Source organism: Pseudomonas sp. IT-P100 (assembly GCF_949767185.1).
Lineage (GTDB): Bacteria > Pseudomonadota > Gammaproteobacteria > Pseudomonadales > Pseudomonadaceae > Aquipseudomonas > Aquipseudomonas fluorescens_B.
On sequence record NZ_CATKQK010000057.1, the window covers coordinates 226109 to 278661 of the forward strand.

General features: G+C 59.3%; 45 protein-coding genes and 1 pseudogene (1 of these 46 cut by a window edge). 20 read left to right on the plus strand and 26 right to left on the minus strand.

Annotated features, from left to right (window positions below):
- The 3 genes from ACM6IQ_RS27860 to ACM6IQ_RS27870 form a co-directional block, all read right to left on the minus strand.
- A protein-coding gene (locus ACM6IQ_RS27860) for an autotransporter domain-containing protein (RefSeq protein WP_414880373.1) crosses the window boundary here: on the minus strand, window positions 1-965 show its 5' end (the start). 1084 nt of this gene lie to the left of the window's left edge; 965 of the gene's 2049 nt are visible here — the first part of the coding sequence; the start codon lies at window positions 963-965; its stop codon lies off the left edge, out of view.
- 291 nt (window positions 966-1256) lie between these two features.
- Complete coding sequence (locus tag ACM6IQ_RS27865; RefSeq protein WP_017341583.1) at window positions 1257-2093, minus strand: amino acid ABC transporter permease; 837 nt, start codon at window positions 2091-2093, stop codon at window positions 1257-1259.
- Window positions 2090-2911 carry an ABC transporter substrate-binding protein gene (locus tag ACM6IQ_RS27870; RefSeq protein WP_414880351.1) on the minus strand — a complete coding sequence of 274 codons (822 nt, stop codon included), beginning with the start codon at window positions 2909-2911 and terminating at the stop codon, window positions 2090-2092. The genes ACM6IQ_RS27865 and ACM6IQ_RS27870 overlap by 4 nt, the downstream gene beginning before the upstream one ends.
- Before the next feature lie 112 nt (window positions 2912-3023).
- Between ACM6IQ_RS27870 and ACM6IQ_RS27875 the strand changes: the two genes are divergently transcribed.
- The gene (locus ACM6IQ_RS27875) at window positions 3024-3923 is read left to right on the plus strand and encodes a homocysteine S-methyltransferase family protein (protein ID WP_414880352.1); all 900 of its coding nucleotides are present in this window, start codon (window positions 3024-3026) and stop codon (window positions 3921-3923) included.
- A 75-nt stretch (window positions 3924-3998) separates the two neighbouring features.
- On the opposite strand, the gene ACM6IQ_RS27880 is transcribed toward ACM6IQ_RS27875, so the two are convergent.
- From ACM6IQ_RS27880 to ACM6IQ_RS27890, 3 genes are read right to left on the minus strand one after another with little or no spacing between them, the layout of a single operon-like run.
- The gene (locus tag ACM6IQ_RS27880) at window positions 3999-4670 is read right to left on the minus strand and encodes a GNAT family N-acetyltransferase (RefSeq protein WP_414880353.1); all 672 of its coding nucleotides are present in this window, start codon (window positions 4668-4670) and stop codon (window positions 3999-4001) included.
- A 17-nt stretch (window positions 4671-4687) separates the two neighbouring features.
- A complete protein-coding gene (locus ACM6IQ_RS27885) occupies window positions 4688-5134 on the minus strand; it encodes a GNAT family N-acetyltransferase (protein WP_414880354.1) in 447 nt (148 codons plus the stop codon).
- Between the two features lie 9 nt (window positions 5135-5143).
- Window positions 5144-5767: an FMN-binding negative transcriptional regulator gene (locus ACM6IQ_RS27890; protein ID WP_414880355.1), complete on the minus strand. Its 624-nt coding sequence runs from the start codon at window positions 5765-5767 to the stop codon at window positions 5144-5146.
- Window positions 5768-5857: 90 nt separating this feature from the next.
- Between ACM6IQ_RS27890 and ACM6IQ_RS27895 the strand changes: the two genes are divergently transcribed.
- On the plus strand, window positions 5858-7408 hold the full coding sequence (locus ACM6IQ_RS27895) for a PLP-dependent aminotransferase family protein (protein WP_414880356.1): 1551 nt from the start codon (window positions 5858-5860) through the stop codon (window positions 7406-7408).
- A gap of 26 nt (window positions 7409-7434) precedes the next feature.
- On the opposite strand, the pseudogene ACM6IQ_RS27900 reads toward ACM6IQ_RS27895, so the two are convergent.
- The 4 genes and pseudogenes from ACM6IQ_RS27900 to ACM6IQ_RS27915 all read right to left on the minus strand — a co-directional run bounded on the left by ACM6IQ_RS27900 (window position 7435) and on the right by ACM6IQ_RS27915 (window position 15567).
- Window positions 7435-12019: pseudogene (locus ACM6IQ_RS27900) on the minus strand (hypothetical protein).
- A gap of 149 nt (window positions 12020-12168) precedes the next feature.
- Window positions 12169-13269: a polyamine ABC transporter substrate-binding protein gene (locus ACM6IQ_RS27905; RefSeq protein ID WP_017341575.1), complete on the minus strand. Its 1101-nt coding sequence runs from the start codon at window positions 13267-13269 to the stop codon at window positions 12169-12171.
- Between the two features lie 13 nt (window positions 13270-13282).
- The gene (locus tag ACM6IQ_RS27910; protein WP_414880357.1) at window positions 13283-14314 is read right to left on the minus strand and encodes a histone deacetylase family protein; all 1032 of its coding nucleotides are present in this window, start codon (window positions 14312-14314) and stop codon (window positions 13283-13285) included.
- A gap of 245 nt (window positions 14315-14559) precedes the next feature.
- Entirely contained in the window at window positions 14560-15567 is a 1008-nt protein-coding gene (locus ACM6IQ_RS27915) for an AraC family transcriptional regulator (protein WP_017341573.1), read from the minus strand.
- A gap of 211 nt (window positions 15568-15778) precedes the next feature.
- Here ACM6IQ_RS27915 and ACM6IQ_RS27920 point away from each other — a divergent pair, with 211 nt between their 5' ends.
- Window positions 15779-19180, plus strand: a complete 3402-nt coding sequence (locus ACM6IQ_RS27920) for a dermonecrotic toxin domain-containing protein (RefSeq protein ID WP_414880358.1) — start codon at window positions 15779-15781, stop codon at window positions 19178-19180.
- A 77-nt stretch (window positions 19181-19257) separates the two neighbouring features.
- Here the strand turns inward: ACM6IQ_RS27920 and ACM6IQ_RS27925 are convergent, their stop codons facing one another.
- From ACM6IQ_RS27925 to aspA, 3 genes are all read right to left on the minus strand, one after another.
- Entirely contained in the window at window positions 19258-20262 is a 1005-nt protein-coding gene (locus tag ACM6IQ_RS27925) for an asparaginase (protein ID WP_414880359.1), read from the minus strand.
- Window positions 20263-20427: 165 nt separating this feature from the next.
- Entirely contained in the window at window positions 20428-21879 is a 1452-nt protein-coding gene (locus ACM6IQ_RS27930) for an alanine/glycine:cation symporter family protein (protein WP_017341570.1), read from the minus strand.
- 530 nt (window positions 21880-22409) lie between these two features.
- On the minus strand, window positions 22410-23834 hold the full coding sequence (gene aspA / locus ACM6IQ_RS27935; RefSeq protein ID WP_017341569.1) for an aspartate ammonia-lyase: 1425 nt from the start codon (window positions 23832-23834) through the stop codon (window positions 22410-22412).
- A 180-nt stretch (window positions 23835-24014) separates the two neighbouring features.
- Here aspA and ACM6IQ_RS27940 point away from each other — a divergent pair, with 180 nt between their 5' ends.
- The gene (locus tag ACM6IQ_RS27940; RefSeq protein WP_017341568.1) at window positions 24015-24926 is read left to right on the plus strand and encodes a LysR substrate-binding domain-containing protein; all 912 of its coding nucleotides are present in this window, start codon (window positions 24015-24017) and stop codon (window positions 24924-24926) included.
- A gap of 55 nt (window positions 24927-24981) precedes the next feature.
- Here the strand turns inward: ACM6IQ_RS27940 and ACM6IQ_RS27945 are convergent, their stop codons facing one another.
- On the minus strand, window positions 24982-25575 hold the full coding sequence (locus ACM6IQ_RS27945; protein ID WP_017341567.1) for a hypothetical protein: 594 nt from the start codon (window positions 25573-25575) through the stop codon (window positions 24982-24984).
- 56 nt (window positions 25576-25631) lie between these two features.
- Window positions 25632-26306, minus strand: a complete 675-nt coding sequence (locus ACM6IQ_RS27950; RefSeq protein ID WP_414880360.1) for a hypothetical protein — start codon at window positions 26304-26306, stop codon at window positions 25632-25634.
- Between the two features lie 450 nt (window positions 26307-26756).
- On the opposite strand from ACM6IQ_RS27950, the gene purE reads away from it, so the two are divergent.
- The 4 genes from purE to ACM6IQ_RS27970 all read left to right on the plus strand — a co-directional run bounded on the left by purE (window position 26757) and on the right by ACM6IQ_RS27970 (window position 29323).
- The gene (gene purE, locus ACM6IQ_RS27955) at window positions 26757-27248 is read left to right on the plus strand and encodes a 5-(carboxyamino)imidazole ribonucleotide mutase (protein ID WP_017341565.1); all 492 of its coding nucleotides are present in this window, start codon (window positions 26757-26759) and stop codon (window positions 27246-27248) included.
- Window positions 27249-27259: 11 nt separating this feature from the next.
- On the plus strand, window positions 27260-28342 hold the full coding sequence (locus tag ACM6IQ_RS27960; RefSeq protein ID WP_414880361.1) for a 5-(carboxyamino)imidazole ribonucleotide synthase: 1083 nt from the start codon (window positions 27260-27262) through the stop codon (window positions 28340-28342).
- 110 nt (window positions 28343-28452) lie between these two features.
- Complete coding sequence (locus ACM6IQ_RS27965; RefSeq protein WP_017341563.1) at window positions 28453-28698, plus strand: GlsB/YeaQ/YmgE family stress response membrane protein; 246 nt, start codon at window positions 28453-28455, stop codon at window positions 28696-28698.
- 88 nt (window positions 28699-28786) lie between these two features.
- Window positions 28787-29323: a DUF3299 domain-containing protein gene (locus ACM6IQ_RS27970; RefSeq protein ID WP_414880374.1), complete on the plus strand. Its 537-nt coding sequence runs from the start codon at window positions 28787-28789 to the stop codon at window positions 29321-29323.
- Window positions 29324-29448: 125 nt separating this feature from the next.
- Here ACM6IQ_RS27970 and ACM6IQ_RS27975 read toward each other — a convergent pair whose 3' ends face one another.
- Both ACM6IQ_RS27975 and ACM6IQ_RS27980 read right to left on the minus strand, forming a co-directional pair.
- Complete coding sequence (locus ACM6IQ_RS27975; RefSeq protein ID WP_414880362.1) at window positions 29449-30348, minus strand: D-hexose-6-phosphate mutarotase; 900 nt, start codon at window positions 30346-30348, stop codon at window positions 29449-29451.
- A 57-nt stretch (window positions 30349-30405) separates the two neighbouring features.
- A complete protein-coding gene (locus ACM6IQ_RS27980) occupies window positions 30406-30810 on the minus strand; it encodes an acyl-CoA thioesterase (RefSeq protein ID WP_007896491.1) in 405 nt (134 codons plus the stop codon).
- Between the two features lie 361 nt (window positions 30811-31171).
- Between ACM6IQ_RS27980 and ACM6IQ_RS27985 the strand changes: the two genes are divergently transcribed.
- The 8 genes from ACM6IQ_RS27985 (at window position 31172) to ACM6IQ_RS28020 (ending at window position 41831) form a co-directional block, all read left to right on the plus strand.
- The gene (locus ACM6IQ_RS27985; protein WP_017341560.1) at window positions 31172-32470 is read left to right on the plus strand and encodes an MFS transporter; all 1299 of its coding nucleotides are present in this window, start codon (window positions 31172-31174) and stop codon (window positions 32468-32470) included.
- Window positions 32471-32701: 231 nt separating this feature from the next.
- Window positions 32702-33700, plus strand: a complete 999-nt coding sequence (locus tag ACM6IQ_RS27990; protein ID WP_414880363.1) for a phosphate ABC transporter substrate-binding protein PstS family protein — start codon at window positions 32702-32704, stop codon at window positions 33698-33700.
- 420 nt (window positions 33701-34120) lie between these two features.
- Window positions 34121-36154 carry an ABC transporter permease subunit gene (locus tag ACM6IQ_RS27995; protein ID WP_193393012.1) on the plus strand — a complete coding sequence of 678 codons (2034 nt, stop codon included), beginning with the start codon at window positions 34121-34123 and terminating at the stop codon, window positions 36152-36154.
- Window positions 36155-36169: 15 nt separating this feature from the next.
- The gene (pstA, locus tag ACM6IQ_RS28000; protein WP_017341557.1) at window positions 36170-37840 is read left to right on the plus strand and encodes a phosphate ABC transporter permease PstA; all 1671 of its coding nucleotides are present in this window, start codon (window positions 36170-36172) and stop codon (window positions 37838-37840) included.
- A 145-nt stretch (window positions 37841-37985) separates the two neighbouring features.
- A complete protein-coding gene (pstB, locus tag ACM6IQ_RS28005; RefSeq protein ID WP_017341556.1) occupies window positions 37986-38819 on the plus strand; it encodes a phosphate ABC transporter ATP-binding protein PstB in 834 nt (277 codons plus the stop codon).
- A 71-nt stretch (window positions 38820-38890) separates the two neighbouring features.
- Window positions 38891-39652, plus strand: coding sequence for a phosphate signaling complex protein PhoU (gene phoU, locus ACM6IQ_RS28010; protein ID WP_017341555.1), 762 nt, complete (start codon window positions 38891-38893; stop codon window positions 39650-39652).
- 167 nt (window positions 39653-39819) lie between these two features.
- On the plus strand, window positions 39820-40728 hold the full coding sequence (locus ACM6IQ_RS28015; protein WP_017341554.1) for a response regulator: 909 nt from the start codon (window positions 39820-39822) through the stop codon (window positions 40726-40728).
- 206 nt (window positions 40729-40934) lie between these two features.
- Window positions 40935-41831 carry a peptidoglycan DD-metalloendopeptidase family protein gene (locus ACM6IQ_RS28020; RefSeq protein ID WP_017341553.1) on the plus strand — a complete coding sequence of 299 codons (897 nt, stop codon included), beginning with the start codon at window positions 40935-40937 and terminating at the stop codon, window positions 41829-41831.
- A 166-nt stretch (window positions 41832-41997) separates the two neighbouring features.
- On the opposite strand, the gene ACM6IQ_RS28025 is transcribed toward ACM6IQ_RS28020, so the two are convergent.
- From ACM6IQ_RS28025 to phoB, 3 genes are all read right to left on the minus strand, one after another.
- On the minus strand, window positions 41998-43338 hold the full coding sequence (locus ACM6IQ_RS28025) for a hemolysin family protein (protein WP_017341552.1): 1341 nt from the start codon (window positions 43336-43338) through the stop codon (window positions 41998-42000).
- A 123-nt stretch (window positions 43339-43461) separates the two neighbouring features.
- Window positions 43462-44748 carry a phosphate regulon sensor histidine kinase PhoR gene (phoR, locus tag ACM6IQ_RS28030; protein ID WP_238588334.1) on the minus strand — a complete coding sequence of 429 codons (1287 nt, stop codon included), beginning with the start codon at window positions 44746-44748 and terminating at the stop codon, window positions 43462-43464.
- Between the two features lie 81 nt (window positions 44749-44829).
- Window positions 44830-45519 (minus strand): phosphate regulon transcriptional regulator PhoB, encoded by a 690-nt coding sequence (gene phoB / locus ACM6IQ_RS28035; RefSeq protein WP_007896474.1) that lies wholly within the window; start codon window positions 45517-45519, stop codon window positions 44830-44832.
- A 153-nt stretch (window positions 45520-45672) separates the two neighbouring features.
- On the opposite strand from phoB, the gene ACM6IQ_RS28040 reads away from it, so the two are divergent.
- Complete coding sequence (locus ACM6IQ_RS28040) at window positions 45673-46065, plus strand: hypothetical protein (RefSeq protein ID WP_017341550.1); 393 nt, start codon at window positions 45673-45675, stop codon at window positions 46063-46065.
- A 125-nt stretch (window positions 46066-46190) separates the two neighbouring features.
- On the opposite strand, the gene ubiA is transcribed toward ACM6IQ_RS28040, so the two are convergent.
- Together ubiA and ACM6IQ_RS28050 are read right to left on the minus strand one after the other, a co-directional pair.
- Window positions 46191-47081, minus strand: coding sequence for a 4-hydroxybenzoate octaprenyltransferase (ubiA, locus tag ACM6IQ_RS28045; RefSeq protein WP_414880364.1), 891 nt, complete (start codon window positions 47079-47081; stop codon window positions 46191-46193).
- The gene (locus ACM6IQ_RS28050) at window positions 47081-47632 is read right to left on the minus strand and encodes a chorismate--pyruvate lyase family protein (RefSeq protein ID WP_017341548.1); all 552 of its coding nucleotides are present in this window, start codon (window positions 47630-47632) and stop codon (window positions 47081-47083) included. The genes ubiA and ACM6IQ_RS28050 overlap by 1 nt, the downstream gene beginning before the upstream one ends.
- Window positions 47633-47833: 201 nt before the next feature.
- Between ACM6IQ_RS28050 and ACM6IQ_RS28055 the strand changes: the two genes are divergently transcribed.
- The 3 genes from ACM6IQ_RS28055 (at window position 47834) to ACM6IQ_RS28065 (ending at window position 49639) form a co-directional block, all read left to right on the plus strand.
- A complete protein-coding gene (locus tag ACM6IQ_RS28055) occupies window positions 47834-48001 on the plus strand; it encodes a rubredoxin (protein ID WP_007954349.1) in 168 nt (55 codons plus the stop codon).
- A gap of 21 nt (window positions 48002-48022) precedes the next feature.
- Window positions 48023-49171 (plus strand): NAD(P)/FAD-dependent oxidoreductase, encoded by a 1149-nt coding sequence (locus tag ACM6IQ_RS28060; protein ID WP_414880365.1) that lies wholly within the window; start codon window positions 48023-48025, stop codon window positions 49169-49171.
- A gap of 192 nt (window positions 49172-49363) precedes the next feature.
- A complete protein-coding gene (locus ACM6IQ_RS28065) occupies window positions 49364-49639 on the plus strand; it encodes an HU family DNA-binding protein (RefSeq protein WP_003213368.1) in 276 nt (91 codons plus the stop codon).
- 222 nt (window positions 49640-49861) lie between these two features.
- On the opposite strand, the gene ACM6IQ_RS28070 is transcribed toward ACM6IQ_RS28065, so the two are convergent.
- The 4 genes from ACM6IQ_RS28070 to ACM6IQ_RS28085 all read right to left on the minus strand — a co-directional run bounded on the left by ACM6IQ_RS28070 (window position 49862) and on the right by ACM6IQ_RS28085 (window position 52439).
- Window positions 49862-50257, minus strand: a complete 396-nt coding sequence (locus ACM6IQ_RS28070) for a DUF6124 family protein (protein ID WP_414880366.1) — start codon at window positions 50255-50257, stop codon at window positions 49862-49864.
- 410 nt (window positions 50258-50667) lie between these two features.
- Window positions 50668-51027 carry a hypothetical protein gene (locus ACM6IQ_RS28075; protein ID WP_414880367.1) on the minus strand — a complete coding sequence of 120 codons (360 nt, stop codon included), beginning with the start codon at window positions 51025-51027 and terminating at the stop codon, window positions 50668-50670.
- Window positions 51028-51040: 13 nt separating this feature from the next.
- On the minus strand, window positions 51041-51748 hold the full coding sequence (locus ACM6IQ_RS28080) for a DUF2931 family protein (protein ID WP_414880368.1): 708 nt from the start codon (window positions 51746-51748) through the stop codon (window positions 51041-51043).
- The gene (locus ACM6IQ_RS28085) at window positions 51735-52439 is read right to left on the minus strand and encodes a DUF2931 family protein (RefSeq protein ID WP_414880369.1); all 705 of its coding nucleotides are present in this window, start codon (window positions 52437-52439) and stop codon (window positions 51735-51737) included. Before ACM6IQ_RS28085 ends, ACM6IQ_RS28080 begins: the two co-directional genes overlap by 14 nt.
- Window positions 52440-52553 lie beyond the last annotated feature (114 nt).

Below are 52553 nucleotides of genomic sequence, written 5' to 3' on the forward strand. Positions count from 1 at the left end.
ATGCTGTCGGCAAAGCGTTCAGCGTTTCCGCTCGGCGCAATGCTGCCGAAAGACACCCCATTGCGCGCATAAGTCAGGACGACAGTTTTCTCGTCGTCGTAATTTAATGCCGGCGTCATGAAAACCAGGTTGTCTTGAATGTCTCCGAAACGGCCCACGACTTTGCCTGCCTCAATGAGTGTGTATTGGCTGCTTTGCGGAAATTCACCCGCTGCGACGATTTTCAGGGTCGCATCGTCAAGGCTGGCAATGCCATCGACTTTGATCGTTTCACCACGGCCATCAGGGTTGACCTCATAGGCCAGTACGGCAGTGCTGGTAAGGCTCATATCACCCTTGACCGTTGGGGCGCCCACCAAACGATTGACTATAAGCTGGCCATTCACGTTCAGCGAACCGACGATTCCGTTGCCACTGAATGTACCCATTTCTTCCACGAAGACGTTGCCGCCAATCGAGTGGTTATTGATCAACGTGCCTTGGGTGATTGCTCCGCCAATGATGTGTCCATTATTGATTAGCGTTGCCTCGGGACGGATCAGCGTGCCGATGTCGAAAGCGCCAGCACCACTGACAGTCCAATGACCCTGTTTGACTTTCAGCGCCTTGAAGTTCCGGGTTTCAGTCACAGAGCCACCTTTGGCTGCATTGAGTTGCAGGACGTTGTCGCCCGCACCCCCATTCACTGGCTTCTTGAAAACCCCTTTAGTCAGTACCGAGACCAAATCATTGCGCTCGCCCAGGTTCAGGTCGCTCCATTCAGATACTTTCCTGATCGAGGACGGGTGAGTGTCGGTAGCGCTCATGAAAGCGTCGAGGGTGGCAATCAGTTCTTTCGGTGTTTCTACCGGTGTCGCAAATGCAGCGGCAATGCTGTCGTCGGCAATCGAAAACTCAGCGCAACCCAAGGCGAGCGCTATGGCCAAGGCGAGATGTTTTGGTCGGTATTTGTGTTGAACGGGCATTGATTTTGGCCTCTGTTGACAGGAGACCAAACTCTAAAAGGGAGGGTACAGGCGCCGATGTCGGCTGCTTCCGGTAGCTATTGCGGGCGGCGTCGGATGATTGAACGGAAAAAGAACAGTCGAATGGGAGTGGCTGTATTTATCGTTTTTGCTGAGGCGCTTTTTCTTACAGAGATTCGCAGTGAATGTCCGAGAGCTCATGCAGGGGGCCGGCTTGCCGGCGATGGCGTCCGTGAGATCACCATTGCCAGCAAGCGGGCTCCTGCAAGGTTGGAAAGCTGCAACCCCTCCCTAGCTACGACTCAAATACGCCTTCCCGTAATGCCGTTCCATCCGCGCCTGAATCAGCTCCAAGCCAATCGACATCACCCAGTAAATCACCGCCGCCGTCGTCAGCATTTCGATGTAGCGATAGCTCGAGCGCCCATACGATTGCGCCAGGAACATCACTTCCCAAACGCCCATTACCGAGATCAGTGACGAGTCTTTGAGCATCGAGATGAATTGGTTGGTAGTCGGCGGGATGATGGTGCGCATGGCTTGTGGCAGGGTAACGCGCCAGAAGATCACGGTTTCGCGCATGCCCAGCGCCAGTGAGGCTTCGCGTTGGCCATGGGGTACGCCGAGGATGCCGGCGCGGAAGATTTCGCTCAGGTAGGCGCCGTAGTTCAGTGACAGGGCGATGATGCCGGCGGCGACGGCGCCCGGCACAATGCCGAGTTGCGGCAGGCCCAGGTAGATCAACAGGATCTGGATCAGCAAAGGGGTGCCGCGAAAGAACGAGGCGTAAAAACTCGCAATCCCGAAGGCCACAGCACTTTTCGACAGCCGTGCAATGGCAGTGATGAAGCCCAGCAGCGACGACGCGAGGATCGAGCACAGGCACAAAAACAGTGTCAGCGCCGCGCCCTGCAGAAAACCGTTCGGCGCCAAGTGCAGGCCGATCAGGTTGGGCAGTTTGTCGAGGATGATCGAGAACTTCAGGTCGAAGCTCAGGAAGAAGCTGGCGAACAGACCCAGCATTGCCGCCCAGGTCAGGTACAGCCGCGTGCGAAAACCGAAGATCCGTTGCAGCCGAGACTCAGCCGCCGGTTGTGGCGGCTGAGGTGGGTTGGGAAAGGAAGTCATTTGCTGATGTCGGCGCCGATCCATTTTTGCGAGAGCTTGCTCAGGGTGCCGTCCTGTCTCAGTTGCGCGAAGACGTCACGCACCTTGGCGTCCCACTGTGCGTCGCCTTTTTCGATGGCCACCGAGTTTGGCTCCGAGTACAGCGGTTCGCCGGCGAGCTTGAAGCGTTTGTCTTCGGTCAGTCGCGGCTGCGCGGTAACCAGGTTGGTAAGGACCGCATCCAGTCGTACGCCGGCACCCAGCCCCAAGTCCTGGAACGCCACGTTGTCGGTGTCATACGGGGCGATTTGCACATTCTCGAACGGGTACTGCAACTGCGTGTCTTCGGCGCCTTCGATCACCAGGTTTTTGTTCAGGTAGCTTTCATAGCTGGAAGCGCTGGTGAGGCCGACTTTCTTGCCGCTCAAATCCTTGGCACTGTGGATGCTGTCGTCCTTGGCGTTGACCACGATCACCGCAGGTGAGGCGTAATACTCGACCGGGAAGTCGAAGACTTCGGCGCGGGCCTTGCTCGGGGTCATGGAGCAGATGCAAATGTCGTAGCGGCCGCTCCAGCGGCCGGCGGCAATCACGTCCCAGGATGGCGTTTCGAGGCGCAGTTTGACCCCGAGTTTGTTCGCCACGGCTTTGGCCACATCAACGTCGAAGCCGTCGAGTTGGTTCTGGTCATTGAGGAACGAGAAGGGTGGATAGCTTTCCATCAGCACGCCGACCAGTTCTTTCTTTTGCTCGATGCGGTCCAGCGTGGCGCCACCGAAGGCTTGGGTTGAGGCAGTCAGAATCGTCAGGCTCAAGGCCAGGAGTGGTTGAAGTTTCACAGTCGATCCCTGATAAAAAATGGGTTGTTATTCACCGAATGGTGCGTATTAAATAGTTATAAGTACGGCTCCGGTAGTGAGTTATTTTCATAAGCATATGAGTGAAAAGCATATGGGCGCAAAAAGCACAGTGATTCTGGATGGCGGCATGGGTCGTGAGTTGCAGCGCCGAGGTGCGCCATTCAGGCAGCCCGAATGGTCGGCGCTGGCCTTGAGCGAAGCGCCGCAGGCCGTGGAGGCGGTGCACGCGGCTTATATCGAAAGCGGTGCGAACGTGATCACCAGCAACAGTTACGCGGTGGTGCCGTTTCACATTGGTGAAGAGCGATTTGCTGCTGAGGGGCAGGCGCTTGCATCGCTGGCCGGAGAGCTGGCACGGCGCGCGGTTGATGCCTCGGGCAAACCGGTCCGCGTGGCGGGTTCACTGCCGCCGCTGTTTGGCTCTTACCGCCCAGACCTGTTCGACGCCAGTCGGGTAGCTGAACTGCTGACGCCGCTGGTAAAGGGCCTGGCGCCCCATGTTGATGTGTGGCTGGCGGAAACCCAGGGTTCGATCGTTGAAGCGCGAGCGATTCACGCCGGTCTGCCCAAAGACGGCAAGCCGTTCTGGCTGTCGTTTACCCTGAAGGATGAAGACACGGACGAAGTCCCGCGTTTACGCTCCGGTGAGCCTGTGGCTGAAGCAGCTGCGGTGGCTGCCGAGCTGGGCGTCGAGACGTTGCTGTTCAACTGCAGCCAGCCGGAAGTGATCGGTGCGGCGATTGATGCCGCGCGGGAAACCTTCGAGCGTTTGGGGGTGAAGATTCACATCGGCGCGTATGCCAATGCCTTCCCGCCGCAACCGAAAGAGGCGACCGCCAATGATGGTCTGGACCCGTTGCGCGAGGACCTTGATCCGCCGGGTTATCTGCATTGGGCGGCGGATTGGCAGAAGCGCGGCGCCAGCCATTTGGGCGGGTGCTGCGGGATTGGGCCGGAGCATATTGCGGTGTTGGCCCAGAAATTGGTGTGAAGCCAATCGTCGAACGCCGCCCGGAGCTGGCTCCGGCGGCCTTTCGACGAAGGCGTTCGTCCAGACGCCGCTGATCTACCCGCGACACTCAGCCAGCGTTTTCACCTGTCCCGACTCCGACTGATTCTCATCGCTCAACCAGCGCTCAAACCCCGCGCCAATCGCCGGCCATTCCGAATCCAGAATCGAATACCAGGCCGTATCCCGGTTCTGACCCTTGACCACCATGTGCTGACGGAACACCCCTTCAAAACTGAACCCCAACCGCTCCGCCGCGTACTTGGAGCGGGCGTTGCCGTTGTTGCATTTCCACTCCAGGCGCCGGTAACCCAGGGCGAAGGATTCCTTGGCCAGCAGATAAACCGCTTCGGTACTTTTCGGCGAGCGCTGCATCGGCGCGCCGAAGGTCACGTGGCCGATCTCGATGCGGCCCTGAGACGGAACGATCGACATCAGACTGAGAATGCCTTGCACGTCGCCGCTGGCCCGGTCGATCACAGTGAAGAAATACGGGTCGCTGTTGGCTGCGTGGTTGTTCAGCCAGTCGTTGAAAGCGCTGCGCTCCGGGAATGGACCGTAAGGCAGGTAATCCCACAGTTTTGGGTCGGAGCCGGGGCCTTGCAGGGCTTTCCACAAGCCGTCGGCGTGACGCGCCGGGTCGAGTTTTTCCAGACGGATGAAACGACCTTCGATGGTTTTAACGGACGGTGCCGGGACACCTTTCCAGTCCGCGAGTGAAGTCGACATGCTGTTCTCCTTGAACCTTAAATGGCTTTGCGAAACTGGATGTAACCGGGGCGTTCGGCGATACGCTCGTAGAGCTGGATCGCGGTGGCGTTGGTTTCGTGGGTCAGCCAGTGCACTTTGCAGCAACCGTCCGCTTTGGCGGTTGCGTAGACGAATTCGATCAGCTTGCGGCCAACGCCGGTGCCGCGGGTTTCGGGCGTCACCAGCAAGTCTTGCAGGTAACAGGAGTTTTCGATGCTCCAGTTCGAGCGATGGTAGATGAAGTTCACCATGCCGACCGCTTTGCCGTCGACCCACGCCAACGCTGAATGAGTCGGTTCATTCGAGTCGAGCATGCGTTGCCAGGTGCTTTGGGTGACGGCCTCGGGCAGTTCGGTGTTGTAGAAGCGCAGGTAGGCTTGCCACAGAGGCAGCCACGCAGCGTGATCGTCAGCGGTGACCTGGCGGATTTCAATCTGACTCATGTTCAATCCTTATCGCATCAAGTGGGCGAGGGCCTGGTCATGCACATCGGGGCTGGCGGCGAGCCCTTCGCGCACACCGGCGATGTCTGTGGTGCTGCGGTTCTGGCTGAGTTTGCGTTTGCCTTCCAGGCGCTGGATCGGCAGGGCAAACCCGACGATGGCCTTGAGCATGCCGTCGATGTAATCGGCGGGTGCATCGGTGACTGCCCATGGTTGGGCGCGACCGGTTTCATGGCGATCGGTCAACGCACTGACCAGGTTGAGCAGACGGTCGGCGTCGGTGAAAACCTCTGCGGTGCCGTACGCGTGTACGGCGACGTAGTTCCAGGTCGGCACGACTTTGCCGTGCTCGGCTTTGCTCGGATAAAAACCGGGGCTGACATACGCGTCGGCGCCGGCAAAGATCACCAGGGCCTCGGCGCCATTGTGGAGTTCTTTCCACTGTGGATTGGCCCGGGCGAAGTGGCCGTAGAGGGTGCCGTTCGGACCTTGGTCCGGGCGGAACAGCAGGGGCAGATGACTGGCTTGCAGGCCTTGCTCGCCGTGGGTAACGACCAGGGCGAGGCGGGTGCCGAGTATCTGCTGCTGCAGATCGTCCAGATCTTTGATGGCAAAGCCGCTGGGGTTGTACATGGAAAAACTCCTTGGCGAATGCCTTCATCCTAGGCAGGCTATTGGTCTGTTGTAAGAGCCATTAATGACGAATTTCATAGGTCCATTGTCATGACGGATGCGCCGCTTTCCTTGTCGTTCAACCCTGCGGGTATCGAACTTGATCGCCGTCAGGGCCTGAGTCGTCAGCTCTACCAAGCGTTGCGCTTGCGTGTGCTTGACGGGCGATTGGCCAGCGGCACGCGATTGCCGGCCAGCCGCGATCTGGCGGCAGCACTGGCGATTTCCCGCAACAGCGTGGTGCGGGCTTACGATCAGCTCTATGCCGAAGGGTTTATCGAAGGGCGCGTCGGTGACGGAACCTATGTCGCGCAATTACCGCAATCCGTACTCCCGGCAAAAAAACTATCCACAAAAGTATCCACAGGGTTTTCCACAGGGTTATCAACAGTCTTATCCACAAATTGGCTGGATTTACCTGTGGTTTCATCCAGTAAAGTTATCCACAGTGGGGCGCTGGGGCGCGTTGACAAGAACCATTTGGCCCTGCCGCCGAGTGGTCCGCCTCGCGCATTTCGGGTGGGTGTTCCGGCATTCGATCTGTTTCCTTTCGAGGTCTGGGCCAAGCTGAATGCGGCTTTCTGGCGTAAACCGGATTTGCAGCAGTTGTGTTATGGCGATCCAGCAGGCGATGCACGATTGCGCGGCATGATCGCGGCGTACTTGCGCAGTTCGCGAGGAATGCAGTGTTCGGCTGAGCAAATAGTGATCACCAGTGGTGCACAGCAGGGGATTAGCCTTTGTGCACAGCTGCTGGTGGAGCCGGGCGACGGGGTGGCAATTGAAAATCCGGGGTATCGGGCGGCGGGTCATGCGTTCGCGGTGGCCGGTGCGAAATTGCATGGGGTGGCGGTGGACAGTGAGGGCATCGACTGTACTGAATTGGCCCGGCTTAGCGATTGTCGGCTGGCCTACGTCACGCCTTCGCATCAATACCCGACCGGGGTGGTGATGAGCCTGGCGCGACGCCTTGAATTGCTCGCTTGGGCAGAGCGCAACCAGGGCTGGATCGTCGAGGACGACTACGATGGCGAATACCGTTACAGCGGCGCCCCCCTGGCGCCGTTGGCGGCACTCGATCGACAGGGCAGGGTCTTGTACGTCGGGACCTTTGGCAAAGTCGCGTTCCCGGCGTTGCGCCTGGGTTACCTGGTGTTGCCGCCCGCACTGGTGCAGGCGTTTTCTCAACGGCGAGCGGTGGACGTTCGGCATTCCGAAGTCAGCACCCAAGCGGTGATGGCCGAGTTCATGGCCGCCGGGCATTTCCAGCGGCACATCCGCCGTATGCGCCGTGCGGCCCTGAGCCGACGCAATACGTTGTTGGCCGGCTGGCCGCAGAACATCCCGGGCATCGGCAGCCTGCCGAGTGTTGCGGCAGGGTTGCATATGACGGTGCCTGTCGACTCACAGGCCCGCGAGTACGAACTGGTGGAAAAAGCCGCCAGCGTCGATGTCGAGATCAACCCGCTGAGCAGCTATTGGCTGTCGGATTCGCAGCAACCGGTGGACCAGCGTGCCGGGCTGGTCCTGGGTTTCGCGGCCGTGCCCGAGGCGGCCATCAGTACCGCACTCGGGCGACTGGAAAAGGTCTGGCGCCGTTAAGCGGTGACGGTTCAACGACGCAAGACTTACGATTTTGACGCCGATGGCGGCACCTTTGCGAAGAACAGTGTTGTTGCCAGTTGTGGACTGATTTCGCTGCGATAGATCGAGATCGCATGGAGATCGTCATTCGCACTGCGAGCTTCGAACGCGCCGCCCAGCAGCCGTTGCTGCACGGTTTTCAGATGCGCCGCGGTGAAAGTTTGTGCAGGCGATGCGGGCTCTGAATAGTGAAAGTGGGCATACCACAGAACATTTTTGCTGGTGTGGTCACGAATTTCGTATTCCTCGAGGTAGTCTTTTTTACGGTTTTTGAGCAACCGCCGGCCGGGGTTCTTGACGATGTCGACCTGACCTTCGCTTTGCAGCCACTGAACACGCTCTGCCGTAGGCGGCTGCAGCTTGGTCATGCTGATTCGCGTTGTGCGTCCCTGGCTGTAGAGCCGGATTGCTGCGTCATTGAGTTGTTTGGCCAGTGTGACGGCCGATCCCGGACCGCCATCGATGGCGTTGCTGGAAATCAGCGCTTCGTCGATGGCCTTGGCGACCTCCTGCAATCGATGGGCCTGCTGATGGAACATTTCCTCGATTTCCACGGGAATTCGCCGCGGCCCTTTTGAATGGGCGTCCGTTCGGCGAATGAACGTCTCCAGCCCGTCCAGCAATGCCTGACCCTGAACAATGCTTGCATCCAAATCCGGTGGGATAACGACGGAAGGAACCGCTTTCGCGGCGACTCTTTCAACCCATACCCCTGGGGTTTTCTCATGAAACGTCGAAATGACTTTGCCCGTCAGCGTCGACGTAACGTCGATCAGTTCTGATCCGTCCGCCGCAGAGTCGGCGCGGAGTTGGCCGACCACCGTGCCGTTGTAACGAGTCTTGATGATGCGCTTGGCGGGAACGACCGGCAGGCGGGAAGGGCCCGGTTGCGGCTCAAGCGCCTGTCGCTCGCGCAACAGGCTCGCCAGGTGCTTCACCGTGTTTTTTTGAAACGCGTCGATACGTTGGCGCATCAGGTCGAGCGGTGATTGCAGGAACTGACCGGGAAACTCGCCAGGCAGATCGATGATGCGCTGATCGGTGATCGCGAGTTGCTCCACCAGATCACTGAGCCCTTCGATTCGCTCCGGCAAACGCAACACATCGTCGTCGCCGGCCAGATCCAGTGAAGCCTGAATGGCGAGCGCTGCGTTTTCGACTACGGTCTCCAGCGCCGGGCGTGCTTCGTGTGTGGCTGCAACAGAAGTATCGAGGCACAACTCCTGGCCCAGTGTGATCTGGAACAGTTTGAGGTCCTGTAAATCGAACGGCGGCATGTTGGACTTGACGTCACGGATCACTTCCACGGCTTCTTTGCCGAGCAGGTTCAGTTGCTCGAAGCGTGATTGCGCGAGTTCGATTTTCTCGATGTAAGCGGCGGTCAGATCACTCGTGAGTTGATAGGTCTGTCGGGCGGTCTGCGTGTCTTCCGTTCGCTGTGTGTCGAGCAGATCGAGGGAGAGACGCATCTGATTGTCGAAAACAGGGCGCTGGTGGTTGAACCATTTTTCCAGCAGCGATAACTGGAAATCCAGGCGGCTGATCATCGCTTTTCGGTAATTGGGAATGGCTTCGCGAGCATTGAACGCTTTCATCTGTTCAATGTTGGCGCTGATGAATGACATCTGCGCGTCGAGCATTTCAAGGTACAGGCGACGATGGTTGTCGGTTGCCGTAGGTGCCTGCGCTTTTTTTTTCGGCTTCCTTGAGTTCTGTTTCCCGACTTTTGGTCTGGCCCTCGAACGCGATCATTTGCTGTTTCAGTTCAGCCAGGCGCTCCTTGTTTTGCTGTTCCAGCCGTTGCCTCTCCTTGCCCCCGCCCCTCAGTCTCAGCCGCGTATCGATAAACCATTCGCCTTTGGCGTTCTTGACCAACAACGGCCCGCCGCGCGTGGGGGACAGGCGTGAGTCAGTGATCTGCACGTCGTGATTGTCGTTGAGCGTGACTTCGAACCATCGTTGGCCGACCTTCGCATACCATTTTCCGTTAAGTGAGCTGAGATGTTGGTGAGGGCCGGGCGCGCTGGAGGCGACGGCCATTCCCTTGGGTTCGGCGATCTCCAGTTCATCCAGCAAGGTGCCCAACGCGACAGGCGGCAGCGTAGCGACGGCGTGCAAAGACGTTTCATGGGTATGAGGCGGTTGATCGAGGTCGGGCAGGCGAGTGACCGTGATTTTGTGCGCTGGCTTGATTGGCGGCGTGACCGGCGGCTCGACTTTCTCGATCAAGCGCGTGACGGGTTTATGGCGAGAGGCAGCCCGATGGGCCAGCACCATGCCGAGCGTCAACAGCAAATCGGTCAGGGCGGACCAGGCGGATTCGCTGTCTTCGTTCTCTTTGGCCTCGGTGATTGCCTGCAAGTCGTCCATGATCTGCCAGATCCACCCGGCAACCCCGGCAGTGCGACCAAGAAAGGGCAGGGCGACGTTGAACAGCATCCATGCGCCATGCTTGAGCGTCGCCCAGCGGGCTTGCGCGTTGGACACCGATTGCCGGTCAGCCAGGGTCATCATGGCGTTGGCGTTGGCTTTGAACAGGGGCGCCAGTGAAACGTCATCAAGGGCTGCCGCACTGAGCGACACCGCGCCCATCTTGCCCAGCGCTGACGTGGGATCGACCAGCAACTGGGTCAGGGTCCAGACCGAAGGCAATTCACCGCAAAACACATACTGGGAATAGTTGAAGCGCACGTCGTCGGCCAGCCACGCCAGAACCGATTGGCGAAGGGACTTTTCGTGCTTGATCGCATACAGCAGATTGGCCTCGTTCGGGTACTGCGTCAGCGAGGGGACGAGCAATGGCCGGTAGAGCAGACAGGGTCCCTGATCAGCGGACTTCGGACCGATGACGAACATGTTGGCGACTTCGTCGACCTTGCTGTCGGCGCGATTGCCGGCGATGAAGGCCAACGGGCGAATGACAATCTCCTGTCCGTTCACTTGGCGCTCGGCCGCGTTTTGCTGCAGGGCCGCGTTGACGTACTGGTAGCCTCGTTCATCGATACCGGCTTCGCCGCGCATCTTGTGTTGCAGCGCCTGCAAGGGCAACTGGGTGCGTAAATGACGCGTATAGAGCGCTTGTCGGCGCACTGTTTCTTGCGAGTCATCAAGCAGCTTGCGCTTGATCAGTGCCGGGTAAACCGCGCCGATATCCACCTGGGTGACGAGGTTCTCCAGGTAGGCGGGCGTCATCCAGACGGGCACCGGGTCGCCGTTTTTGTACTGCACCGTCTTGTTACCCAGCGGAACGGCAATCAGGTTTTGCAACGCCAGTTCGATCAGCGACAGCGTGACAGTCTGCGTTTTGCCGGGTATCACGACAGCGCCCAGGACAACGACGCTGGTGATGCTGATTTGCACGTCCTCAAGGTTCAGGCCCGCCGCCGCTGGATGATCTTTGATCATCTGTTCTCGTAAGGTTTGCAGGGCAAATTCGGGCAGTGCGGCGATGCCTTCGTCGAAGGTTTTTCCAGCGTCCTGCTCCCGCAACTGCGCCAGGTCCATCAGGTGTCGGCTGTAACGGGTCAGGTCCGCTGACAATGCGTTGTTCAACCAGCCTGTCAGTAACCCCTGAACCTTGTTGAAGCGTGACGAGGGCAGGGCTTCAAATTCCGTGAAGCTTTTTGCTGCCGCGCTGATCTGCGGTGAAAGACTCGCGGGTGCAGCGTTCTGAAAGGAGTTGAAGGCACCGATGGCTTCGGCTTCGAGTGCGATCAGCGCACATGCCTGGTGATGAAAGAAATTGCCTTCGGGTTCGTACAGACGCCATTGCAGCGTCTGCCCGGTACTTGACGACCCAGGATGGGCAAACAATGCGGCACCCAGCGCCGCAACAGAGTCGTAGTGCTTGAAGCCTTCGGCAATCGAGTGCGTCAGGACCAGGGTTCGGGTATCCAGTGTGCCCACGAAAACAGCGATATCCAGAACCCGCAGATGTTCGGTCACCGCGTTTGCTGTGCATTCTGTGTCGATCAGGCAGGCCTTGGTCAGGTACTTGTCGTGTTGGCGCCGTGTGGCCCGATCGGGATGAGTGAACACGGCACGGGCCATGGCTTTTTGGTCGGCATCCCAGTCCGTGGCCTCATCGAGGTTCCAGATGTCCTGCAGCGCTTGCGAGAGCTGATGCCAGCGCGGGGTCGAAGCGCTTGTCTCCTGATTCCAGTAATCAAGTTGCTGTTGCTGGTAGGCAATGAACAGCTGCGAAGCGAGCGTATTGATCAGCGATCCGATGGCCGTAATGTTTACCGGCAGTTGAGCCGGTGGGTCAACGCCCGGTTGCAGGGTCAGGAAATGTTCACCGTCGATGAGTGTCACCGTCGAACCCGACAACCCGATCCGCACCAACACATCGGTAAGCGATTCATACAGATTACTGCCGGACACGACATCGCCGCCGGTCTCGACCCAGGTCGGAGTGACGACCGTGGCGAGCGTCGGGTCAATCTTCAACGGCGGATAAAGCGCGTTGAGTGCAGGCCCCAATGCAGTCGCTGCAACCTCTCTGATCGAGGGACCGGTGACCAGTTGGGTCAGTATGTTATCTGCACTCGGGGAAGCGGTGTCGGGCATGGTCGTCTCCTGATTGAGGATGCGCCGCTGTTGATTGCGCAGCGCTGATCAGGTGACGGTATCGGGCGACCTCACAGGCCTGGCGGTACATAAATATCGCAGGCAAAAAAAGACCCGCATCACGGCGGGTCTTCGGTTTTCAAGGGGTTTCAGGTCCCTGACTTGATTTTGGTCCAGGCTCGCGTGCGCGCACGTTCGGCATCACGCGGCAGCGGTTGCAGGGTGTAAAGCGTGCCCATCGCCGCTTCGGTCGGGTACAGGTTCGGGTTGTTGCGGATCGCCGGGTCGACCATTTCCGTGGCGTCCTTGTTCGGGTTCGGGTAACCGACGAAGTCGCTGACCGGCGCAATCACCTGCGGTTGCAGCAGGTAGTTGATGAAGGTGTAGGCGTCCTCGGTATTCTTCGCGCCCTTCGGAATCGCGAGCATGTCGAACCAGATCGGCGCGCCTTCTTTTGGCAAGCGCATGTCGACGATGACCCCGTTCTTGGCCTCTTTGGCGCGGTTGGCGGCCTGGGAGAAGCTGCCGGAATAACCGACCGCGACGCAGATGTCACCGTTGGCGATGTCGGCCATGTACTTGGAGGAGTGGAAGTAAGTGACATACGGGCGGATTTTCATCAGCAGCGCTTCAGCCTTTGCGTAGTCCGCCGGCTTCTTGCTGTTGGGGTCCAGGCCGAGGTGTTGCAGGGCCAGCGGCAGGATCTCCGACGGCGAGTCGAGCAGGGCGACGCCGCACTGCTTGAGCTTGCTGATGTTTTCTTCCTTGAAGATCAGGTCCCAACTGTCCACCGGCGCGTCGGCGCCCAGCGCGGCTTTGACTTTGTCCGGGTTGAAGCCGATCAGGATGGTGCCGTACATGTACGGCACGGCGAATTTGTTGCCCGGGTCGTTGGCTTCGATCAGCTTCATCAGCTTGGGATCGAGGTGGTTCCAGTTCGGCAGCTTGCTGCGGTCCAGCGGCTGGAAAACGCCGGCCTCGATCTGCTTGGCGAGGAACACGTTGGACGGCACCACCACGTCGTAACCGGAGTTGCCGGTCAGCAGTTTGGCTTCCAGCGCTTCGTTAGTGTCGAAGATGTCGTAGACCAGTTTGGTCTGGGTGTTCTGCGCCTTGAAGTCCTCCAGCGCTTTGGGGGTGATGTAGTCGAACCAGTTGTAGACGCGCAACGTTCGCTCTTCGGCGTGAGCGGCCCCGCTGAGCACCGTGGCGCACAGGGCGGGGACGATAAGACGCTTGAGTCTGTTCATTATTGTTGTTTCCTCATTGAGCGCTTTCAAAACCTTCAAGAACGTTCACGGCGTTGATGCCGATTTCTTCGACCGCGTAACCGCCTTCCATCACGAACAGCGTCGGCACGCCGAGCTTCGCAATACGCTCGCCCATCGCCAGGTAATCCGGGCTGTCGAGCTTGAACTGGGAAATCGGATCGTCCTTGAACGTATCGACGCCCAGGGACACGACAACGATGTCGGCGCCGTATTGTTCGATCTCTTTGCAGGCGTGTTCCAGTGCCGCGCTCCAAATGTCCCAACCGCTGCCGGCGGGCAAAGGGTAGTTGAAGTTGAAGCCTTCACCCGCGCCTTCGCCCAGCTCGTCTTCATAACCGAGGAAGAACGGGAATTCGGCTTCCGGATGGCCGTGGATCGAGGTGAAGAGCACGTCGCTGCGTTCGTAGAAAATCGATTGCGTGCCGTTGCCGTGGTGGTAGTCGACGTCGAGGATCGCGACTTTCTTGTGGCCCTGATCGAGGAAAGCCTGAGCGGAGATAGCGGCGTTATTGAGGTAGCAATAACCCCCCATCAAGTCGCTGGCGGCGTGGTGTCCCGGTGGACGGCACAACGCGAAAGCACTGCGTGCGCCGCGCTGGATTTCTGCCTGGGCGGTGAGCGCCACTTGCGCTGCGCTGTACGCCGCTTGCCAGGTGCCGGCAGTGATCGGGGCGCCGCCGTCGAAGCTGTAATAGCCAAGCTGGCCGTGCAGGCTGGTGGGCTTGATGGCGCGCAAGGTACGGGCCGGCCAGGTGTAGGGCAGCAAGTCGCCGTCGGTGTTGAACTCGGTCCAACGGGCCCAGGCGCCTTTGAAGAAGTCGAGGTAGTCGCGGCTGTGGATGCGCGCGATCGGGTCGAGGCCGAAATCCTTCGGCGCTTCGACGGGGCCCAGGTTCTGGTTTTTCACCCGTGCCAGTACGTGGTCGGCACGCGAAGGCATTTCGAAGCAGGGCTTGAGTTGCCCGTCTATCAATTCACAACGGCCGTGGTGCAGGTGGTGATCGTCCGAGTAGATCGTCAGCATTTCTTGTTCTCCGCAGGCTGAATCGGTTGGCTACAGTCTTGCGGCGGAAGGCGATTCGGAGAACGGCAGGAAAGGCCAAAAGGGGATTTATATGGCCAAAAAATCTGACCGAAATTCGCCCCTTTTTAATGCGTCAGGCCCTGGCGTGGCGCATGGAATGCAGACTCTGTGGGAACGGGCTTGCCCGCGAAGGCGGCATTACAGCCGAGTCAGATGCACTGGCCACTTCGCTGGCAAGCCAGCGCCTACAAGGGGCGGTGCTGCGGGCGGAACTGGCTCGGCGCTACTCCGCTCCAGCGCACAAAGGCATGGCGAAAACTCGCGGTCTCGCTGAAGCCCAGGGCCTCGGCGATCTGATAGATCGGCAACTGATCCTCGCACAGCAACAGCTTGGCCTGTTCGAAGCGCAATTCATCGAGCAGTTCCTGGTAGCTGCAGCCTAGGTCCTTGAGGTGCCGACGCAGGGTTCGCGCCGAACAATTCATCTGCTCGGCCAGGCCCTCCAACCCAGGCGCGGCATTCAGTTGCGCGCTGAGCAGTTGCCGAATTCGCCCCAGCCACGCCTGGCGCCCGGTGAACTCGACGTTCTGCTTGCGGCAGCGTTCGGCCATGGCTTGATGGGTAATCACATCGGACAACGGCAAGGGCTGGTCGAGCCAGTGCTTGTCGAAGGCGAAGGCGTTGTCCCGTGCTTCAAAATGCAGGGGGCAGTTGAAGTGTTCGGCGTAGGTCGCTTCGTAGTCGGGCGCGGCGTGTTCGAAGCGAGCAGCGAGCAGTGGCAGCGGATGACCGAGTAGGTCGTCGCAAATGACCTTGAGCGAAACCAGGCAGAACTCGGCGTTGAACACGGCCATCGCCGGGCTCTCACGATAATCGGCCGCGACGAACCAGACACGCTTGCCATCCTCCTCCAGGCTCAGTTCGAAAAGTGTTCCCAGCAACGCCGGATATCGCATCGCAAGGCGCAAAGCGTCACCGAAGGTGGCACTGGTCAGCAGTGCATAGCCGAGTATGCCGTAGCAGGACACGTGCATCCGCCGACCCAGTTCCAGGCCGATGTCACGCTTGAGTGCGACAGCGTTGGCGCAGACTTGCATCTCTTGATTGGTGGTGATGCGTGTGTCGGCGCGGTTCAGATCCGCCGCACTGATGCCGCTGCCGGCCAATAGCGCCTCACTGGACAAGCCTTCGGCCTTGAAGGTGTTGAGGATCAGCGAGACGGCGTTGAGGGTGGTGAGATGGGAGTGGAGCATGGGATGTTCCATTCTTGAGTTGCTGGAATGGGAGCAAGTTGTGTGCCTGATCGATAGGGTTTCGACAGGTCCGGCGAAACCATTGGTAACAGAAGTAGTATCCCGTTAACGCCTCCAATGCCTGCAAGGCCCCTACCTTGGTCATGACTGTCACGCCCATGCGTTGGCTGTCTTTACGACATTTTCATGTACCCAAGGATGGACCTGAACCTTGACATCTTCAGACGTTACACCAGCCGTTTCCCGTCCGCTGCGTCCGGACGCCGAGGTGGTTTCACAGGCCTTGAGCATTTTGCACCTGTTTGCCGATCGACCGACCTTGCGAGAAACGGCACGAAGGACCTTGCAACAAGTCCTTGATGACCGGTTTCCCGGCTTCGATATCCCGGTGGCCACCGCTGTCGTTCTCGAACCTCGGCGGAGTGAAACCCCGAAAGGGTCAAGCTTTGCCAGTTATCAAAGCCATGGACTGACGGATCTTTTGCTCGAAAGTTACTGGAAGGGCAGTTGCAGAGTATTCAGTGACGAGAGCTTTCTTTCACGGTACGCCAACGTAGAAACGCCTTCAGCCATTGACGTCGAGTTGAGCGAAATCCTGGAGGTGCTCGATGAGTGGGGGCCGCATTTGCTGGAGTGCTATCAACAAGAGCTGGCAGCCTTCTGGAGCCAATCGAACGAGGGCGACGCCAGTCCCTGGCAACAACTTCGCAACCTGTTTCAAGAGCAACTGCGCATGGCTTCTCAGGCACTTGCCGGTGATGCACTGCTGACGGTCCAGGGCGTGCTTGATTACCCCGATAATGCCCAGCGCGAAACAGCCCAGGGCGATGCGGCGACCGAGGCTGCCGTGACACTCGTGTGCGAGGACTCCAGCACCTTGATGCCGGATGATGTACTGGTCCTGTCGATGCGCCGCAAAGTGGAAGGGCGAACCATTGCGTTGCTGTTCACATTGACCGGCGGAATCGAAGTGTTCAGCTCCGAGGAAGCCATGACGCAATCATGGTTTGGTGCACGCCAGCGCCTGTCACTTAGCAACTACTGGGCTGAACATGACATTTTCGACGCACTGACCCTGAGCCTTCTCGAGCGTCAGTTGCAGGTTATCGCGACGATCAAGCCCGCGGTCTTCGTCGATTTGCCGACGCTCGAGCGACGGTTGGAGCAGATCAGTAGCCCGACGACGTTGCTCGGTGCCTTTCGGTCAGGTCATGAAGCCCGGTTGTCCACCCTCAAGGGCTTGTTGCCGTCATGGCTCAAGCAAGCCAGTCCGGTGCAGCGCGCTGCTTACAGCAGGCTGTTGGCCACGCTGGCGGCCCGCAATCGTACCGGTACTTCATTCCTGTCGGGCATCGTGCCGATTCATGAGTACGCCGAGCAGGCATTGAAGGCGCTGATGGTCGAGGACGATCCGGCCCGCAGGCCTGTTAGAGTGCGCGATATCGAGGTGGTGCAGCAGCGATTGGAGAACTCGGCATTCGAAATCATCGACCCGCCATTCCCCGAGCCTCGCTACCAATCAATCCGCTCGGCATTTGCCCAATTGGCGGTGAAAAATGTCGGCGCCTTGCCCCGGGTTCCAGCGCAGATTCTTTATCGCAGCGGCGAACCACCGCTGTGGCTGACCTATGACTATTTGAGGGAACTGACCAATCGCGCCGATTTTGGCCAGCGTTATCCCGACATGTTGCAGCGCAAATTGCTGGACGTCCCTCAGGAGTTCGAGCAGCGACGAGAACAGTTTCACGCGAGCATGTGCATTCAGCTGCCGCTGTTGGCGCTGGAGCTGAGAATCCGCAATCGTCTGACGGATCTGGCCTATCGGCAGGTTGTCGCCGCCCTGCAACCCGACGCGTTCGATCGTCAGGTCGAGGGACAGGCCATGGTGGTCAGACCGCTGGGATTCCAGACTGGAGCCGACTCCAGAAAGGACTACGTCTTGAACATGTTTGTGATCGGCCCGCAGGCGCTTGGACGCGGGCCATACATTCTCTACCGGCCTGCTTCGGTCGAGCCAATGCTCGAGTTTGTCTCGTGGGCAGCTCTGTTAAGTGCGATTCAGGAGGACCCGCCGTTGCAGGGCAGCGTGCTGGCCGGGCTCGCACCCTCCGTTCACCACGTCTATGCCAACGGCGGCTTTGTGGAGCCCCATGTGGGACGGGTCGTTTTCGGTGACTTCGACGCGCTCCTGCCACAACGTGTCTCGCTCGCCAGCGAGGCGTTGTCTGAGGACGTGTTCAGCGCGTTGTACCGGGCTTGCGCCCAGGCACTGATCAAGCGGGCCAAGGATGATTCCGTGTCGAACTCGGAGGCCCGTTGGGATCAACTCAAGGACTTCGGGTGGGCATTGTTCAACCTGCTACAGCCACTATTGGACGGCCCGTTTGCAGCCATGGGGCTGTTGGTGCAACTCACGAAAAGCGTTGAAGTGTTTGTCCAAAGCGAGCATCCCGACAGTCGATGGTCAGCGGCGGCAGATGTGTTGATGAACCTGGCCTTGATATTGGTGCATTCGGGGTCCCCCATGCGTTCCATTGCGCGTGGCGAAGTGTCTGGCGTTGTCCGCGAAACCGCGCTGGAACAGCGTATCCAGCTCGCCAATAACCTCACGCGGCCTGCCTCAGCCGTTCCTGTCAAAGGGAAAACGAGGCTCTTTTATGGCTGGACCGGTGCGCGAGGCCAGTTGTCAGCGCGGCAACTGGCCAAACTGGACACCTTCAAGCTCCCGGCGCCGCCGCGCGAAAGTGGGTTGGTCAATTCCGGCGAGTTTCGTGGGCTTTATCGGCAAGATGGCTACTGGTATGCCTGCGTCGAGGATGACTGGTTTCGGGTTTCACCCACATTGGAGGGTGCGGTGATCACTGATCCGAAGGGTTCGCTGTTGAGGGGGCCCTGGCTCAAAAGCGACGAGCAGGGTCGCTGGAGCTTCGATTTCCGCCTACGGCTGCTGGGAGGCGCGGAGCTGAGTGTCAGGGCCAAAAGGAAGCTCAAGAAACTGGAGAAAAATGCGCGAGAGCTCTTGGCCGGATACGACAGGAAGGTGGCCGACGCCAGGCGGATGTCCAAAACCACTCATTCGCCGGCCGATGTAGAGAGCCTCATCATGGACCAGGCTGACCCGTTTGATGCCGCAGCCGCCAATATTGAGCAATTGACCCGGCCGGTGGGTGAAGAGTCGCTACAGCCAGCCGTCGATCAGTTGAGGGAGGCTGCCACGCGTCTTCGGGAACTGGCACAGCAAACACGTATTGAAATGTACAAATTGAGGAACCCGACCGCGGGTGCGGTGGAATATCTGTTGGGGAAGGAAGAGATAAGCATCCGCAAGATCGGCGGGCGAACCGATAGCTCTGCGGGTAAAGGCACTGATTTTTTGCAGGAATACGAGATCCGCGACCCCGGCAACAATGTGCTGTGGTATGCACATTTTCACTACCGGACAAAGGTGGCTGCGCCAGATTCCTTTATCAAGGCCCATCTGAAAACGGCCGCGCAGCGCCGCCTGGGTCTGAATTTTCAGAAGGATCAACAGGCCGCTGGCCACGCTGTGACCAGCATATGGCGCGGTGAGATTAGCCCTACGATGGCCAAACAGGTGTTTTTCCATCTATAGACTCAAGCGACAGGGCAAGCCTTCCTGACGGCGACGGGTAGGAAGGCTCGCACAAGGTTGCAAGCCAGCCCCGTGCCTCAGATCAATTCGCCACACAGATCCAGCTCCACCAGGGTGCGGACCTCATCGGTGCCAAGCCCCGTACCCAGCAGCCCATGCAACTTGCCGAACGCCGCTTCACGGGTCATGCCGCCGCCAGACAACACGCCGACGCCACGCAAACGACTGCCCGCCTCGTAGACATCCAGCTCGACGCCACCTTCATGGCATTGCGTCACCGCAACCACCACCACGCCGTTGTCCCGCGCGCGACCGAGGCTGGCAAGAAACTCGGGGTTGTCGCTCGGCCCGGTGCCGCTGCCGTAGCACTCCAGCACCAGGCCCTGGATGCCGCTGTTCAGCACGCCATCGAGTTGCTCGGCGCCAATGCCGGGGAACAGCGGCAACACAGCAACTTTCGCCAGCTGCTTGCTCTGGTTGTAGCTCAACGCGGCGGGCAGTGAAGAAGCCTTCGCTCCGCCGCCTTGGCGTTCCAGGCGCTTGAACGGATGCCGACCGAAACTGCGGACTTTCGCGCAACGGGTCGGATCCAGCAATTCGCCATGGAAGTACAGATGAACGCCCGGTGCCAAGCCATGACCCAACGCCACCAACGCGCCGCCGAGGTTTTCCCAGGCATCGCTGTCGGTCACGCCGGCCGGCAGCATCGAACCGGTAAAGCACACGCGGGCGTTCAGGCCCAGCAATTGAAAGCTCATGGCCGCAGCGCTATAAGCCAGCGTGTCGGTGCCGTGCAGGATCAGCACACTGTCGCAGCCCTGTACGTCGACGGCATCGACCACGGCCTCGCGCAGTTGCTGCCAATACGCCGGAGACATGTTGGCGCTGTCGATCAGCGGCGACATCTCGCGAAAGCGCCACTGCGGTACCACCAGTTCCGGCTGGCTGTGCAGGTATTCGCGCATCCGCGCTTCGAAACCGGATGCCGGTGCCAGGCCGTGTTCGCTGGCTTGCATGCCGATGGTGCCACCGGTGTAGAGCACCATGACGTGCTGGGCGGCAGGAAAGGAATTGGGAACCATGGGGAAGTCTCCGCAAGAGATGGCATGTGGGAGCCAGCCGGCTGGCGATGACGGACTGTCAGTTGACACATTAGTCTCTAACATACCGCCATCGCGAGCCGGCTCGTTCCCACAGGTTGTGCACTTTAACTGACGGGCGCAGGGGATGCGCCCGTCATTCACCGATCAGCGTTGCGCTGCGGGTACGCCTTGCGCTTCAGCTTCTGCCTTGGTGGCGGCGGCTGGCGGGTTGGCTGGCCAGGCGTTCAGGTCCAGGTCCAGATCCGGGAACTTGCTCGAATCGAACACTGGAGTCTTGATCCCGGCAGCGCGCTGGTCATCGTAGTCACGCAGGATGCGCATGCCGACCTTGAACAGCAGGAACAGCGCAATCAGGTTCACGAACGCGAGCAGGGTCATGGTGATGTCGGCAAACGCGAACACCGTGCCGAGGTTCTCGATCGCACCCCAGAAGATCAACACCAGTACCAGTGCGCGGTAGCCTATCAGCGCCTTGCGGTTTTCACCGATCAGGAAGCGCAGGTTGCTCTCGCCCAGGTAGTAGTTGTAGAGAATCGAAGTGAACACGAACAACGCCAATGCCACGGAGATAAACATCCGGCCCCAGTCGCCCACGACAGCGGCGAGCGAGTTCTGGGTCAGGGCAATGCCATCGCCTTCGAAGCCCGGGGTGTAGAAGCCCGAGAGCAGGATCAGCAAGGCGGTGCAGGTGCAGATCACGAAGGTGTCGAGGAACACGCTGAACGCCTGAACCACGCCTTGTGCCACCGGGTGTTCAACCGACGCCACGGCTGCCACGTTTGGCGCACTGCCCAGGCCCGCTTCGTTGGCGAACACGCCACGCTTCACGCCCATGACGATGGCACTGCCAATCAGTCCGCCGAAGGCCTGGTCGAGACCGAAGGCGCTTTTGACGATGGTCATCAGCATCGCCGGTACGTGGTCGAATTGCAGCACGATCACATAGATGGTCACGCCGATGTACACCAGGGTTTTCACCGGCACCAACAGGTCAGCGACCTTGGCGATGCGCTTGATCCCGCCGATGAACACCAGACCCAGCAACACTGCCAGGGTCAGGCCGGTCCAGGTGGTATCGAAGCCGAACGCGTTGTTCAGCGAGTGCGTCACAGCGTGGGATTGCAGGCCGTTGAACGCGAACCCGAAAGTCACCAGCAACAGGAACGCCATGATCATGCCCAACCAGCGTTTCTGCAGACCGTGCTGGATGTAATAGGACGGGCCGCCACGGTAAGTGCCGTCAGCGTCGGCGCGTTTGTAGAGCTGGCCGAGGGAGCATTCGAAGAAGCTGCTGGACATGCCGACCAGTGCGGTCACCCACATCCAGAACACCGCACCTGGCCCACCGAGGGTCACGGCAATGCCGACACCGGCGATGTTGCCTGCACCGACGCGGCCAGCGAGGCTGAGCATCAGGGCCTGGAACGAGCTGAGTTGGCCGGCGCTGCTTTTGAGACTGTCGCGGAACACCGCGAACATGTGGAAGAAGTGACGCAATTGAACGAAACGCGAGCGGATCGTGAAGTAGCTACCGAGCCCGACAATGAGCACGATCAGTACTTTCCCTGAGAGGAAGTCGTTAATGACTTCGAGCATGGATTATTCCTCGCTGTTTTTTGTGTAGGCAAATGCTGGGCGGTCGGAAACATCGCGTTACACCGGTTTGCGCACGGCAAAACAGGCGAGGCGACGTTTCGTCCCGATTTCATATTGCGGGTTTGTTATTAGTTCGGGTTTCGCATGGGTTTGGGCCTCGTTACCGACGACCGCTCACGCGAAGAGGGGCGGCACTATACCTAGGAGAGTGCCGTCCGTCTGCACGGTTGTGGTGCAAGCATCGAAACGAAGCCTTTGAAACGCCCGACGTTACCGGCGCCGGGTTTATGCGGGATCTGCTTTTCTGTGGGAGCGGGCTTGCTCGCGAATGCGGTCTGACATCCACTATTTATGGTGACTGACACATCGCTTTCGCGAGCAAGCCCGCGCCCACATTTCTCAGCCCCCAGACATTCTGATTTACAGCCAAAGAGTTAAAAAAAAGGGCCTGGGGAATAAACCCCAAGCCCTCAAAAGGTGAGAGGTGTCTAGTCCCTCGACCTGGTGAGCGGTGCTACTGATGCGTCGGTTCAGGCCTTAAGCGGCACCAGACGCGGAGCAATCATGTTTTCCGGGCGCAGGATGTCGGCGAGCATTTCTTCGTCGAGCAAGCCTTCTTCGCGCACCAGTTCCAGCACGCCGCGGCCGCTTTCGAGGGCGATACGGGCGATGCGGGTGGCGTTTTCATAGCCGATGTACGGGTTCAGCGCGGTGACCAGGCCGATCGAGTGCTCGACCAGTTCGCGGCAGCGGGCTTCGTTGGCGGTGATGCCGGTGATGCAGTGCTCGCGCAGCATGTCCATGGCGCGTTGCAGCAGACGGATCGAGTCGAAGATCTTGAAGGCGATCAGCGGCTCCATCACGTTCAGTTGCAGTTGGCCGCCTTCGGCCGCAATGGTCAGCGCCAGGTCGTTGCCGATAATCTGGAACGCTACCTGGTTTACCGCTTCCGGGATGACCGGGTTGACCTTGCCAGGCATGATCGAGCTGCCTGGCTGACGCGCTGGCAGGTTGATTTCATTGATGCCGGTGCGTGGGCCGCTGGACAGCAGGCGCAGGTCGTTGCAGATCTTCGACAGCTTGACCGCGGTGCGCTTGAGCATGCCGGAGAACAGTACGAACGCGCCCATATCGGAGGTGGCTTCGATCAGGTCGGCCGCCGGTACCAGCGGATGACCGCTGATGGTCGCCAGACGTTGAACGGCCAGGTGCTGGTAACGCGGGTCGGCGTTGATGCCGGTGCCAATCGCGGTACCGCCCAGGTTCACTTCGGTCAGCAGTTCTGGTGCCAGTGTCTTCAGGCGTGCCAGGTCTTCGCCCAGGGTGGTGGCGAAAGCGCGGAATTCCTGGCCGAGGGTCATCGGCACGGCGTCTTGCAGCTGGGTACGACCCATCTTCAGAACGTGGCTGAATTCTTCACCCTTGGCGGCGAACGACTGGATCAGGCTGTCGAGGCTGGCCAGCAGCGCGTCGTGGCCCAGCAGCAGACCCAGGCGGATCGCGGTCGGGTAGGCGTCGTTGGTCGACTGCGCCATGTTCACGTCGTTGTTCGGGTGCAGGTATTGGTATTCGCCCTTCTGGTGACCCATGGCCTCCAGCGCGATGTTGGCGATGACTTCGTTGGCATTCATGTTGGTTGAAGTGCCAGCGCCGCCTTGAATCATGTCCACCACGAACTCTTCGTGGAAATCGCCGCGGATCAATCGTGCACAGGCTTCGCTGATGGCAGCGTGCTTGGCTTCGCTCAGGTGACCCAGCTCGCGGTTGGCGTCAGCGGCGGCTTGTTTGACCATGGCCAGGCCGACAACCAGCTTCGGGTAATGCGAAATCGGAACGCCGGAGAGACGGAAGTTGTTCACCGCTCGCAGGGTCTGGATGCCGTAATACGCTTGAGCCGGTACTTCGAGTACGCCAAGCAGGTCTTTTTCTGTGCGGAAAGATGCAGCGGAGGACATGATAGAAATCATCTCGATATGGACCCGGTCTGTGCCGGAACACCGCAAATGCTAGGCTTGTGGAGAGTTTTCGGCCAATGCTGTTAAACACTGGCCTATGCATATTCGGCATAATGCCTGTGTGACGTCGTGTGTGCGGCGAGCGTGTGACCTAATTTGGTGCGTGTCCGGGAGGACGTGATGAATCTGGAAAGTAAATGGCTTGAGGACTTCAGTGCCCTGGCCGCCACCCGCAGCTTCTCCCAGGCTGCGGAACGCCGCTTCGTGACGCAGCCGGCGTTCAGCCGACGGATCCGCAGCCTCGAAGCCGCACTGGGGCTGCAACTGGTCAACCGTTCGCGCACGCCGGTCGAGTTGACGGCGGCGGGGCAGTTGTTCCTGGTCACCGCACGGACCGTGGTCGAGCAGCTCGGCGAAGTCCTGCGCCACCTGCACCATCTGGAAGGCGGGCAGGGTGAAGTGATGCAGGTCGCCGCCGCCCACTCCCTGGCATTGGGCTTCTTTCCGCGCTGGATCGCGCAGTTGCGTAATGAAGGTTTGAACATTGCTACACGGCTGGTGGCGACCAACGTTGGCGACGCGGTGCATGCATTGCGCGAAGGCGGGTGCGATCTGATGCTGGCGTTCTATGACCCTGACGCCGCCATGCAGATGGACCCGGAGATCTTTCCGTCACTGCATCTGGGGCACACGGAAATGCTGCCGGTGTGTGCGGCGGATGCCAATGGCAAGCCGCTGTTCGATCTGGAGGGCGAAGCCAGCGTTCCTTTGTTGGCCTACAGCGCCGGAGCATTTCTAGGACGTTCGGTGAACGGCTTGCTGCGCCAGCGTGCGCTGAGGTTTACCACGGTGTACGAAACCGCCATGGCTGACAGCTTGAAAAGCATGGCCTTGGAAGGGTTGGGGATTGCCTGGGTCCCGCAACTGAGCGTACGGGCCGAATTGGCTCGTGGTGAACTGGTGGTCTGTGGCGGCCCGCAATGGCATGTGCCGCTGGAGATTCGTCTTTACCGCTGCGCACTGGTGCGCAAGGCGAACGTGCGATTGTTGTGGCGCAAGCTGGAAGGCGGGGCGGCTAGCCCCGCTTCCTGAGTCGGGTGCAAGCCCATGCGAAAGGCTCGCACCCGATGATCAGCTCACCGGTGTTTCAGTCGAACTGATCGAGGTAGTGACGAATATTCTCTCGGTTCTTGTCGCTGAAACGGTAGGCATTGCCACGAAACGTGGTCGCCCAGTCAGCTTTCATGACCGTGTCATGCCACCAGCCGTCATAGATCACGTCTGCATCGTCATGGGTGGCCCCGAACATGTGGCCCACCTCGTGGGCGGGTGCCATGTAATAAAATATCGAAGCGATTCCACTCTGGCCTTTTTCGATCGCGGCGCCGGCAACGCTGCTGTTGATTGGGCTGCGAGTTAACAAGAGGAATTTATTGAGGTCTGGATCATAAGGGCGGCTCTCCTCCACCTTCGAAGTAAACTCTTTAACCATTGCTTTCCAGCCCTGACCTGAATCGTAGACACTTTCATTTTTGTAATGGTAATGGGTCATTCCCGGAGACGTGGCTTTAGAGCTGAAGATGATTGTGACGCCACGACCGGATATATGCTCAAGCTCGGTTTTCAGCCAGGCGAAGTGGTCGTCGTAAAGTTTTCCTTCATCGTACCCGTCCAGGTCGTCGTGGATAAAAACAATTAAAAGTATAGGTTTTTTTGCTTGATTGGTTTTAATGTGTTTCATGCGGTTTTCCTTGTTGTTATTCATTGTTGGGGTGGGAGAGGGCCGTCGTGGAACTTTCAATACAGGCTGTCGACATAGGCCTTGATACGTTTTTCGTTTGCTTGGCTAAAAACATAACAATTAGAGCGAAGCACAAACGATTCCGGGAACATAAAGGTTTCACACCACCATCCGTTATAAATAATTTCGCTGTCGTCATGGCGTGCATTAAAGGTATGCCCGAGTTCATGCCCTATTGCCTGCCCTTGTTCAAACGAGGCGATCGCGGAGTGTCCGGGTAGAGTCGCGAGCCCTCCGATGCCGCCCATTAGCGGACTGCCATTGATATAATCGTTGGTGATCAAGAGAATCCGGTCATTGCGTGAAGACAAAAACTCGTTGTTTTTGTGTCGTTCTTTTTTATATTCCCAGCTGAGCTTTTTCCACTCTTCAAACATTTTATGGGGGGTGTCAGATTTGTAGTTGAAGTTGGTATAGGGTGGGCGGTTCCGATCGAAGACCACTGAGATGTCGCGGCCAGTGATACGCTTGAACTCGATGACAAAGGGTCGAATTCGATCAACGTAGGTTAAGTTTCGTTTCGATTCAGGAACATCGTCATGGAAGATGACGAAAATCCGGATCGGATTAAAAGGATCGTCTTTGAGTGTATTGCCATTTGCTGCATGGGCACAGATATGGATGCTCAAGGTGGTGACAAGTGTCAGTAGTGCTTTTAATAAAGTGTGCATGATCAAGGCTCGTGGAAAAATCGCTCTCGGTGATTTGGTTGAGGGCGTTAAGAGGGGTCATTGATTAAGTAAGTGGCACGTTAGTTTGGTGCCGCTTTATATATAGCACGAGTTTTTTCCGGATCTAAACTTGTTGATATCCCTTATTTATTACTTGGTGTTTTAAAGTGATAAATGGAACTTCTTGTGCGCATTGGTCAGCGAGGGGGTTATTGCCCTGAAGGGCGGCGGTGGGCTCTGTGCGCTCTTGACCTTCAAGTCAATAAAACCGGCACTTTGTGCCGTATGACAGATGGTCGTTTCGGGGGCTGTTTATCCGCTTCATTGAGGTATACTGCGCGGCCTTCGGCCGGTTCGTCCGGCCATTTTTCGTACAATCAAGCCACGCATTTTGCGTGGCTTGTTGTTTTTTGACGCGCCTGCGGGCGCCCAGAGAGAAGAGGCACGACGATGAGTGCACTGGTTGGCGTGATCATGGGCTCCAAGTCCGATTGGTCCACCCTTAGCCACACCGCCGATATGCTGGAAAAGCTCGGCATCCCTTATGAGGTGAAAGTGGTCTCTGCCCACCGCACCCCGGACCTGCTGTTCCAGTACGCCGAAGAGGCCGAGGCGCGTGGCATCGAGGTGATCATCGCCGGTGCCGGTGGCGCGGCCCACTTGCCAGGCATGTGTGCGGCCAAGACCCACCTGCCGGTGCTGGGCGTTCCGGTGCAGTCGTCGATGCTCTCGGGCGTCGATTCGCTGCTTTCCATCGTGCAGATGCCTGCGGGCATTCCGGTCGCCACCCTGGCCATCGGCAAGGCAGGCGCAATCAACGCAGCGCTGCTGTCGGCGAGTATCCTTGGCGCCAAGCACCCGCAGTTCCACGCGGTGCTGAAAACCTTCCGTGCTGAGCAGACAGACAGCGTCCTGGAAAATCCAGACCCACGCATCGCCTGAGGTTGTTGACGATGAAGATCGGTGTAATCGGTGGCGGCCAGTTGGGTCGCATGTTGGCGCTGGCGGGTACTCCGCTGGGCATGAACTTCGCTTTCCTGGACCCCGCGCCGGATGCTTGCGCAGCCGCGTTGGGCGAACACCTGCGGGCCGATTACGGCGATCAGGATCACCTGCGTCAGCTGGCCGAAGAAGTCGATCTGGTGACGTTCGAGTTCGAAAGCGTCCCGGCCGAAACCGTGGCATTCCTGTCGCAGTTCGTCCCGGTCTACCCGAGCGCCGAAGCCCTGCGCATCGCCCGCGATCGCTGGTTCGAGAAGAGCATGTTCAAGGACCTGGGGATTCCCACCCCGGCGTTCGCCGACATCCAGTCGCAAGCCGATCTGGAGGCCGCCGTGGCCTCCATCGGTCTGCCAGCCGTATTGAAAACCCGCACCCTGGGTTACGACGGCAAGGGCCAGAAAGTCCTGCGCACCGCTGAAGACGTGGTCGGCACCTTCGCTGAACTGGGCAGCGTTGCCTGCCTGCTGGAAGGCTTCGTGCCGTTCACCGGCGAAGTGTCGCTGATTGCCGTGCGTGCCCGCGATGGCGAAACCAAGTTCTACCCGCTGGTTCACAACACCCACGACAGTGGCATCCTCAAGCTGTCCGTGGCCAGCACCGACCACCCGTTGCAAGCCTTGGCCGAAGACTACTCCAGCCGCGTGCTCAAGCAGTTGAACTACGTTGGCGTGATGGCGTTCGAGTTCTTTGAAGTCGACGGTGGCCTGAAGGCCAACGAAATTGCGCCGCGCGTTCACAACTCCGGGCACTGGACCACCGAAGGCGCCGAATGCAGCCAGTTCGAAAACCACCTGCGGGCCGTTGCCGGTCTGCCGCTGGGGTCGACGGCCAAGGTGGGCGAGAGCGCGATGCTCAACTTCATCGGCAAAGTGCCAGAGACCGAAAAAGTCCTGGCCATCGCCGATTGCCATCTGCATCACTACGGCAAAGCGTTCAAGGTCGGCCGCAAGGTCGGTCACGCCAACCTGCGTTGTGCAGACCGCGAGACACTGGCGGCACAGATCCTCAAGGTCGAAGCGCTGATCGCCGAATAAACAGTTTCATGTGGCGGCGGCGGAACCATTCAGGGGCCGCCGTTCTCTCATGGCAGGATGCGAAAGTCTGACTAGTCTTTCGCATAACCAACCAATCAGAGGGAAATGCCATGGGAATTATCGGAACCATCTTTATCGGCTTGATTGTCGGCCTGCTGGCCCGGTTCCTGAAGCCGGGTGATGACAGCATGGGTTGGATCATGACCATCCTGCTCGGTATCGGCGGTTCGCTGGCGGCCACTTACGGCGGTCAGGCCCTGGGCTTCTATCAGGCCGGCCAGGGCGCGGGCTTCCTGGGTGCGCTGGTTGGCGCCGTGGTATTGCTGGTGATCTACGGCTTGATCAAAAAGAACTGATCCAGGCGACAAAGCCCTCTCTGCGCCGCACGCAGGGAGGGCTAGAATGCTCGGCGTTCTACCGTCCTTTCTCTTGCCGAGCACCTTCATGCGCCGTCTTCTGTTGACTCTTCTTCTACTGGGTTCGGGCCTTGCCCATGCCGGCGAACTGCCGGAAACCGACTGGCTCGAACTGATGCCCAAGTCGGACCAGAAAGCCCTCGAGGCCATGCCCGAAATCGATCACAACTCCCCCGAAGCCAATGGCACCTTTACCGAAAAGGGTGGCATGAAGCAGAGCAAGGGCTTGCCGGCGGTGATGTACTCCACCAAAACCGTGCCGTCGATGAACGACAGGAACATTCGTATCGGCGGTTATCCGGTGCCGCTGGAATCAGACGCCAAGGGCCGCAGCACGCTGTTCTTCCTCGTGCCATATCCGGGCGCCTGCATCCACGTGCCGCCACCGCCGCCTAACCAGTTGGTGCTGGTGCGCTATCCGAAAGGGTTGAAGCTGGATGGTATCTACACGCCGCTCTGGGTGACCGGCACGTTGAAGATCGAGAAGGTCAACAACGATCTGGCCGATGCGGCGTATGCGCTGGATGCGGCGAAAGTTCGGGTGGTGCAGGAATCAGATCTCTAGCAGCCAGCCAAAATAACTGTGGGAGCCAGCCTGCTGGCGATAGCGGTCCGTCAGGCACTTTCAAGTTGACTGACATGACACCATCGCCAGCAGGCTGGCTCCCACAGTTCGTATTGCGGTGTTGATTAGAGAAGTGTGCTGGCGATGTTCACACCGAGGGTGTGGGTGGCGCCCGGTTTCAGCGTGATCACATCATCCATCACATTCGCCGTCTCGATGCACAGCATGCGCTGCCAGCCATCGTCTGCCATATCACTGAACGCCGCCGCGCGATCAATCCACGGGTTCCAGATCACTGCCGTGCGCGAACCGCTGCTGGTCAGCTCGATGTGCCGCTCCCACGCCGGATCGACAATGCTCAGCTTCGCCGGGGTGTTCAGGTAGATGCGATCGGTCTCGCCGGTAAAGCGCAGGTCACCGGTCTGGGTCTTGGTTTTCCAGTCTTCCAGGGTCTCGATGTAATTCAAGCCATCCAGCCCTTCAACGTGCACATTGCGCACGTCGCTGACCGCGAAATAGCTGTGCAGCGCCTGGCTGATGGTGACGGTATCGGTGCCCTGGTTGTGGCTGGTCAGGCTGATGTGCAGTTGCTCATCCAGTCGAATGCTCAACTTCAAATCCACCTGATGCGGCCAGCCCGGAAAGCCGCCTTCGGGGTAGGGCAGGACAAATTCCACCTTCAGGCTTTCCCCTTCGGTTTCGATGCCGCCCAGCTCCCAGTCCATCGCCCGTACAAAGCCGTGGGCGGTCGGCGGTTCGTTGCTGACGCGCATCGCCTGGACGCTCTGCGGGTTGCGCGAAAGGTTGCCGAACCACGGCCAGCACACCGGCACGCCGGCGCGGATGCTCTTGCCGGTCTTGAACACAGCCTCGTCGTTGAGCCAGATCAGCGGCGGTTGGCCAGCCAATTGATAACTCAGGATGTGCGCGCCTTGCTGGGCCACCAGCAATTCGGCCTGACCGTGGCGGATGCGCCAGCAGTTCAGTTCATCCAGTTTTACGGCTTCAACGTTGGGCGTGCTCATGGGGCAACTCTCGATCGGGAACGATGGCAGCTATGGACCGCAAAACGGTCGCCGTGTTTAACGCGCGCGTGGCGGAACCGAACGGGTGCGACCGCTGCCATCGATGGCAACAAACACAAACACGGCTTCAGTGACTTTACGCCACTCGCTCGACAGCGGATCGTCGCTCCAGACTTCGACCATCATCTGAATCGAGCTGCGGCCGATTTCCAGTGCCTGGGTATAGAAGGAGAGCTGAGCGCCCACCGCCACCGGAACCAGGAACGCCATGCGATCGATCGCCACGGTAGCCACCCGGCCGCCAGCGACTTTGCTGGCCATTGCGGTGCCGGCCAAATCCATCTGCGCCACCAGCCAGCCGCCGAAAATATCGCCGAAACCGTTGGTTTCACGAGGAAGCGCGGTGATTTGCAGGGCCAGGTCGCCTTGCGGGATTGGATCTTCTTGTTCGAGCTCTATCATGCCGGGGGTGCCTCTGACCCGTGACTCTTCATTGGTACTTCAGGTGAATAGCCGTCTCAAGGAAAAACGATTCAGCCCCGAACATACTACGTTCGTCACGTTTTTCGTGAGGCGCCTAAAGGGAAACTCTGCGAAATCGACTGGTTGGCCAGCAGCGTCTTCGCACAGCAACCCTTTCAAGCTGTTCAAGATCGCGAGTATATCGATCGGTAGACTCCGAGACGACCGTCCGGTTCTCATTTTGACCGTCAAATACGCACCTCTATGTGCTTTTTCGAACAATTTGCTATCGTGCCGGACCTGCCCAAGCCTCCGCCAGCGTTGTTGGGGTTGCAGATCCGACTATTAGAGAAGCCTTGCCATGACCACAGCGCCCTCGAGCATCGCGCAGCCGACCCAGCCCGCACGTCCGTTGACCCGCAATGATTACAAGACTTTATCGCTGTCCGCCCTGGGCGGCGCGCTGGAGTTCTACGACTTCATCATTTTCGTGTTCTTCGCCACGGTGGTCGGCAAGCTGTTCTTCCCGGCCGATATGCCCGAGTGGCTGCGCCTGATGCAGACCTTCGGCATCTTTGCCGCCGGCTACCTGGCGCGGCCGCTGGGCGGCATTGTGATGGCGCACTTCGGCGACCTGTTGGGTCGCAAGAAGATGTTCACCCTGAGTATTTTCATGATGGCGGTGCCGACCCTGATCATGGGTTTGCTGCCGACGTACGCGCAGATCGGCATGTGGGCGCCGATCCTGTTGCTGCTGATGCGCGTGATTCAAGGCGCGGCGATTGGCGGTGAAGTGCCTGGCGCATGGGTCTTCGTTTCCGAACACGTGCCGCAGCGGCACATCGGCTACGCCTGCGGCACCCTGACCAGCGGTCTGACCGCGGGCATCCTCCTGGGCTCACTGGTTGCCACGGCGATCAACAGCCTTTACACGCCGGTGGAAGTGGCGGATTACGCATGGCGGATCCCATTCCTGCTGGGCGGCGTGTTTGGTCTGTTCTCGGTTTACCTGCGCCGCTGGCTGCACGAGACGCCAGTGTTCGCCGAACTGCAACTGCGCAAGGCCCTGGCCGAAGAAGTGCCGCTGCGCGCTGTGTTGCGCGACCATCGCGGGGCGATTCTGATTTCCATGCTGCTGACCTGGTTGCTGTCCGCTGCCATCGTGGTGTTGATTTTGATGACCCCGACCGTGTTGCAGACGGTTCACCACTTCTCGGCGACCACCGCCCTGCAGTCCAACAGCGTGGCGATCGTGTTCCTGAGCGTTGGCTGCATCATTGCCGGTGCCCTGGCAGATCGCTTCGGCGCAGGCCGGGTGTTCGTGTTCGGCTGTGCTGCGTTACTGGCCAGCTCCTGGACCTTCTACCACAGCCTGGCCGAGCATCCTGACTGGCTGTTCCCTATGTACGCCTTGACTGGCTTGCTGGTGGGCACCATCGGCGCGGTTCCGTATGTCATGGTCAAGGCATTCCCGCCGGTGGTGCGCTTCAGCGGCCTGTCGTTCTCTTATAACGTGGCTTACGCCATCTTCGGTGGCCTGACGCCGATGATCGTGAGCCTGCTGCTCAAGGAGAGCCCGATGGGCCCGGCGTATTACGTCGCGGTTCTGTGCGGGGTCGGGATCCTGGTGGGGGCGTATCTCTGGAAGAAGGGGCGCTGATCCCTAAATTGTCTGTAGCTATACCGGCCCCAATCGCCAGCAGGCTGGCTCCCACATTGAAATGCATTCCAAAGTGGGAGCCAGCCTGCTGGCGACCAGGGCGCATGAATTATCCGGTAAAAACTCGAATGCTGGCCTTTCATCCAATTGTCATATTTCAGCCATAGAGTGTTCACACGGCCTGCTGATACTTGGCCCCGACTAACACACCCTATCTGCTAGGAGTAAGGCATGAAACTGAAGCGTTTGATGGCGGCAATGACTTTTGTCGCTGCTGGCGTTGCGACTGCCAACGCGGTTGCCGCTGTTGACCCTGCTATCCCGAGCTACACCAAGACCACTGGTGTGTCGGGCAACCTGTCCAGCGTCGGTTCCGATACCCTGGCCAACCTCATGACCCTGTGGGCTGAGAACTACAAAAAAGAATACCCGAACGTCAACATCCAGATTCAGGCTGCTGGTTCTTCTACCGCGCCACCTGCGCTGACTGAAGGCACCGCTAACCTGGGCCCGATGAGCCGCAAGATGAAGGACAACGAGCTGCAGGCCTTCGAAACCAAATACGGCTACAAGCCAACCGCTATCCCGGTTGCCGTGGACGCCCTGGCTGTCTTCGTGCACAAAGACAACCCGATCCAGCACATGACCATGGAGCAAGTCGACGCGATCTTCTCCTCGACTCGTCTGTGCGGTGCTAAAACCGACGTGAAAACCTGGGGTGATCTGGGCGTGACGGGCGACCTGGCCAACAAGCCGGTTCAACTGTTCGGTCGTAACTCGGTATCCGGCACCTACGGCTACTTCAAAGAAGAAGCCCTGTGCAAAGGCGACTACAAGCCAAACGTCAACGAACAACCAGGCTCGGCTTCGGTCGTGCAGTCGATCAGCTCTTCGCTGAACGGTGTTGGTTACTCGGGCATCGGCTACAAAACCGCGAGCGTGAAAACGGTGGCCCTGGCCAAGAAAGGCAGCACCGAGTTCATCGAAGACAGCGAAGAAAACGCCCTGAACGGCAAGTACCCGCTGTCGCGTTTCCTCTACGTTTACGTCAACAAAGCCCCGAACAAGCCTCTGGCCCCGCTGGAAGCCGAGTTCGTGAAACTGATTCTGTCCAAACAGGGTCAGGAAGTTGTAGTGAAAGACGGCTACATCCCACTGCCAGCCAAGGTTGCTGCAAAAGCACTGGCTGACCTGGGTCTGCAAGAAGGCGGTAGCGTCGCAAAGAAGTAACACCTTAGGTCCGGGGTAAACCCCGGACCTGTGTAGGAGCTGTCGAGGGAACCGAGGCTGCTCCTACACCCCCCCCAATTTTTTGGTCCACTGCCAGTTCCCGCTGGCGGCGGATTTGCTGCGTCACTGCATTGTCATCTTTCTGTCATACAGGATCGCTAGGGTGTGCGCATGAATGATCTGGCCAATTCCACCATGACTACAAATCCCCCCAAGCGAATTGATTTCAATACGCCTGAATTGCAACGCAAGCGTCGCATCCGCGCGCTCAAGGATCGCCTGACCCGCTGGTACGTCCTCGTGGGCGGCCTTGCCGTTCTTGGCGCGATCACGTTGATCTTCTTCTTCCTCGCCTACGTTGTCTTCCCCCTGTTCCAGGGTGCCGACCTGACCGCCAAGGAATCCATCACGCCCGCCTGGATGCAAGACGCCGGCAAGCCGTTGATGATCTCTCTGGAAGAGCAGAACCAGGTCGCCATGCGAGTTTCCGACAAAGGGCAGGCGCTGTTTTTTGACATCGACAGTGGCGCTGAACTCAAGCGCGTCGATCTGCCGATCCCGGCCGGCACCACCGTGACCTCCATCGGCGAAGACCAGCCCGGCCATCCGCTGGTCGCGGTAGGTCTGTCCAACGGTCAGGCGCTGGTGTTCCGTCATACCTATAAAGTCAGCTATCCGGATGGCAAGAAAACCATCTCGCCGGCGATCGAATACCCGTATGGCGAAACGCCGATCGCGCTGAACGAAGCGGGCGGTGCGCTGGAGCACGTCAGCCTCAACGCCACGGATTCGACCCTGATGCTGGTCGGTTCCACCGGTTCGCAACTCAATGTGCTCTCGCTGACCAGCGAAGAAAACATGATGACCGGCGAAGTCACCAACGAGCAGAAGCGCATCGAGCTGCCGCAAATGACCGAGCCGGTGAAGAACATCTTCGTCGACCCGCGTCAGCAGTGGCTGTATGTGATTAACGGCCGTGCGCAAGCCGACGTGTTCAGCTTGCGCGACAAGAGCCTCAATGGTCGCTACAAATTGCTCGAAAACGGCGATGCCGAAATTACCGCCAGCACCCAACTGGTGGGCGGTATCTCGCTGATCCTCGGCGACTCCAAGGGTGGTCTGGCCCAGTGGTTCATGGCCCGCGATCCGGATGGTGAGCTGCGCCTGAAGCAGATTCGCACCTTCCAGATGGGCACCACGCCGATTGTTGAAATCACCGCCGAAGAACGTCGCAAAGGCTTCATTGCCCTCGACGCCTCCGGCAAGCTCGGCGTGTTCCACAGTACCGCGCACCGCACCTTGCTGGTGGATCAGGTCGTCGATGGCCAAGGCCTTTTCGGTCTGTCACCACGGGCCAACCGCATCATCGTGGAGCAGGGTGGCAAGCTGCAACCGCTGCTGCTCGACAACCCGCACCCGGAAGTTTCGTGGAGCGCGCTGTGGAGCAAGGTCTGGTACGAGAACTACGACGAGCCTAAATACGTCTGGCAATCAACCGCCGCCAACACCGATTTCGAACCCAAGCTGAGCCTGTCGCCGCTGACCTTCGGCACCCTGAAAGCCGCGTTCTACGCCATGCTGCTGGCCGCTCCACTGGCCGTCGCTGCGGCGATCTACACCGCATACTTCATGGCCCCGGGCATGCGTCGCAAGGTCAAGCCGGTGATCGAGCTGATGGAAGCGATGCCGACGGTGATCCTCGGTTTCTTCGCCGGCCTGTTCCTCGCGCCTTATGTAGAAGGGCATTTGCCGGGCATTTTCAGCCTGCTGATGCTCTTGCCGATCGGCATCCTGGTGGCCGGCTTCGTCTTCAGTCGCCTGCCTGAGTCCATTCGCCTGAAAGTGCCGGATGGCTGGGAGAGTGCGATTCTGATCCCGGTGATCCTGTTTGTAGGCTGGCTCTCGCTGTACATGAGCCCGTTCATGGAGAACTGGTTCTTCGGCGGCGACATGCGCATGTGGATCTCCCACGACCTGGGCATCACCTACGACCAGCGCAACGCACTGGTGGTCGGTCTGGCCATGGGCTTCGCGGTGATCCCGAACATCTACTCCATTGCCGAAGACGCCGTGTTCAGCGTGCCTCGCGGCCTGACCCTCGGTTCCCTGGCGCTCGGTGCCACGCCGTGGCAGACCATGACGCGGGTGGTGATCCTCACCGCCAGCCCGGGCATCTTCTCGGCGCTGATGATCGGCATGGGCCGTGCGGTCGGTGAAACCATGATCGTACTGATGGCCACCGGCAACACCCCGGTCATGGAAATGAACCTGTTCGAAGGTCTGCGTACGCTGGCGGCCAACGTCGCAGTGGAAATGCCCGAATCGGAAGTCGGCGGCAGCCACTACCGCGTGCTGTTCCTCTCCGCGCTGGTGCTGCTGTTGTTCACCTTCGTCATGAACACCCTCGCAGAACTGATTCGTCAGCGTCTGCGCAAGAAATACTCGTCGCTTTAAGAAAGGTAGAAGTCTGTGAAACAGAACTCCCTGAATGGATGGTTCAAGAGCGGCGCCCCCGGCGTCTGGATCAGCGGTGGCGCGGTGTCCATTGCGGTCATCATGACCATTGGCCTGCTCGCGGTGATTGCCGTGCGTGGCCTGGGTCACTTCTGGCCGGCGGATTTGATTCACGCCAGCTACGACGTGCCCGGCCAGGCCAATCACCTGGTCATCGGCGAAATCGTGCAGAAAGAAGAAGTGCCGCGCGAACGCCTTAAAAGCGCTGGCCTGCCGGTGCCCGATGAGGGCCCGGAGTTCATGACCCGCGAGCTGATCAAGGTCGGCAACCGTGACCTGAACGGCAACGACTTCACCTGGATCGTCGGCGAGTGGCTGACTAACCAAACCACTCCGCCAGAACTCATGGCTATCGAGCGTCGCGAGTGGGGCAATTTCTACGGCTATCTGGTCAACGTCAAACAGGAAGGCAAAGTCATTGCTGAAGGCGAAGCCGCGTGGCCTGAGTTGCAGGCTCGCGTTGCCCGCGTCAACGAGCTCGCCGCACAGCTCAAGACCCTGGAAAAAGTCGACATCGGCGCGATCAACGCCGGCCTCGAACGCATCCGCCTGCACGGTCGCAAGCTCGAGCTGAACGGCACCCTTGACGCCGCTGCACAAGCGGACATGGAATCCGACCGCGCCGAGCTGAACGCCCGTTATCAGGACGTCGAAGCACGTCTTGCCGACCTGCACGCCCAGTTCAACCGCGACAGCCTGACGGCCCGCGATGCCAACGGCAAAGAAGTCGTGATCGACATCGGCAAAGTGGTTCACGCCTACCAGCCGAACGCCATGGGCACGATGACCAAGATCGGCTTCTACTTCAGCAAGGTCTGGGAATTCCTCAGCGACGACCCGCGTGAAGCGAACACCGAAGGCGGGATCTTCCCGGCGATTTTCGGCACCGTGATGATGACCCTGATCATGGCGATGATCGTGACCCCGTTCGGTGTACTGGCAGCGGTTTACCTGCGCGAATACGCCAAGCAGAACGCACTGACCCGGATTATCCGCATCGCCGTGAACAACCTGGCGGGCGTTCCGGCCATCGTTTACGGCGTGTTCGGCCTGGGCTTCTTCGTTTATGTGCTGGGCGGCTCGGTCGACCGGTTGTTCTTCCCTGAAGCGCTGCCGGCACCGACCTTCGGTACGCCGGGTCTGCTCTGGGCTTCCCTGACCCTGGCATTGCTGGCGGTGCCGGTGGTGATCGTGGCCACTGAAGAAGGCCTGGCGCGGATTCCTCGCACCGTGCGTGAAGGCTCGCTGGCCCTCGGCGCGACCAAGGCGGAAACCTTGTGGAAGATCGTGCTGCCGATGGCCAGCCCGGCCATGATGACCGGCATGATCCTCGCCGTGGCTCGCGCCGCCGGTGAAGTGGCGCCGCTGATGCTGGTGGGCGTGGTGAAACTGGCACCGTCGCTGCCGCTGGATGGCAACTACCCGTACCTTCACCTTGACCAGAAGATCATGCACCTGGGCTTCCATATTTATGACGTCGGCTTCCAGAGCCCGAACGTCGAAGCCGCACGACCGCTGGTGTACGCCACGGCGCTGCTGCTGGTACTGGTGATTGCGACATTGAACCTGTCGGCTGTTTATATCCGCAACCATCTGCGCGAAAAATACAAAGCGCTGGATAGCTGATTTGCAGCATTGATTTCTATATGTGGGAGCCAGCCTGCTGGCGATTCAGGCACTGCGGTTTAACTCTGATACCGCGGTGATGCCTTCGCCAGCCGGCTGGCTCCCACAAAAACCGAACCGAATTTGTCAGCACAGGGAGCCTCCCATGCAGCACGAAGCACATACCCACGGCATCAACATGTCTGCCCTGGGCCGCGACAAGCAGAGCCTGAGCCTGGCGCAGGAAACCGTGGCCATCGAAGTGCCGGGCCTGAGCCTGTTCTACGGCGACAAACAAGCGCTGTTCGACGTCAGCATGAACATCCCGAAACAGCGCGTGACCGCCTTCATCGGCCCGTCCGGCTGCGGCAAGTCCACGCTGCTGCGCACCTTCAACCGCATGAACGATCTGGTTGACGGCTGCCGCGTAGAAGGCGAAATCAACCTCTACGGCAATAACATCTACCGCAAGGGCGAAGACGTGGCCGAGCTGCGCCGTCGCGTCGGCATGGTGTTCCAGAAGCCGAACCCGTTCCCGAAAACCATCTACGAGAACGTGGTTTACGGTCTGCGCATCCAGGGCATCAACAAGAAGCGCATTCTTGACGAAGCCGTCGAGTGGGCGTTGAAAGGCGCGGCACTGTGGGACGAAGTCAAAGACCGTCTGCACGAATCGGCACTCGGCCTGTCCGGTGGCCAGCAACAACGTCTGGTGATCGCGCGCACCATCGCCGTGGAGCCGGAAGTGCTGCTGCTCGACGAACCGTGCTCGGCACTCGACCCGATCTCGACGCTGAAAGTCGAAGAGCTGATCTACGAACTGAAATCGAAGTTCACCATCGTCATCGTGACCCACAACATGCAACAGGCCGCACGGGTTTCCGACTACACGGCGTTCATGTACATGGGCAAACTGGTGGAATTCGGCGATACCGACACCCTGTTCACCAATCCGGCGAAGAAGCAGACCGAAGACTACATCACCGGTCGTTACGGCTAGGAAGCTGTGGTTGCTCACTGAACTGACGCTGCGGCCCACCGCACCTTACCGGACGCTCCAAGGACGCCAACATGATTAGTAAAGAAGGCCTTACCCATCACATCTCCGCACAGTTCAACGCCGAGCTGGAGGAAGTGCGCAGCCACCTCCTGGCCATGGGCGGCCTGGTCGAGAAGCAGGTCAACGACGCGGTGACCGCGCTGATCGAGGCCGACTCCGGCCTGGCCCAGCAGGTTCGCGAGATCGATGACCAGATCAACCAGATGGAACGCAACATCGACGAAGAATGCCTGCGCATTCTGGCCCGTCGTCAGCCGGCAGCGTCCGACTTGCGTCTGATCATCAGCATCTCCAAGTCGGTGATCGACCTTGAGCGCATTGGCGACGAATCGACCAAGATCGCCCGCCGCGCCATCCAGTTGTGCGAGGAAGGCGAGGCCCCGCGCGGTTACGTTGAAGTCCGCCACATCGGCGACCAGGTGCGCAACATGGTGCGTGACGCACTGGACGCGTTTGCCCGCTTCGACGCCGACCTGGCGTTGTCGGTGGCGCAGTACGACAAGATCATCGACCGCGAATACAAGACCGCCCTGCGTGAGCTCGCCACCTACATGATGGAAGACCCGCGCTCTATCTCGCGGGTTCTGAGCATCATCTGGGTGCTGCGCTCGCTGGAACGGATCGGCGACCACGCGCGCAATATCTCCGAGCTGGTGATTTACCTGGTGCGCGGCACCGATGTGCGTCACCTGGGCCTCAAGCGCATGAAGCAAGAAGTTGAAGGCACAAGTGGCGAAACCGCTAATGTTCCGGGCGAAGTTGACGATAAGTAAGATTGCCCAAGTAAAGCGCCCGGCCTTTTGGCCGGGCGTTTTTGTTTACGGGCTTACGAATTCGAAGCAGCACCCGCGAACGAAAAGTCCCGGCGTGACTGAAGGTTTTTGGCAATGTGCCATCAGCAAAGCGGTATGCTTGCCGGGATTTTTTTAAGGGGTGATGGATGAGTAAGGTCAGTGTGTTGGTCGTGGACGATGCGTCGTTCATTCGTGACCTGGTGAAAAAGTGCCTGCGCAACTACTTCCCGGGGATCCGGATCGAAGACGCGGTCAACGGCAGGAAGGCTCAGGCCTTGCTGGCACGGGAAGCGTTCGACCTGGTCCTGTGCGACTGGGAAATGCCGGAAATGTCCGGCCTGGAATTGCTGACCTGGTGCCGCGAGCAGGACAACCTCAAGACCATGCCCTTTGTCATGGTGACCAGCCGTGGCGACAAAGAGAACGTCGTCCAGGCGATCCAGGCCGGTGTTTCCGGCTACGTCAGCAAGCCGTTCACCAACGAGCAACTGCTGACCAAGGTCAAGCAGGCGCTGAACAAGGTCGGCAAGCTCGATACCTTGATGAACAGCGCGCCGACCAAAATGAACTCGGCGTTCGGCAACGATTCGTTGAGCGCGTTGACCGGCGGCAAGGCGGAAGTGGTCGCGGCGGCCCCCGCCCCGGTTGCTGCGCCATCCCGAGGTCTGCTCAACAGCCCGCCCGTCAAGGCTCCGGTTGCTGCCGCTGCAGCCTCCGGCGGTCGTGGGCAAGGTCAGCTGCGCCTGCCGAACGGCATTCAGCCATGCGTTATCAAGGCCTTGAGCCTCAAGGAAGCGCTGCTGGTCGTGAAACGCACCGATGCGCTGCCGCAAGTGCTCGACAGCGCCGTGCTTGACATGGAGCAGGGTGACAACGCTGAAGTCGCCCGCCTGAACGGTTACCTGCACGCCATCGTCGCTCATGAGCAGAAACCCGACAGCGAATGGCTGCAGTTGACGTTCCGCTTTGTCGATCAGGACGCGCAGAAACTGGATTACATCTCACGTTTGATAGCACGTGGTACGGCGCAGAAGCATTTCGTACCCGGCGCGTGATCTTCGTCGCCTGACAGTCCGTCTTCGCGAGCAACCCCGCTCCCACATTGGAACGTGTTCCCCTGTGGGAGCGGGGTTGCTCGCGAAGGGGCCCTCAAATTTGCCGCACATCCGCTGAACTGCCCATTTTGAAACATCTGCCGACTACCCGGGTCCATTGCAGCTGCTAGGCTCATCCCCAGGCCTTACTCGACAGAATCCTGCCCATGCTTGCGCGCCTGCTGTTTTTCTGTGGTCTGTCCATGGCGTCCACTTTGGCCATGGCCATGACCATCTACAAATCCACCGATGCCAATGGCGTGGTCTCCTATAGCGACCGCCCCACGAAGGGCTCCCAGGTGTTCACGTTTCGTGATCGCATGGTCGAACACCTCGAGCGTCAGGTGTACCTCGTTATTACGAAGAAGAAGGGCGTGGACAGCGTTTACGTGCGCAATGACCTGTATGCGCCGGTAGAGATCGAGCTGAGTTTCGCCGGGCTGCAAAACGTCAGTGGTGCGCCGAGCCGGCCGATTCGCCGGGTCATGCCGGCGCGCAGCAGCATTCGTCTGGCGCTGCTCACGGCGACGAAAGCGGAGATGCCGCTGGCATACACCCCCAAATTCGAATACTCCCTGGGCGACCCCTCAGGGGCTGCCATGGCCTATCGATACCCGTTCCCCTGGCGTGGCGGACCGTTTCGGCTAAGTCAGGGCAACAATGGACAGTACAGCCACTTTGGTCCAAGAAATCGCTACGCCATGGACATTGCCATGCCCGTAGGCACGCCGATCGTCGCGGCGCGAGGCGGGGTGGTGGTGAAAACCGAGAATGCCCAGACCGGGCGCGGCAACGATCCGTCGGGCAACTTCGTGCGGATATTGCACGATGACGGCACGATGGGCGTTTACCTGCACCTCAAGCAAGGGTCGGTAAGCGTTCGCGAAGGGCAGCGGGTGTCGGTGGGCAGTCCGCTGGCGCTGTCGGGCAATACCGGCAACAGCAGCGGGCCGCACCTGCATTTCGTGGTACAGCGCAATACCGGGTTGGGGCTGGTGTCGATTCCGTACCAGTTCAATCAACCGGTGGGGGCGCTGCCCAACTTTGCGTTGGGCAAGCAGTGAAGGTGATGGCGATCCACTGTGGCGAGGGAGCTTGCTCCCGCTCGGCTGCGCAGCAGTCGTAAACAGGTGAATGCGGTGTGCCTGGAGGATCGCGGTTGCAGGATGTTGGGCCGCTTCGCAGCCCGGCGGGAGCAAGCGCCCTCGCCACAAAAATCCCTGCCGACAGTTAATCTAGCATCAACACCTTGGCCAAAATGATCTTCGGTCCTTTCATCTTCTTGATGATGATCCGCAGGCCTTCGACCTCCAACACTTCCTCCTCTTCCGGCACCCGTTTCAGGGTTTCGTAGACCAGCCCGGCGAGGGTTTCGGCTTCGACGTGATCCAGATCGATGCCCAGCAGGCGTTCGACCTTGAACAGAGGTGTATCACCGCGCACCAGCAGCTTGCCCGGCTGATACGCGAGGATCCCGCGCTCAGCCTTGCGGTGTTCGTCCTGAATGTCGCCGACCAGCACTTCCAGCACGTCTTCCATGGTCAGGTAGCCGATGATGTTGCCGTCGGCCTCTTCGACCAGGGCGAAGTGCGAACCGCCTTTGCGGAACTGCTCCAGCAACTGCGACAGCGGCATGTGCCGCGACACACGCTCCAGCGGCCGGGTCAGTTCGGCCAGGTTGAACGACTCGGGAATGTGGTCCAGGGCCGCCAGTTCCAGCAACAGGTCCTTGATGTGCAGCAGGCCGACGAACTCCTGGCGATCGCTGTCGTACACCGGATAACGGCTGAACTTGTGGCGACGAAACATCGCCAGGATTTCCTTGAGCGGTGCGTTGAACTCCAGCGTTACCAGGTCTTCGCGGGAGTTGGCCCAGTCGACCACTTCCAGTTCGCCCATTTCCACAGCGGAGGCGAGTACGCGCATGCCTTGGTCGCTCGGGTCCTGGCCACGGCTGGAGTGCAGGATCAGTTTCAGTTCTTCACGGCTGTAATGGTGCTCGTGATGGGGGCCGGGCTCACCCTGGCCGGCGATCCGCAGAATCGTGTTGGCGCTGGCATTGAGCAGGTAAATCGCCGGGTACATCGCCCAATAGAACAGGTACAGGGGCACGGCGGTCCACAGCGACAGCAACTCGGGTTTACGGATGGCCCAGGATTTCGGGGCCAGTTCGCCGACCACAATGTGCAGGTACGAGATCACAAAGAACGCGGCGAAGAACGACACGCCTTTGATCACCTCGGGCGACTGCACGCCGACGGCTTCAAGGATCGGTTCGAGGATGTGCGCGAACGCTGGTTCACCGACCCAGCCGAGGCCGAGGGAGGCGAGGGTGATACCCAGTTGGCACGCCGACAGGTAGGCATCGAGCTGACTGTGCACGGTGCGCAGGATGTGCCCGCGCCAGCCGTTTTTCTCAGCGATGGCCTCGACCCGGGTCGAGCGCAGTTTGACCATGGCAAATTCCGCCGCAACGAAAAAGCCGTTGAGCAAAACCAGGATCAGAGCAAAAAGAATCATGCCGAAATCGGCGAAGAGTGTCGCGAGGGTCAAGCCAGGGGAAGGGTCCATGATGGAGTTTTGCGGGTTCCGTGTATTCGAAAGGAAAGAAAAAAGTGCACCTGAAAGGCAGGCACAAGTCAGCCAATGTAGCGGCTGACTTGTCGATTGCCTAGTGGCGAGTGCCGGTCGGTATCAATCGGCCGTGCTGATAAGTCGTGTTTTGGTGACTTGGGCCGGCGCGAAATGGCAGGTAAACGTACTGCCGTGGCCCGGTACGCTGCTGATTTCCATCCGTGCGCGGTGGCGCAGCAACACGTGTTTGACGATCGCCAGCCCGAGCCCGGTGCCACCGGTGTTGGAATTGCGGCTGGAGTCGACACGGTAGAAACGTTCGGTCAGGCGCGGCAGGTGTTTGCTGTCGATGCCGATGCCGGAGTCCTGAACGCTCAGGTGCGCGCCTTGCTCGTCTCCCCACCAGCGAATACGGATATTGCCTTCGGCCGGGGTGTACTTCACCGCATTGAACACCAGGTTGGAAAACGCGCTGCGCAGTTCGGCTTCGCTGCCCTTGAGCTGAATCGTCGGGTCGGCTTCGAGGGTGATGTGCTGATTTTTTTGCCCGGACAGTTGCTGGGCGTCGCCCTTGATCGATTGCAGCAAGCCGTCGATGGCCACGGGCTGGTTGTCCGACGGGTAATCGGTGGCTTCCAGTTTGGCCAGCAGCAGCAAATCGTTGAGCAGCGTCTGCATGCGCCCGCCCTGTTGCTGCATTTGCTGCAAGGCACGGCTCCAGCGCGGGTTCACGTCCTCGACATTGTCGAGCAGGGTTTCCAGGTAGCCGCAGATTACCGTCAACGGCGTGCGCAATTCGTGGGAGACGTTGGCGATGAAGTCCTTGCGCATCTGCTCCAGCTGATGGATGCGCGTCACGTCGCGCACCAGCATCAAGTGTTCGTTGTTGCCGTAGCGGGTGATATACAGCTGAATGCGCAGGCGATCGTTGATCGGCGACGGGATTTCCAGCGGTTCGGCATAGCTGTCCTGCTCGAAATATTCCTTGAAGCGCGGATGGCGCACCAGGTTGGTCACCGGTTGTCCGCTGTCTTGCGGGGTCTTGAGACCGAGCAGGGTTTCCGCCGCGCGGTTCCACCATTCGAGGTTGCCGTCGGTGTCGAGCATGATCACCGCGTCTTTCAGCGCGGCGGTGGACTCCTGGACCCGGTCGATCACCGCTTGCAGGCGCCCGCGCACGCGTTGGTCGCGGCGTTGCAGGTGATAGATGCTGTCGAACACTTCGCCCCACAGGCCATAGCCATCCGGCGGTGCTTCGTCGGGTTTGTGCAGGCGCAGCCACTCGTGCAGACGCAGCAATTGCTTGAGGGTCCAGGCCAGGTAAAGGCCCAGGCCCGCGGCGAGACTCCAGCCGTAGTAGCCGGTGATCAGGCCGACCACCAGGCAGGCGGTGACCAGTAGCAGCATGTGGCGAATCAGGGTGCCATGCCAGTTTTGGTTCACTTGAACGCGCGTCCTTGTCAGCTTGTCGGGCGGGAAAGGTCCGGATCAGGCTTTGGTAGAAAAGCGGTAACCGGTGCCGCGCACGGTTTGTACCAGATTTTCGTAGGCATCGCCGAGGGCTTTGCGCAGGCGACGGATGTGCACGTCGACGGTGCGTTCCTCGACATACACGTTGCCGCCCCAGACCTGATCCAGCAACTGGCCACGGGTGTAGGCGCGTTCCTGGTGGGTCATGAAAAATTGCAGCAAGCGGTATTCGGTCGGGCCCATCTCGGCCGGTTTGCCGTCGATGGTCACGCGATGACTGATCGGGTCCAGCAGCAGGCCGCCGACTTCGATCGGTGCCTCGCCATCGGTAGGCCCGGCACGGCGCAGCACAGCCTTCAGGCGTGCGACCAGCTCACGTGGGGAAAAGGGTTTGGTGATGTAGTCGTCGGCGCCGACTTCCAGGCCCTGGATCTTGTTGTCCTCTTCGCCCTTGGCGGTGAGCATGATGATCGGGATGTCCCCGGTCAGCTCATCGCGCTTCAAACGGCGGGCCAATTCGATGCCGGAGGTGCCGGGCAGCATCCAGTCGAGCAGGATCAGGTCCGGTTTGCGGTCGACGATGATGGCGTGGGCCTGCTGCGAGTTCTCGGCCTCCAGGCAGTCATAGCCGGCCATTTCCAACGCAACGGCGATCATTTCGCGAATGGGCGCTTCGTCGTCGACGATCAGAATGCTCCTGCCAACCATGCCATTAATCCTCTTGTCATTTAACTGTCTTGCGCCGCATTAGATAACGGAATTATTGCAGTCGTGTGACAGTATTTTAGTCGCCCGGCGATTGTCATGATCCTGAACTAAGCTCTAAGTCCGAATCCTGACAACCACAAAAGGAAGGTTTCTATGAAGCAATACTCGCATTCCTTCAAGGCTCTTATGCTGACCGCAGCCCTGGCGTTGCCATCAATGGCCTTCGCGGCTGAACCTGTGATGATGAAAGACGGTGTGATGGCGGACCACAAGGGCATGACCCTGTACACCTTCGATAAGGATACAGGCGGCAAGTCTGTGTGCACCGGCCAGTGCGCGGAAAACTGGCCGCCGTTCAAGGCGGAAGCGGGTGCCAAGGCCGAAGGGGACTGGACGATCGTCAAGCGTGACGATGGCACGATGCAGTGGGCCTACAAGGGCAAACCGCTGTACTACTTCATGAAAGACACGAAACCGGGGCAAAAGGAAGGTGACAAGATGAAGGACGTTTGGCACGTCATCACCAATTCCGGACCGAAGATGTAGCACCTGTTGACGATTTCTGTGGCGAGGGAGCTTGCTCCCGCTGGGCCGCGAAGCGGACCCAAAATCTGCGAGTGCTGCGCACTCGAGCGAGAGCAAGCTCCCTCGCCACAGGGCTTTGTGCTTTATCAGCGGGTCGAGTAATCCAGCACAATCCCGGCAAAAATCGCCAACCCGGCCCAGTGGTTGTGCAAAAACGCCTGGAAGCAACGCATCCGGTCCTTGCCGCGGGTGTACCAGAATTCCCACGCAAAACAGCCCGCCGCCGTCAGCAGCCCCAAGTGGAACCAGCCGCCGAGCTCGAATTTCGAACCGGCCAGCAACAAGCAACCCAACGCCAACCCTTGCAGCGCCAGGATGATTACCCGATCCGCGTCGCCAAACAGAATCGCCGTGGATTTCACCCCGATCTTCAAGTCGTCGTCGCGATCCGTCATGGCGTAATACGTGTCGTAGCCCACCGTCCACAGCAGATTAGCGATCCACAGCAACCACGCGGCGGCCGGCAGTTCACCGGTTTCGGCCGTGAACGCCATCGGCATCCCCCAGGAAAACGCCGCGCCCAGCACCACTTGCGGGTAATAGGTGTAGCGCTTCATGAACGGATAAGTGAAGGCCAGCGCCAGGCCACCGAACGACAACCAGACCGTCGCCGCGTTGGTGCACAACACCAGCAGGAAACTCACGCCCATCAGCAATGCAAAGAACACCAGCGCTTCTTTGGAGCTGATCTTGCCGCTCGGCAGCGGGCGCTGTTCGGTACGCTTCACATGGCCATCGACCTTTCGATCCGCCCAATCGTTGATCACGCAGCCGCCGGCGCGGGTCAGCACCACGCCAAGGACGAAAATGACGATATTGGCCAGCGACGGCGAACCTTTGCCGGCAATCCACAGCGCCCACAGCGTCGGCCACAGCAGCAGGTAAATGCCGATCGGCTTGTCCATGCGCGTCAACTGAATGAAATCCCAGGCCCGAGGGTTCAAGCGGTTCAGGGACTTGAGCAGGCTCTGGTACATCAGCAGGTCTCCGGATGGGCGCGGGCGGCGAGCCACAAGGTCGGCAGGAAAATCTCCGCCACCAGCACGCTCAAGGCGCCACGGTCGAAGCGTGAACGCCGGCCCCACAGTTCGGGTGCCCGGCACTCGATCGGCAGCCATTCCTGAGGATAGTGACAAACCTCGATGGCGCGACGCTGAAATGCCTGATCACAGAACAGCAATTCGCCCAGCGAGCGGCTGCCCAGTTCGTCCATGTGCAAACCGTCGCCCTGCAACGCGCTACGTGCCGCCACACTGCGGGCAAACACCCAGGCTTCGCCGTGCCCGCGCAAATACACCTCGCGCACCCAGCCTTCGCTGCCTTCGGCCAGATCCAGCGCGGCACATTCGTCGGCGCGCAGCGGTTGCCAGCCTTCGAACAATGGCGTGACGCTGAAACCGTCATTCGACAGGCGGATCAGCCGTCGGGTCAGCGAGCCTTCGTCGAACAGCCAGTCGAGGGTAGAAGCGTCGGGCAGGGGCGCGAGTTGGCTTTGGGGAAGCCAGAACGGAGGTTTTGAGTGCGGCACAGTGAGTCATTATTGGCAGCAAATGAGGCGGCGAGCTTACCATGTCACTCGGCGATTTTGATTGAACCGGCGCGCCATTGCGCCGAACAGGCTTGCATCTGCCGGGCCCGATCAGTACAAAACGCCCTGAGCCGGACGGCAACGCTGCAATCATCGACCGTTCGCGCCGGCAATAAGCCTGAATCCTGAGGAAGTACCTGAATGAAAAAGTGGCAATGTGTGGTCTGCGGCCTGATCTATAACGAAGCCGACGGCTGGCCGGATGACGGCATTGCGCCGGGCACCCTGTGGCAAGACGTGCCGGAAGACTGGCTGTGCCCGGACTGCGGCGTTGGCAAGATGGATTTCGAAATGATCGAAATCAACTAAGGCATTTGAGAGGAGTAAGGAATGAACGCACCTGTCGTGATCGTCGGCACCGGGCTGGCTGGCTACAACCTGGCCCGGGAGTTTCGCAAACTCGATAGCGAAACCCCGCTGCTGCTGATTACCGCCGATGACGGACGCTCCTACTCCAAGCCGATGCTCTCTACGGGCTTCGGCAAAAACAAAGACGCCGATGGCCTGAGCATGGCCGAACCGGGCGCCATGGCCGAACAGTTGAAGGCCGAAGTGCGCACCCACACGCGCATCAGCGGCATCGACCCGGGGCACAAGCGCCTGTGGATCGGTGAAGAGTCGGTGATCTACCGCGACCTGATCCTGGCCTGGGGCGCCGAAACCGTGCGCGTGCCCATCGAAGGCGATGCGGCGGACGCCGTGTTCCCGATCAACGACCTCGAAGACTACGCACGCTTTCGTGCGGCAGCGGCCGGCAAGCGTCGGGTGTTGTTGCTCGGTGCCGGTCTGATCGGCTGTGAATTCGCCAACGACCTGATCCTCGGCGGTTACGAGGTGCAACTGGTTGCACCGTGCGAACAGGTCATGCCGACGCTGCTGCACCCGGCGGCAGCCGCTGCGGTCCAGGCCGGGCTGGAGAGTCTGGGCGCACGTTTCCACCTCGGGCCGGTGCTCAACCGTTTGCAGCGTGTTGAAGAGGGATTGGAAGCGCATCTGTCAGACGGTCAGGTCATCCCTTGCGACGTGGTGGTGTCCGCCATCGGCCTGCGTCCGCGCATCGACCTGGCGGCCGCGGCCGGTGTGCAGGTCAATCGTGGCGTGATGGTCGACCGTCACCTGAAAACCTCTCACGCCAATATCTACGCCTTGGGCGACTGCGCCGAAGTCGATGGGCTGAACCTGCTGTACGTCATGCCCCTCATGAGCTGTGCGAGAGCGCTGGCCCAGACCCTCGCCGGAAACCCGACAGCGGTGAGCTATGGCGCGATGCCAATCACCGTCAAAACGCCGGTCTGCCCGTTGGTGGTTTCACCGCCGCCACGAGGTCTGGAGGGTGTGTGGACCGTCGAAGGGCAGGGCGCCGACCTCAAGGTTTTATGCCGCGATGCAGCCGGGAAACTGCTTGGTTATGCCCTGACAGGCACGGCGGTGATGGAAAAACTCGCACTGAACAAAGAACTTCCACCGCTGCTGGCGTAAATACCGGTCGTTCTGTCGGAATCACCCCGCTTTTGCCCCTACAAACGTCGCGCCGAGACTGGCGCGGCTCTTCCGTGCGTGCCATTCTCACTCCCGTCTGCCGCAGAGTAGAGCACCTGCGGCGCTTTGGGCGCTGTTCCAACGAGAACAGCACGGACATAACAACAAAAAACCGTCAAAGGGGCTTCACTAATGCGTAAACCAGAACTCGCCGCAGCAATTGCTGAAAAAGCAGATCTCACCAAAGAGCAGGCCAACCGCGTACTTAACGCCGTTCTCGAAGAAATCACCGGCGCTCTGCACCGCAAGGACAGCGTGACGCTGGTAGGCTTCGGCACCTTCCTGCAACGCCACCGCGGAGCCCGCACCGGCAAAAACCCGCAAACCGGTGAGCCCGTGAAAATCAAGGCCAGCAACACCGTTGCATTCAAGCCAGGCAAATCGTTGAAAGACAGCGTCAATCCGTAACACCGACCGACTTCCCGCGTAGCGCGGGAGCGGAATAAGAAATGGGCACGCCAACCTGGTTGGGTGCCCATTTTTTTTGTGGCCGCGAAGGTCATGCCGGTCACCTACGGATCAGACAACACAAGACCCTCGTAGGAGCCGGCTTGCTGGCGATAGCGGCTTATCAATCAACATTGAAGTCGCCTGACACACCGCTATCGCCAGCAAGCCGGCTCCTACAGGTCAATCGACGCGGAGTTGTTGCTTGGCAAAAATCGCCGCCATCTCCGGTTCATCCAGATGATCCAGTGCGCGCTCCACCAACAAATGCACGCCGTCGGCCATGCGGCTAAGCGCCAGCGCTACGGAGCGGCGTGAGCCGTCCACATCGTCGGCGAGGTCGGCGGCGATGGCGCTGATGGATAGCAGGTCTTCCGAGGCGTTGGCGAGGAGGGCTTCAGTGTTGATGCCGGGGCAGACGCTGAAGAGCTGGCCGTTGCGCTTTGGTGGTTTTGGTTCGGTTGGCGGGAAGTGATGGTCGAGGGCGCGCTCGGCGGCTTCGTTGAGTTTATTGGAGTCGGGGCTTTCGTAGGGGGAGATCGGGTCGGTGTCTGGCGGGTTTGGGGTTGGTTTGAACATGGGAGCTTCCTTTAGTTGGGCCGCGACCATCTCGCGACTAAACGAAAGGGAGGCGGCTGTACGCAAGTTAGTCGACCGGTAAGCATCCAAACCCGGCGCGCCAGAAGGCGCCATGCGCACAGCCACCATCAAGTTCAATCGAAACCTGACTGGATGACAATTGTGCAACCGTGGATGACTAACCGGGCGACTAAACCCGATCACTGATGGGCAGTGACAGGAACCAAGTTACCGACCGCCCCCAAGGCGCACAAGCCGGCGGATTCTGGCGTAGCCGTAGGCAACGACGCAAGGTGTTGTAGCTTGCAGGACGTAACCTTGAGGCGTTTTAAACAAGCGCTGTCGAGCGGTGTTTAATCCGCAGAACAGCAGCGCCAGCGCGTCAACAAAATCTTCACAGTCCGAGCGGATTAACGACGGCGAAAGCATGCTTTGCCATTGCCAAAATCGACCGCGAGGCAGTTGGGCTCAATCACCAAATGGAGGCCTTCGAACAAGACGCCCAGATTATTTTCGGGAGGCCGAGAGGCGGTGTCAGTCTTTAGCGTTACGGTATTGTCCTCGACATGCCAACTCCCTTTGGCAATACCGTCAGCGCTTCCATAAGCGATCCCTCCGGAAAAAGTACCGTCCTTTCGCAGCAGCAATTCGGCCCCCATTTCCATTGCGTCGTGCAAAAAATAATGTCCCTCCAGCGACTTGGAGTCTGCTGCCGCGTAAGCAAAGGGCTGCCACATAAGTGCTGCGAAAAATAACGTTCTTAAATCCATGTAATGACTCTCCTTACCAGCTTCCAAATGGAATGCCGAATTTCTCGATGTAGGTTTTGGACTCGGGTGACAAAGGCAGAGCATAACGGCCTTCATTTTTTCCCTGAGAGGGACCTTGTTTATTGACGGTGCCCTCCACCCGAAGAATCTCGACAGCCTTCAAGCAAGGACCGCCCAACCAGACTTTGGCAATACCGCCCGGCGCCAGACCAATGCCAATGTCGTCGCGGTAGTCGGTGATCCATGTACCGTCAGCTCTGCAGAAGGCTTTTTCAGGTCGACGCATGATTTTCCGAGCAGATTCGGGGATAACGATATAGGCCTCGTAAGTTTGTGGTTCTGCCAGAGATTGCCAGCGCACGTAGATCAACCTTGGTAGATCGGCTCCCGTGACATGGCGCCCTTTCCCTCCACCGTTGCTACTGACCCAACCTTTAGCAATGCCTTGATTATTCGGTGGCTTTGGAACAGAGGCGATTCCACCTCCTGCACCTCGGAATACTCGCTCCTTTATATCCACCACGTCTGCAGTTTCAATCCCAACCTCCATGTAAGCGGGCGCTGAAAACCCTAGGAACCAAGGTGATTTTTTCTCCGATTGCGCGAAGCTTTGCGAGCTGAATGCCAGCAGCAATCCAACCAACAGGCCGGTGTATTTCTTGATTGGCTTGGCCGGCTTGATGATCGGCGAGGCCGCGGAGTAGTGGTTACCAAGAGCCATAAGGAATCCCGAACTGTTCGATGTAAGTCCTGGATATTTCAGACAAGGGCCGATGCTTACCACCGGATTTGCCTTCATAAGGGCCCTTAGGGTTTATTGTCCCGACTGTCCGAATTATCTCGATAGCGTCCAGGCAGGCACCGCCAAGCCAGACTTTGGCTATGCCGCCCGGAGCCAAACCAATGCCGATGTTGTCACGGGATTCGGTAATCCATTCGGCCCCGAAGCTGCAAAACGCCTTTTCAGGTTTGCGCATAATTTCCCGTGCGGATTCGGGAATAACTATGTAGGCCTCATAGGTTTGCGGTTCCGCCAGCGATTGCCAGCGCACATAGATCAGACGGGGCAGATCTGCACCAGTGACATACCTACCCTTACCAGCACCGTTACTGCTGACCCATCCTTTGGCAATACCTTGATTATTTGGGGGCTTTGGAACAGAGGCTATACCACCTCCCGCACCTCGGAATACCCGCTCTTGGATATCCACTACATCTGCGGTTTCAATCCAGACGTCCATATAAGCCGGCGCTGAAAAACCCAAGAACCAAGGTAATTTCTTCTCTGATTGCGCGAAGCTTTGCGAGCTGATGGCGAACAGCAATCCCACTAGCAGGCCGGTATATTTCTTGATTGGCTTGGCCGGTTTGATAATCGGCGAGGCCGCGAGGTAGTCGTTACCAAGAGCCATAAGGAATCCCGAACTGTTCTATGTAAGTCCTCGAAGTTTCAGATAAGGGCCGATGCTTACCACCAGATTTGCCTTCATAAGGGCCCCTTGGGTTAATGGTTCCTTCTACCCGAG

Coding starts and splice junctions, on each gene's coding strand:
- ACM6IQ_RS27915 (WP_017341573.1), bottom strand. CDS start 15,567: ATGCTCCACTCCCATCTCACCACCCTCAACGCCGTCTCGCTGATCCTC.
- ACM6IQ_RS27930 (WP_017341570.1), bottom strand. CDS start 21,879: ATGCTCGAAGTCATTAACGACTTCCTCTCAGGGAAAGTACTGATCGTG.
- ACM6IQ_RS28075 (WP_414880367.1), bottom strand. CDS start 51,027: ATGGATTTAAGAACGTTATTTTTCGCAGCACTTATGTGGCAGCCCTTT.
- phoU (WP_017341555.1), top strand. CDS start 38,891: ATGATTAGTAAAGAAGGCCTTACCCATCACATCTCCGCACAGTTCAAC.
- ubiA (WP_414880364.1), bottom strand. CDS start 47,081: ATGTACCAGAGCCTGCTCAAGTCCCTGAACCGCTTGAACCCTCGGGCC.
- ACM6IQ_RS28070 (WP_414880366.1), bottom strand. CDS start 50,257: ATGTTCAAACCAACCCCAAACCCGCCAGACACCGACCCGATCTCCCCC.
- purE (WP_017341565.1), top strand. CDS start 26,757: ATGAGTGCACTGGTTGGCGTGATCATGGGCTCCAAGTCCGATTGGTCC.
- ACM6IQ_RS28055 (WP_007954349.1), top strand. CDS start 47,834: ATGAAAAAGTGGCAATGTGTGGTCTGCGGCCTGATCTATAACGAAGCC.
- ACM6IQ_RS28085 (WP_414880369.1), bottom strand. CDS start 52,439: ATGGCTCTTGGTAACGACTACCTCGCGGCCTCGCCGATTATCAAACCG.
- ACM6IQ_RS28080 (WP_414880368.1), bottom strand. CDS start 51,748: ATGGCTCTTGGTAACCACTACTCCGCGGCCTCGCCGATCATCAAGCCG.
- ACM6IQ_RS27975 (WP_414880362.1), bottom strand. CDS start 30,348: ATGAGCACGCCCAACGTTGAAGCCGTAAAACTGGATGAACTGAACTGC.
- ACM6IQ_RS27950 (WP_414880360.1), bottom strand. CDS start 26,306: ATGCACACTTTATTAAAAGCACTACTGACACTTGTCACCACCTTGAGC.
- ACM6IQ_RS28040 (WP_017341550.1), top strand. CDS start 45,673: ATGAAGCAATACTCGCATTCCTTCAAGGCTCTTATGCTGACCGCAGCC.
- ACM6IQ_RS28015 (WP_017341554.1), top strand. CDS start 39,820: ATGAGTAAGGTCAGTGTGTTGGTCGTGGACGATGCGTCGTTCATTCGT.
- ACM6IQ_RS27945 (WP_017341567.1), bottom strand. CDS start 25,575: ATGAAACACATTAAAACCAATCAAGCAAAAAAACCTATACTTTTAATT.
- ACM6IQ_RS27910 (WP_414880357.1), bottom strand. CDS start 14,314: ATGCTGACGATCTACTCGGACGATCACCACCTGCACCACGGCCGTTGT.
- ACM6IQ_RS27885 (WP_414880354.1), bottom strand. CDS start 5,134: ATGAGTCAGATTGAAATCCGCCAGGTCACCGCTGACGATCACGCTGCG.
- ACM6IQ_RS27865 (WP_017341583.1), bottom strand. CDS start 2,093: ATGACTTCCTTTCCCAACCCACCTCAGCCGCCACAACCGGCGGCTGAG.
- aspA (WP_017341569.1), bottom strand. CDS start 23,834: ATGTCCTCCGCTGCATCTTTCCGCACAGAAAAAGACCTGCTTGGCGTA.
- ACM6IQ_RS27970 (WP_414880374.1), top strand. CDS start 28,787: ATGCGCCGTCTTCTGTTGACTCTTCTTCTACTGGGTTCGGGCCTTGCC.
- pstB (WP_017341556.1), top strand. CDS start 37,986: ATGCAGCACGAAGCACATACCCACGGCATCAACATGTCTGCCCTGGGC.
- ACM6IQ_RS27880 (WP_414880353.1), bottom strand. CDS start 4,670: ATGTCGACTTCACTCGCGGACTGGAAAGGTGTCCCGGCACCGTCCGTT.
- phoB (WP_007896474.1), bottom strand. CDS start 45,519: ATGGTTGGCAGGAGCATTCTGATCGTCGACGACGAAGCGCCCATTCGC.
- ACM6IQ_RS27905 (WP_017341575.1), bottom strand. CDS start 13,269: ATGAACAGACTCAAGCGTCTTATCGTCCCCGCCCTGTGCGCCACGGTG.
- ACM6IQ_RS27995 (WP_193393012.1), top strand. CDS start 34,121: ATGCAAGACGCCGGCAAGCCGTTGATGATCTCTCTGGAAGAGCAGAAC.
- ACM6IQ_RS27980 (WP_007896491.1), bottom strand. CDS start 30,810: ATGATAGAGCTCGAACAAGAAGATCCAATCCCGCAAGGCGACCTGGCC.
- ACM6IQ_RS27960 (WP_414880361.1), top strand. CDS start 27,260: ATGAAGATCGGTGTAATCGGTGGCGGCCAGTTGGGTCGCATGTTGGCG.
- ACM6IQ_RS28060 (WP_414880365.1), top strand. CDS start 48,023: ATGAACGCACCTGTCGTGATCGTCGGCACCGGGCTGGCTGGCTACAAC.
- ACM6IQ_RS27875 (WP_414880352.1), top strand. CDS start 3,024: ATGGGCGCAAAAAGCACAGTGATTCTGGATGGCGGCATGGGTCGTGAG.
- ACM6IQ_RS28065 (WP_003213368.1), top strand. CDS start 49,364: ATGCGTAAACCAGAACTCGCCGCAGCAATTGCTGAAAAAGCAGATCTC.
- ACM6IQ_RS27925 (WP_414880359.1), bottom strand. CDS start 20,262: ATGGTTCCCAATTCCTTTCCTGCCGCCCAGCACGTCATGGTGCTCTAC.
- ACM6IQ_RS27890 (WP_414880355.1), bottom strand. CDS start 5,767: ATGTACAACCCCAGCGGCTTTGCCATCAAAGATCTGGACGATCTGCAG.
- phoR (WP_238588334.1), bottom strand. CDS start 44,748: ATGCTGCTACTGGTCACCGCCTGCCTGGTGGTCGGCCTGATCACCGGC.
- ACM6IQ_RS27985 (WP_017341560.1), top strand. CDS start 31,172: ATGACCACAGCGCCCTCGAGCATCGCGCAGCCGACCCAGCCCGCACGT.
- ACM6IQ_RS27990 (WP_414880363.1), top strand. CDS start 32,702: ATGAAACTGAAGCGTTTGATGGCGGCAATGACTTTTGTCGCTGCTGGC.
- ACM6IQ_RS27940 (WP_017341568.1), top strand. CDS start 24,015: ATGAATCTGGAAAGTAAATGGCTTGAGGACTTCAGTGCCCTGGCCGCC.
- ACM6IQ_RS28025 (WP_017341552.1), bottom strand. CDS start 43,338: ATGGACCCTTCCCCTGGCTTGACCCTCGCGACACTCTTCGCCGATTTC.
- ACM6IQ_RS27895 (WP_414880356.1), top strand. CDS start 5,858: ATGACGGATGCGCCGCTTTCCTTGTCGTTCAACCCTGCGGGTATCGAA.
- ACM6IQ_RS27965 (WP_017341563.1), top strand. CDS start 28,453: ATGGGAATTATCGGAACCATCTTTATCGGCTTGATTGTCGGCCTGCTG.
- ACM6IQ_RS28020 (WP_017341553.1), top strand. CDS start 40,935: ATGCTTGCGCGCCTGCTGTTTTTCTGTGGTCTGTCCATGGCGTCCACT.